This is a genomic window from Streptococcus sp. 2018110 (assembly GCF_019754115.1).
GTDB classification, from domain to species: Bacteria; Bacillota; Bacilli; order Lactobacillales; family Streptococcaceae; genus Streptococcus; species Streptococcus hashimotonensis.
Map to the genome: position 1 here is coordinate 57,672 of NZ_JAIJZO010000001.1, position 57,671 is coordinate 115,342.

Below are 57,671 nucleotides of genomic sequence, written 5' to 3' on the forward strand. Positions count from 1 at the left end.
CTAAGAATTTCGTATCAATCGTCAAACACCATGGTGCCTTGTTGGCGAAAGGACGAGTGACGGGTGTCCAGTTTGATTGCTTATTTACTGATGACTTGTATCTTGAATTGGGGTGTCATGCTATCGCAATGGCAGAGCAACTGATCCAGATTTTGGAAGAGAAAGGCTTTCAATTCTATCTCAAATCCCCGACCAATCAGCAATTCGTTATTGTTAAGAATGAAGAATTGACTAGATTGACAGAAGCTGGAATTGCCTATGGCTTCTGGGAAAAATACGACGATAGCCACAGTATCATCCGCTTTGCGACCAGCTGGTCAACTAGTCAAGCAGATATTGATGAGATAAGAAATAGATTATAGCAAGCAAAAAAGAAAGGGTTAGCCTTTCTTTTTAGTCTGTAAATAATGATAGCGATAAACTGCATAACGTTCAATAAGGCGGTAGCCTATTCCTCCTGCGATTGCATGTACAATTAGGGCAATGTGCAATTCTAGTGGTGCTTTTATAGTGATACCAAATAGAATACCGATTACAGTCCATCCTAGAATGACCCACCATAAGTACTTAAATGGAGCATACTGGCCATCCTGGTCCTTAACTTCACTGGAAACCCTGATTGAACAGCCGATTAATATTCCCATGGGGAGCAATGAACGAGTATCAAATGGTTCTGGTAAAAATGACGATAAGGCGAAGATTTGTATAAGCGCAAAAATCAGTAGCCAAACGAAAATCGGCGTTTTTAGAATGACGTATTTCATATTGTACCCTCCTGAAATTAGTATATCAAATCCAAGAAAGTGAAACAATTATTTTTGTGCTATTGATTAGAAGTCGTTTCGGATGCCCCACTAGTTACCTCTGTATTAGTGCTGGTTTCTGTCGTTGTCTCCGAAGCTTGGGTAGTAGACGTTTCTGTAGACGAGGAAGATGCAGTAGACTCTACTGAAGAGCTTGTCTCGGTTTGGGTTGAGGATGTTGTTTCGGAGCTTGAACTTGTTGAATCTTGTACTTCTGTTAATGGATTGTCGCTTGATGATTGGCTGGGGCCAGTGACGCTGGATGATGAAATGGTAGTACTTGGAGATGTTGAGGATGTTGCAGGTTTTGCTGTAAAGCTGTAGATAGTGATGCAGGCAGTGATAATCCCTAAAATAGATCCGATAAAGGTTAAATATTTTTGAAAATTAGTTAAACCAGCCGGTTTTTTATTTGTATTCTTACGTGTATTCATGATGTACCTCCACCTTTAGTTTAAGATAGGAAGTTTAAAACTATCTTAAAGATTGCCGAAAGGCATGAAAACATGATAAAATAGGACTATTGCAATAAAAGGAATATAAAAAATGATCTATTTTGATAATGCAGCAACGACACAGGTCTATCCAGAAGTTCTCAAGACCTATACGGAAGTGGCGACAAAAATCTGGGGAAATCCCTCTAGCCTCCATAGTCTAGGCAGTCAGGCAACCCGTATTTTAGAAGCATCCCGTAAGCAAATCGCAGAATTGCTAGGCAAGGATAGCAAAGAAATCTTTTTCACCTCAGGTGGTACGGAAGGTGACAACTGGGTCATCAAGGGAGTGGCATTTGAAAAGGCACATCTGGGCAAGCACATCATCGTGTCAGCAATTGAACATCCAGCGGTAAAAGAATCAGCACTTTGGCTCAAAATGCAAGGTTTTGAGGTGGATTTGGCTCCGGTCAATGCCCAAGGTTTTGTGGATGTTTCAGCCTTAGAAAGCTTGATTCGTCCAGATACCACACTGGTTTCTATCATGGCCGTCAACAATGAAATTGGTGCCATTCAGCCCATTCAGGAAATATCTCAACTGTTAGCTGATAAGCCTACCATTTCTTTCCATGTGGATGCTGTGCAGGCTATCGGCAAGGTGCCAACGGAAGGGTATTTGACAGACCGAGTTGATTTCGCCAGTTTTTCAGGTCACAAATTCCACTCTGTCAGAGGAGTAGGTTTCGTCTATGTCAAAGCTGGCAAGAAAATCGCTCCGCTATTGACAGGAGGAGGACAGGAAAGCGACAAACGCTCAACAACGGAAAATGTGGCTGGTATTGCTGCGACGGCTAAAGCACTCCGCTTGACTTTGGATAAGGCAGCAGATAGCCAGAAGCGACTGGCAGCCATGAAGCAGATCCTTGTGGATGAATTGGGCAAATATGCCGATGTGACAGTCTTTTCTGGGCTAGAGGACTTTGTGCCAAGCATTGTGACATTTGGGATTAAGAATATTCGAGGCGAAGTCATTGTCCACGCCTTTGAAGATCACCAGATTTACATTTCGACCACCTCAGCCTGCTCATCCAAGGCTGGAAAACCAGCTGGAACACTGATTGCTATGGGTGTTCCGCAGAAGTTGGCTCAAACTGCCGTCCGTATCAGCTTGGATGATGACAACGATATGGGGCAAATTGAACAATTCCTCACGATTTTCAAACAAATTTATCAAAATACACAGAAAGTAAGGTAGAATGAACTATTCAGAAATTATGATTCGCTATGGCGAATTGTCAACTAAAGGGAAAAACAAGATGCGGTTTGTTAACAAACTCCGCAATAATATCAAGTATGTCCTTTCTGTTTACCCAGAAGTGACGGTTTATTTTGACCGTGACCGTGGTCATGTCTATTTGAACGGGGCAGATTATCAGGAAGTCTCAGCTTCTTTGAAGAAGATTTTTGGTATCCAAAATTTTGCACCGTCTTATAAGATTGAAAAGTCTGTTCCAGCCTTGAAAGAGGCGGTTGTGGAGATTATGCAGTCTATTTACAAAGAAGGGATGAGTTTCAAGATTGCGGCACGTCGTAGCGACCACAGTTTTGAATTGGATAGTCGTGACCTCAACCAAGTCCTTGGAGATGCGGTTTTCACAGCCATTCCAAATGTGCAAGTGCAAATGAAGTCACCAGATATTACCTTGCGAGTGGAGATTCGTCCTGACGCTGCTTATATTTCCCATGAAGAAATCAAGGGGGCAGGCGGTCTTCCAGTTGGTACATCTGGCAAGGGTACGCTCATGCTATCAGGTGGTATTGATTCGCCTGTTGCGGGCTATTTAGCACTTAAACGTGGGGTTGAAATCGAAGCTCTGCACTTTGCAAGTCCGCCTTATACTAGCCCAGGTGCACTTAAAAAGGCCCATGATTTGACTCGTAAATTGACTGCCTTTTGTGGTAATATCACCTTTATCGAAGTGCCGTTTACAGAAATTCAGGAAGAAATCAAGGAAAAGGCACCTGAAGCTTATTTGATGACCTTGACACGTCGCTTCATGATGCGGATTACAGACCGAGTACGGGAAGAGCGTGGTGCCATGGTTATTATTAATGGTGAAAGTCTAGGACAAGTGGCCAGTCAGACCTTGGAATCCATGCAGGCTATCAATGCGGTGACAAATACACCTGTTATCCGTCCAGTCGTTACCATGGACAAGTTGGAAATCATTGATATTGCTCAAGAAATTGATACATTTGACATTTCCATCCAGCCATTTGAGGATTGCTGTACCATCTTTGCCCCTGACCGTCCAAAAACCAACCCTAAAATTAAAAATGTCGAGCAGTACGAAGCCCGTATGGATGTAGAAGGCTTGGTAGAACGTGCTGTGGCTGGGATTATCGTAACTGAAATCACACCGAAAGAGGAAGTGAAAGACGAAGTGGATAGTTTGATTGAGGACTTACTGTAGCCTACAATTATTTCGACATACATGTAAATCCAGTTATTGCTGGGTTTTTTAATACGAATCGTTCGGAAAAATCGGATTTGTATGATATAATAAGACTTCAGAAAAAATACAAAGGAGTTATTATGAAAAAAGGTGCGCTAACAGGTTTACTCCTGTTTGGTATGTTTTTTGGTGCAGGAAACTTGATTTTCCCACCTGCACTTGGTGTCTTATCTGGTGAGAATTTCTGGCCAGCTATTTTAGGATTTGTCGTATCGGGTGTCGGTATTGCTGTCGTTGCCTTGATCGTCGGTACCTTAAACCCAAAAGGTTATGTACATGAGATTTCTCGTAAGATTTCGCCTGCATTTGCGACTGTTTATCTTGTTGCCTTGTATTTGGCAATCGGTCCTTTCTTTGCCATTCCGCGTACAGCAACAACGTCCTTTGAAATTGGTATTGCACCCTTGTTGGGCGATGCGAATCTGGGTATCTGGTTGTTTGGCTTTACAGCTCTTTACTTTGTGGCAGCTTATTTGATTGCCCTCAATCCATCTCAAATCTTAAACAGTATCGGACGTATTTTAACCCCTGTTTTTGCCATTTTGATTGTGATTTTAGTGGTGCTAGCTATTGTTAAATATGGTTCTACAAATCCACTTCCTGCAGCCGATGCTTACTCAGCAGGACAGGCATTTGGTACAGGATTTATTGAAGGATACAACACCCTTGATGCCCTTGCCTCAATTGCCTTTAGTGTTGTAGCAGTGAATACCTTAAAACAACTTGGTTTCTCCAGCAAGAAGGAATATGTTTCAACCATCTGGTCTGTTGGTTTTGTTGTAGCCTTAGCTTTCTCAGCACTATATGTCGGTTTGGCTTTCCTAGGTAATCATTTCCCAGTTCCTGCTGATGTTTTGGCTTCCGATACCAACAAGGGTGTTTACATTCTTTCGCAAGCAACACAGGCTATTTTTGGGCCAGGTGCACAAATTTTCTTAGCTGCCATGGTTATCGTTACTTGCTTTACGACAACGGCTGGCTTGATTGTTTCTTCAGGTGAATTTTTCGCTGAGCGTTTCCCACGTTTTAGCTACAAAGTGTATGCGACAATCTTTACTTTGATTGGTTTTGGTATTGCTAACCTCGGTTTGAACAATATCATCACTTTCTCAGTTCCAGTTCTTTTGGTTCTCTATCCAATTACTATCTGTATTGTCTTGATTACCATTGTTAACAAATTTGTACCGCTTTCCACTTATGGTATGCAATTAACTGTGGGAGTAGTGACAGCTTTGTCATTGGTAGAAGTGTTAGCAGGACAATTCAACTGGACTGCTGTTTTAAAAATCATCTCAGCTCTGCCATTGGCTGGACAATCATTAGCATGGTTATTACCAGCTCTTGTCGGAATCGTCCTCTCACTGTTCTTGCCAAACAAGCAGGAGAGCGAAGTTTTCGAAATGTAAGAAAAGCGATACAAAACACTTGCATTTGCAGGTGTTTTTGTTATAATAGGACTGTTGACTATGCACACATCCTGTGCAACCGCACGAATGCCGTTGCTCTGCAAAAATTAAGCTCAAACGTCGTTGACTTAACTTGGTGAACCTAAGTTCTACCTGCGTCCGCGTCGCCTAGTCTGAACTTAATTTTTATTGAGCAATATAAAGTGGTTCGTCCCACGGTACTAGGCGAGTCTTCACATTAAATTCGGGCAAGGCCCAAAAATCATAGGAGGTGCATAATGAGCACATATGCAATCATTAAAACTGGCGGCAAACAAGTTAAAGTTGAAGTCGGTCAAGCTATCTACGTTGAAAAATTGAACGTTGAAGCAGGTCAAGAAGTTACTTTCGAAGAAGTAGTTCTTGTTGGTGGTGAGAAAACTGTTGTGGGTACTCCACTTGTAGCAGGCGCTACTGTTGTTGGTACTGTTGAAAAACAAGGTAAACAGAAAAAAGTTGTTACCTTCAAGTACAAACCTAAAAAAGGTAGCCACCGCAAACAAGGTCACCGTCAACCTTACACAAAAGTTGTTATCAACGCTATCAACGCTTAATCGCGTAGCTTGAAGCAATCATTACAGAAATTCGGAGGAATAACATATGTTAAACTTGAATCTTGCTAACTTGCAATTTATGGCCCACAAAAAAGGTGGAGGTTCAACGTCAAACGGTCGTGACTCACAAGCAAAACGCCTTGGTGCGAAAGCTGCTGACGGCCAAACTGTATCAGGTGGTTCAATCCTTTACCGCCAACGTGGTACAAAAATCTACCCAGGAGCTAACGTAGGTCGTGGTGGAGATGACACTCTTTACGCTAAAGTAGAAGGCGTTGTACGCTTCGAACGTAAAGGTCGCGATAAGAAACAAGTATCTGTTTACCCAATCGCAAAATAAGTCTGAAAATGGCTTAACAATAGGCTTTCCGAGATTTCGGAAGGCCTGTTTTTTGTTTTAATCTCCATTTTTCATTTACCAAGGGTTTGATGTGAAATGATCAAGCACTGGTAGTTATATAAAAAGTTATTAGTTGAAAATGAACATGTGAATATAGGTTGACTGACACGAGTAATATATGGTAGTATTACCATACAATAGAATGAAGGGAGGCGATTCAAATGAAAGCAATAGTAAGATATGTCAAAAAACAAGGAATCAAGAGTAAGGAGGTTAAGGCAATTTAACCTCCGAAAGGAGAAAATAATGCAAATTGTAGCAATAAGAGATTCAGTTGAAAAAGCTGATATTATAAAAATGGTATTGGCAGATTTACCTGAGTGGTTTGGCTTACCTGAAAGCACTAAAGAATATATTCAAGATGGGAGTTTGCTGCCATTATGGGCGGCATTTGACGAAGATGAGCCAGTAGGATTCGTAACCTTAACGTGCACCTCTGACGATTGTGGGGAAGTTCACTGTATGGGTGTTAAAAAATCTCATCATCGAAAAGGACTGGGTCGAGCGTTGATGCAAGCATTGGAAGGAGAGGCGAGAAAATCATATGCCTATCTACAAGTAAAAACGGTTGACCAAGGGCACTATGAAACATACGACAAGACCATTGCTTTTTATCATTCTTGTGGTTTTGCTAAGTTAGAAGTTTTTCCAAACTTGTGGGACGAATGGAATCCCTGTCTTATCATGATTAAAAAGTTATAATCACTTACCACTAGCAATTTTGCTGGTGGTTTTATTATGTGGTATAATAGAAAGATAGGAAATTGGAATGAAGAAAGGACGAGTCGATGAATATTCAACAATTGCGCTATGTGGTGGCGATTGCCAATAGCGGGACTTTTCGTGAGGCAGCAGAGAAAATGTACGTTTCCCAGCCTAGTTTGTCTATTTCCATTCGTGATTTGGAAAAAGAGTTAGGTTTTCAAATTTTTAGCCGAACTAGTTCAGGAACTTTTTTGACACAAAAAGGGATGGAATTCTATGAGAAAGCTCAGGCTTTAGTTAAGGGATTTGATCAGTTTGAGCATCTCTATTTGCAACCTGAGGAAGGTGAGAAGACTTTTTCAATTTCAAGTCAGCATTATGATTTTCTTCCTCCATTGATTACGGAGTTCTCTCGTAGCCACCCGCAGTACCCTCATTTTCGCATTTTTGAATCGACTACAGTACAGATCTTAGATGAGGTTGCTCAAGGTTATAGCGAGCTTGGTATTATTTATTTGAACGAGAGAAATACAAAAGGAATCATGCAGAAATTGGATAAACTTCACTTGCAAGCTGTAGATTTGTCTGCATTTCAGACTCATATCTACCTTCGTGAAGATCATCCTTTGACAAAGAAAGCTGAGATTGAGCCAGCAGATTTGGTAGGTCTACCTACCGTACGGTTCACTCAAGAAAAAGAGGCTTATCTTTATTATTCCGAGAACTTGATTGATACGTCGGATTCCTCGGTTGTGTTTGATGTGACAGACCGTGCTACTTTGAATGGAATTTTGGAGCGTACGGATGCCTATGCAACTGGTTCGGGCTATCTTGATGATGAGAGTGTCAATGGCATTACAGTAATTCCTCTCAAAGGAAAGGTAGACAATCGCATGGTCTACGTTAAACGAGCCAATGATGAACTTAGTTCTTGTGCCAAAGACTTTATTGAAACCATGCAGGCATATTTTGATAAGAAGAAGGATGAAAATGCGTAAAATTGGATTTCCATTTTTGATGGTAGTATTAATTGGTCTGGACCAGCTTGTAAAAGCTTGGACAGTTGCTAATGTTGAATTAGATACGGTAACGGAATTTATACCAGGATTGATGAGCTTAGCTTATCTAAGAAATTATGGTGCGGCCTGGTCGATTTTACAAAATCAGCAGTGGTTTTTCACGATAATGACAATTGTTGCCGTGACAGGCCTAGTGTGGTACTATATCAAACAGATCAAGGGCAATATCTGGACTCTATTCAGTCTGTCTTTGATGATTGCCGGTGCTCTTGGGAATTTTATTGATCGTCTTAGATTGGGATATGTGGTGGACATGTTTCACTTGGATTTTATTAGTTTCCCTGTATTTAATGTAGCAGATATTTGTCTGACAGTTGGTGTAGGTATTTTATTTATTTGTATTATGAAAGAAGAGAGTAATGGAAGTAAGAGTTGAGGTTGGTGGCATTCGTTTGGATAAGGCATTGTCGGATTTGACGGATTTGTCTCGTTCGGTTGCAAATGAGCAGATTAAGGCTGGTCAGGTTTTGGTCAATGGACAGCCTAAAAAAGCTAAATATAGTGTACAGGTTGGGGATGTCCTAACCTATCAAATTCCAGAAGTAGAAGAAATCGACTATGTTGCTGAGGATATTCCTTTAGAGATTGTCTTTCAGGACGAGGATGTTGCTGTTGTAAATAAACCTCAAGGGATGGTCGTTCATCCGTCGGCTGGTCACACGTCTGGAACGCTAGTTAATGCTCTCCTTTATCACGTAAAAGATTTGTCAGGCATCAATGGTGTCTTGCGACCAGGAATTGTTCATCGGATTGATAAGGATACTTCTGGCCTGCTCATGGTTGCTAAAAACGATGAAGCACATACAAAGCTTGCTGCTGAATTGAAAGATAAGAAATCCCTTCGTAAGTATTGGGCCATTGTACACGGCAATCTACCAAACGATCGCGGAGTAATTGAGGCACCGATTGGTCGTTCTGAAAAAGACCGTAAGAAACAAGCGGTGACTGCCAAAGGGAAAGAAGCTGTGACACGTTTTCAGGTTCTGGAGCGTTTTGGTGACTACACTTTGGTGGAATTGACCTTGGAAACAGGACGAACTCACCAAATTCGTGTCCACATGGCTTATATTGGCCATCCGGTTGCGGGGGATGAGGCTTACGGCCCAAGAAAAACACTAAAAGGGCATGGCCAATTTCTTCATGCCAGAACGCTTGGATTTACCCATCCGAGAACTGGCGAGGTTGTTGAATTTACGGCAGAAGCGCCAGCTATTTTTCAGGAGACACTTGAAAAACTGCGCAAGGCTGAATAATAGTATGAAAACCTTATCATCTTGCCCATTTTTTCAACAAATGCTATACTAGAACATGAAAAATGTTAAGGAGAGTAAGAATGGAAACTTTACCAAATTGTCCAAAATGTAATTCTGAATATGTCTATGAAGACGGTGCCCTCTTGGTTTGCCCTGAGTGTGCTTACGAGTGGAACCCAGCAGATGTAGCTGAGGAAGAAAGTGGACCTGTTGCAATTGATGCTAACGGTAATCGTTTGGCAGACGGCGATACTGTGACGCTTATTAAAGATTTGAAAGTGAAAGGTGCGCCTAAGGACCTTAAACAAGGTACACGTGTTAAAGGCATCCGTATCGTTGAAGGCGATCACAATATTGATTGTAAAATCGATGGTTTCGGTGCCATGAAGTTGAAGTCAGAATTCGTTAAGAAAATCTAATAAAAAGGACTGGTCAATCCAGTCTTTTGTCGTTTTTGAAAGGATATTATGAAACATCAAAGTATTTTGTTTTACAGTAGATGCCTGTTAGCCATTTTAGCCATCACAGGTACCGCCTTAGAAATCATTAAATATGGTATCGGGATGCTCATGTATTATACGGTGCAATCTAATTTATTAGTATCTCTGTTTGCTGTCTATATGGTCTATGCCATGAGTAAAAGTGTGGATTTACAGACGTCACGTTTTCTTCGGATAAAGGCTGCTGTAACCATGTCTATCATGATTACTTGTGTAGTCTATCACTTTATGTTGGCCCCTTTGGCAGACGATTTCTGGCGACTTGAAAATCTACTCTGCCATTATATTGTTCCCCTATATTTTTTGTTAGATACCCTAATAGTAGATCGTCAGCAACAGTACAAGTGGTTTGACCCGATTTGGTGGACGCTTTTGCCTGTTCTCTACATGATTTTTGGTCTAGTGAATGGTCTTTTCATAAAAATTCCAATCCCAGATGCTAAGGACAGTCCTTTTGCTTATTTCTTTCTCAATGTCCCTAAGTATGGTTGGACTTATGTTTTGACTTATGCTGGAGTCATCTTTGTCGCCTATCTAGTCTGTGGTTTTCTGTTGGCGGGACTTAAATCCATAAAACTTAAGACTTCATTGTCTTTTGGAAAAAATTCTCAGTAAAATCCGATAATTTCTATATTTTTTCAGAAAAAAATTGTCAAGGCTGAGATTTTATGCTATACTCTGCTTAATAAATCCTTTAAAACCTGTCCAGAGAGGCAGACAAGGAGTCGGATGTTAAGCAGGTTGGTTCTAACTAGCCTATATTTTCATAGTCTCCTTGTATAAGGAGACTTTTTCTATACTTTTGGAGGTCTTATGAAGACAAAAGAAATCGTTGACGATATGACTATGAAACGGGCGATCACCCGCATCACTTATGAAATTATCGAACGGAATAAGAATTTGGATAATATTGTCCTTGCAGGGATTAAAACACGGGGTGTTTTCATTGCAAAGAGGATTCAGGAGAGGCTTAAGCAATTAGAGGGTATCGACGTTCCGTTGGGAGAGTTGGATACCAAGCCGTTTCGAGATGACATGAAGGTAGAAGATGATACGACAAATATGACTGCCAATGTCAACGATCGTGATGTTATATTAGTAGATGATGTGCTTTATACAGGACGAACTATTCGTGCTGCTATTGACAACATAGTGTCCTTGGGCCGTCCAGCTCGTGTTAGTTTAGCGGTACTTGTGGATCGTGGACACAGGGAGTTGCCTATTCGAGCAGATTATGTTGGGAAGAATATTCCAACTAGTCGTTCTGAAGAAATCATTGTGCACATGGCTGAAATCGATGGTCAAGACGCTGTCCTTCTGGTTGAAGGTGCATAGTCGCTTCGTTTACAAATTATCATTCTACATCTAGATCATAAAGGTAGGTATCATCATGACAATTACAAATGGTAAAGTTTCACTCAAACACTTGGTTACAATGGAGACCCTCTCAAATGAAGAAGTATTAGGACTCATTCAACGTGGTATTGCTTTTAAACGCGGTGAAAAGGTAGAGTTGGATCGGAAGTACTATGCTTCTAACCTTTTCTTTGAGGATTCAACTCGGACGCATAAGTCTTTTGAAATGGCAGAGCTTCGTTTGGATATGGGAATGATTGACTTTGATGCTCGTACCAGCTCAGTCAATAAGGGTGAAACCTTGTATGATACCATTTTGACCATGTCGGCACTTGGGGTAGACATTTGCGTGATTCGTCACTCGGAAGTGGATTATTACAAGCAATTGATTGATAGTCCTACCATCCAGACTTCAATTGTCAATGGTGGTGATGGTTCAGGGCAGCACCCAAGCCAATCCCTACTTGATTTGATGACTATTTATGAAGAATTTGGAACTTTTGAAGGCTTGAAGATTGCCATTGCAGGTGATATCACACACTCACGGGTTGCTAAGTCCAATATGCAAATTTTGAAACGTCTGGGAGCTGAGATTTTCTTTGCTGGACCGGAGGAATGGTACGCAGAGGAATTTGATGTCTATGGTCAGCATTTGAATATTGATGATATTGTGGAAACGGTAGATGTACTGATGTTGCTCCGTGTGCAACACGAACGACATGATGGTGATGGTGGATTCTCTAAAGAAACTTATAACCGTTTGCATGGTTTAACAGAGGAGCGCTACAAACGCTTGAAAGATACTGCAATTGTTATGCATCCAGCTCCTGTAAACCGTGATGTAGAAATTGATGACCAATTGGTAGAGGCGCCAAAATCACGTATTGTCCGTCAAATGCAAAATGGTGTCTTTGTTCGGATGGCGATTTTGGAAGCAATTGTCAATGGCAAGGCTTAAACTTATCTTATTCAATGTCGCTCAGAGAGGCGACGAATAGAAAGGCAAGGGACAGGTCAGTGGTTGCAAGCAACTCATTTCCCTACGCCTGGGAGTGGGAAAGAACTCGAAAAGTAAAAAAGAGTTCGTCTTCCCACCCCCGCACAGTTGATTAGGTTAAATTTGGAGTATAGAATACGAACAAATTTACCAATCAACCACTGCGCTGAGATGTTGACACCTGCTCTTAGAAATGGTGATATACTTTAAGGCTATCCCTTGCACTAGTTTGTACAGTCAATTATTATCGAATTGACTGTACAAACGTTGGACTATTATTTAATTCTATCCGGAGAGATAGAAAATAGAAAGGAGAGTGGGTGCTCTGTTGCTCGGATTTGTAACTGAATTCGGGCTACGGACTGGGTCAAAAAGATAGTTTTTCCTCGAACGCAAGCGTTCTTGGTCAAACTCCTATTTTGACTATGTCCGCTTAACGCCCTTAATATCTTATTATTATGTCAAAAAGACGTTTGATTTTAGAGGATGGCACTATTTTTGAAGGGGAGGCCTTCGGTGCTGATATTGATGTGACTGGTGAGTTGGTTTTCTCAACTGGGATGACAGGTTATCAGGAATCTATCACGGACCAGTCTTATAATGGTCAGATTTTAACCTTTACCTATCCCTTGGTAGGAAATTACGGGATTAACCGTGATGATTACGAGTCAATCAAGCCGACTTGTAAGGGAGTGGTTGTCAGTGAGTGGGCTCGTCGGGCAAGTAACTGGCGTAACCAGATGACTTTGGATGAATTTTTAAAGGCTAAGAAAATTCCAGCAATTTCTGGAATTGACACACGCGCCCTAACTAAAATTATTCGTCAGCACGGTGCCATGAAGGCGACTCTTGCAAATGTCGGTGATTCTGTTGAGCATTTGACAGACCAGTTGAGAGCGACTGTTTTGCCAACCAACAACATCCAGCAAGTATCGACTAAAACAGCCTATCCTGCACCTGGAGTTGGACGCAGTGTCGTTCTGGTTGATTTTGGATTGAAACATTCTATTCTTAGAGAGTTAGCCAAGCGTGATTGCAATGTGACAGTTGTCCCTTATGATACGACTGCTGAAGAAATTCTTGCCCTCTATCCTGATGGTGTCATGCTATCAAACGGCCCAGGAAATCCAGATGATGTCCCAGAAGCGCTAGAAATGATTCGTGGGATTCTTGGGAAAATTCCAATTTTTGGTATCTGTATGGGGCACCAACTCTTTGCTAAAGCAAATGGGGCAACGACTTATAAAATGAAGTTTGGTCATCGTGGTTTCAACCATGCTGTTCGTGAAATTGCGACAGGTCGAGTGGACTTTACCAGTCAGAACCATGGTTATGCAGTGGCTCGTGAAGATTTACCTGAATGTTTAATGATTACCCACGAGGAAATCAATGACAAATCGGTAGAAGGGGTACGCCACAAGTACCATCCAGGTTTCTCTGTTCAATTCCACCCAGATGCTGCACCTGGTCCACATGATGCCAGCTATTTGTTTGATGAATTTATGGAATTGATGGATTCGTTTAAAAAAGGGCAGTAAGGTCTAACTACTATCGAACTAAACCTTACTGCGTCGGTCTATTATTTAATTCTATCCGGAGAGATAGAAAATAGAAAGGCAAGGGACAGGTCAATGGTTGCAAGCAACTCATTTCCCTACGCCTGCCTCTATAGAGGTCAGGCTATCCCTTGCACTAGCTCGAAAATGGATTAATGTCGAATCCATTTTCTCACGTCGGAGAATTATTTAATTCTATCCGGAGAGATAGAAAATAGAAAGGAGTAGGGTGTTCTGTTGCTCGGATTTTGTAATTGAATTCGGGCTACGGACTGTGTCCGCTTAACGCCCTTAATATCTTAAAATTATGCCAAAACGTACGGATATTAAGAAAATTATGGTGATTGGGTCTGGTCCGATTATTATCGGTCAGGCTGCGGAGTTTGATTATGCTGGGACTCAGGCTTGTTTGGCTTTGAAGGAAGAAGGCTATAGTGTTGTCTTGGTCAATTCAAACCCTGCAACCATCATGACAGACAAGGAAATTGCGGACAAGGTCTATATTGAACCGATTACACTTGAATTTGTCACACGGATTTTACGGAAGGAGCGTCCAGATGCTCTCTTGCCAACTCTTGGTGGTCAGACTGGTCTCAACATGGCCATGGAATTGTCTAAGGCTGGTATTTTAGATGAGCTTGGAGTTGAGCTGTTGGGAACCAAACTGTCTGCAATTGATCAGGCAGAGGACCGCGACCTCTTCAAACAACTCATGGAAGACCTCAATCAGCCTATTCCTGAGTCAACGATTGTGACAACAGTTGAAGAGGCTTTGGAATTTGCTACTGAAATTGGCTATCCTGTCATTGTTCGACCAGCCTTCACGCTAGGTGGTACTGGCGGTGGTATGTGTGCCAATGAAGAAGAACTGCGTGAAATAGCGGAAAATGGTCTGAAACTATCACCGGTGACCCAGTGTTTGATCGAACGTTCCATTGCTGGTTTCAAAGAAATTGAATACGAAGTGATGCGGGATGCGGCTGACAATGCCTTGGTCGTATGTAACATGGAAAACTTTGACCCTGTGGGAATTCATACAGGAGATTCTATCGTATTTGCCCCAACGCAGACGCTCTCTGATATTGAAAACCAGATGCTGCGTGATGCCAGTCTCAGCATCATCCGTGCCTTGAAAATCGAAGGCGGTTGTAATGTGCAGTTGGCACTGGACCCACATAGTTTCAAATATTATGTCATTGAAGTAAACCCACGTGTATCCCGTTCCTCTGCCTTGGCATCCAAAGCGACAGGTTATCCGATTGCCAAATTGGCAGCAAAAATTGCGGTTGGCTTGACCTTGGATGAAATGGTGAACCCTGTTACAGGAACAACCTACGCCATGTTTGAGCCTGCTCTTGACTACGTTGTGGCAAAAATTCCACGTTTCCCATTTGATAAGTTTGAAAAAGGGGAACGCCGCCTTGGAACGCAGATGAAGGCAACTGGTGAGGTCATGGCCATTGGTCGCAATATCGAAGAAAGTCTGCTCAAGGCCTGCCGTTCTTTGGAAATCGGAGTCTATCACAATGAAATGCCCGAACTCAGCCAAGTGACAGATGATCAATTGGTTGAAAAGATTGTCAAGGCACAGGATGATCGTCTATTCTATCTTTCGGAAGCCCTTCGACGTGGCTATACAGTAGAAGAACTGGCTCAGTTGACGAAGATTGATCTTTTCTTCCTTGATAAACTGCTTCATATCTTAGAAATCGAGCAGGAATTGGCAACGAATTTTGATAATATTGATTTATTGAAAAAAGCTAAGAAATACGGTTTTGCAGACCGCAAGATTGCGGAACTCTGGGGACGGACAGAATCCTACATTCGTCAACTGCGGACAGAGCACAAGATTGTCCCTGTTTATAAGATGGTAGATACTTGTGCGGCCGAGTTCGAAAGTTCAACGCCATATTTCTACTCAACTTATGAGTGGGAAAATGAGTCCATCCGTTCGGAAAAAGAATCTGTTTTGGTGTTGGGTTCTGGACCAATTCGTATCGGACAGGGTGTGGAGTTTGACTATGCGACGGTGCATTCGGTTAAGGCCATTCAGGCGGCTGGCTACGAAGCTATCATTATGAACTCGAACCCGGAAACAGTGTCAACTGACTTTTCAGTTTCGGACAAGCTTTACTTCGAGCCGTTGACCTTGGAAGATGTCTTGAATGTGATTGACCTTGAGAAACCCAAAGGGGTTATCGTTCAGTTCGGTGGTCAGACAGCTATCAACTTGGCAGAGCCATTGGCAAAAGCAGGTATTCCAATCTTGGGTACGCAAGTAGCGGATTTGGATAGAGCTGAAGACAGGGATGTATTTGAAAAAGCCCTGAAAGACCTTGGAATTCCACAGCCACCAGGCCAAACCGCAACCAACGAAGAGGAAGCTCTAGAGGCGGCCCGCAAGATTGGTTTCCCAGTACTTGTTCGTCCCTCATATGTCTTGGGCGGTCGTGCTATGGAGATTGTCGAAAATGAAGAGGACTTACGTTCTTATATGAGAACGGCGGTCAAGGCTTCACCAGAGCACCCAGTTTTGGTGGATTCGTATATCGTCGGTCGTGAGTGTGAAGTGGATGCCATTTCAGACGGTAAGGATGTCTTGATTCCAGGTATTATGGAACATATCGAACGCGCAGGGGTTCACTCAGGTGACTCGATGGCTGTTTATCCGCCACAAACCCTGTCTAAAGAGGTACAGGCGACCATTGCAGACTACACCAAACGCTTGGCAATCGGTCTCAACTGTATCGGTATGATGAATATCCAGTTTGTTATCAAGGATGAAACGGTATATGTGATTGAGGTCAATCCTCGTGCTAGTCGTACGGTTCCATTCTTGTCCAAAGTCACAGACATTCCAATGGCCCAGGTTGCAACCAAATTGATTTTGGGACAAAGCCTTGCGGAACTGGGTTACCAAGATGGTCTTTATCCTGAGAGCAATCAGGTGCACGTTAAAGCACCAGTATTCTCATTTACAAAATTGGCTAAAGTTGACAGTTTGTTAGGACCAGAGATGAAGTCTACAGGTGAGATTATGGGGTCTGATACAACTCTCGAAAAAGCACTTTATAAGGCTTTTGAAGCAAGTTATCAGCATTTGGAAGATTTTGGCACTATCGTCTTTACAGTTGCGGATGAGGACAAGGAGGAGGCCTTCCGTCTAGCGGAAAGATACCGTGAAATTGGTTTTATTATTGCGGCTACAAGCGGTACGGCAACTGCCTTTCAAGCTAAGGGCTTAGACTGTCTGCCTGTTGGGAAAATCAGTGGAGACCAAAGAGAGTCGATTCCTCAGCTGGTCCGTAAAGGAAAAGTGCAAGCCATTGTCAATACAGTAGGCAAAAAGCGTGTGGCAGACGAGGATGGAGAGGTTATTCGTGCATCTGCTATCGAAGCAGGGATTCCGCTTTTTACAGCCTTAGATACTGCTGCGGCTATGTTGGCTGTACTAGAAAGTCGTAGTTTTTCGACGCGAGCAATTTAGGAGATAAAAAATGAAGGTTCATTTAGTGGATGAGTTTGGGAATGTAAAGGAAGTGAAGGCTGGTTTTTCATGGACAACCTTTTTCTTCAAGTTTTTTGTACCGCTGATTCGAGGTGATTTAAAATGGTTTGCGATTATTTTGGTAGCATTCTTATTTGCCTTGTTAATTGAGCGTCGCTTCGATATTCCTTTTATTAATACTGGCTTTGGGATTTTGTGGGGCTATCTCTACAATCGAATCTATATCAAGGAAGCCTTGGCAAAAGGATGGCGTCCGGTTAGTGAAGCTGATCAGGAAGCCATTCGCCAATTTCTACAATCCTAAGTCTTGATTCACAAAGAGATTTAAGTGTGACTTCGTAAGAAGTCACGCTTTTTCTGTTATAATATTTAATATGAAAGTAATCGTAACAACAAGTTTGGGAATGGATGGGCACTTGGTTCAGAAGGCCAAACGGCTAGCTGAAGATTTAGGGATTGTTTACTGTGAGCGGCGGAAGCAAGCCGTGAAGGTCTTACTCAAGCAGGCTGATGCGGTTTTGGTGGTTTATAAGGATCGATTGGTTTTTGAGCAAAAAGAAGGAAGAAAACTCTTTTTCCACCCAGATACTGCCATGTTGCGGATTAAGTCTGGAAGAGATCCGCTTTTAGGATTGCTTGGAAAAGAAAAACAATCAATAATAGACTGTACTATGGGCTTGGGATCTGATAGCATAGTGTTAGCGAGTGCTGGTCATCGGGTGACAGCCTTGGAAAGTTCTAAGCTAGTGCACTTTATTGTGAGTCGGGGTTTACAGGATTTTGATAGTGGGCTGCAAGAGGTCAATCGAGCCATGAAATCTATCCAGACAATTTGGACAGATAGTTTGACTTATTTGAAAGAGCAAATAGATAAGTCTGTTGATGTCATTTACTTTGATCCCATGTTTTCAGAAGAAATCAAGGAATCACAAAATCTTTCTGGCTTGTCTGGTTTGGCTGACAGAAGCCGTTTAACGGAGGAAATTGTATCTGAGGCTAAACGAGTAGCTAGGAAGAAATTGATTATAAAGGCTCATTTTCGAGATCAGGTCTTTGAAGAATTTGGCTTTAAACGTCATGTCAGACCTAATCAAAAATTTCACTACGGAGAAATTATTTTGGAGGAGGAAGTATGAAAATCATCGTAACAGGCTTTGATCCCTTTGGTGGCGAGCCTATTAACCCAGCCTTGGAAACAATCAAATCTCTACCTAAGACCATTGCTGGTGCAGAGATTATTCTTGTAGAGATTCCGACTGTTTTTGACAAGGCTGCGGATGTTTTAGAGGAGAAAATGGCAGAACATTTACCTGATGCGGTACTATGTATTGGTCAGGCTGGTGGGCGAGTTGATTTAACTCCTGAGCGTATAGCCATTAACCAAGATGATGCACGCATTCCAGACAATGAAGGGCAACAGCCGATTGATAGAACGATTCGAGAAGATGGTCAGCCTGCTTATTTCTCCACCTTACCCATCAAAGCAATGGTTGAAGCTATTCATAAGATTGGGCTTCCAGCTTCTGTTTCTAATACTGCTGGGACCTTTGTCTGCAACCATCTCATGTATCAAGCTCTTTACTTGGCGGAGAAACAATTTCCAAAGACTAAGGCCGGTTTTCTCCATATTCCCTTCTTGCCAGAGCAGGTTGTCGACAAGCCAGGACTGGCTTCCATGTCTTTGAACGATATTGTAAGAGGAGTTGAAGTAGCCATAGGAGCAATCGTTGAATATAGGGATAAAGCGGATATAAAAAAGGGTGGTGGTAGTACACACTAATGAAAAATATTATGGAAGCAAGAAAACGTGTAGAGGAAATGGAAAAAATATTTAACAGGCATCTAGAGCTGAACAAGTCCCTTTCCGATAGTGTGACTCAACTCAATCAGGAACAATCGACTTATTTACAGTTATTAGATTATTACCAGAGCCAGATCTATATGGAAGATCTTGATTTATCTAATAAGGGGGATTTCAATGGTATTCCTTGCGGAGTATTGAGTGAAGATGGAGTCTATAATTTACTGTTTGACCGTATAAATCTAGCAAGTCAACTGAGAGAACTAGCAGATATGCTCGAGCAATAAATTTTTTTAAAACCTGTCAAGTTTTTTTCTTGACACCCTGTTAAAGTGTGGTATAATAGAACATGTGCTAAATAGCTCTGCTATTTCACCGAATAAAAATACAAAGAAAAGAGAACATTTAAAAATGGCAGTAAAAATCCGTTTGACTCGTATGGGTTCTAAAAAGAAACCTTTCTACCGTATCAACGTTGCAGACTCACGTGCACCACGTGATGGTCGTTTCATCGAAACTGTTGGTACTTACAACCCACTTTTGGCTGAAAACTCAGTAACTCTTAAAGAAGAGCGTGTACTTGAGTGGTTGGCAAAAGGTGCTCAACCATCTGATACAGTTCGTAGCCTTCTTTCAAACGCTGGCGTATTGAAGAAATTCCACGAACAAAAATTCTCTAAGTAAGAACAGTAAGCGAGAACACTTATGGACATGATTGAAAATCTCATTATTGCGATTGTGAAACCTTTGATTTCACAGCCTGATAGCTTGACAATAAAAATTGTTGATACACCTGAATTCTTGGAATATCATTTGGATTTGGATCAATCTGATATTGGACGTATCATTGGTAGAAAAGGACGCACAATTTCTGCAATCAGAACGATTGTCTATTCTGTTCCAACAAGTGATAAAAAAGTTCGTTTAGTGATCGACGAGAAAGAATAGAAAGTCACCGTTTGGTGGCTTTTAACTTTACAGAAGGGGTTATACCCCTTTTTAACATATAGAAAGGGAGATAAGATGAATCTGATTTGGACCTACTTAAAAAAATATCCTAAGTGGATTGCCTTAGACTTGTTGGGGGCCTTCTTATTTGTAGTGGTAAACTTGGGCTTGCCGACTTTTTTGGCTAGGATGATTGACCAAGGAATTACAAAGAACGATGTTAGTCAGCTCTATTTCTGGGCGGGAATGATGGGCTTGATCGTCTTGCTTGGAATTGTTGGACGAATAACGCTTGCCTATGCGGCTGGACAGTTGACGACCAATATCGTAAAAGATATTCGAAATGATTTGTACGAGAAAATTCAGGACTATTCTCATCACGAGTATGAGCAGATTGGTGTTTCTTCTCTGGTTGCTCGTATGACCAATGATGCTTTTGTCTTGATGCAGTTTGCGGAGATGGTATTGAAGCTGGGAATTATCACTCCCTTGATGATGATTGCTTCTGTTATCATGACCTTGGTAACCAGTCCAAGTCTGGCTTGGACAGTCGCAGTAGCCATGCCGTTTCTTGTTATCGTTATTTTCTATGTAGCAACCAAAACCCGCCCTCTATCAGAAACACAGCAAAAACGCTTGGATACCATCAACCAGTATGTTCGTGAAAATCTCATGGGCTTACGTGTCATTCGTGCCTTTACTCGTGAGGAGTTTCAAGAGGAGCGCTTTGAGTCGGTCAATGAGGAATATACCGATATTTCCAAAAAACTCTTTAATCTGACTGGTCTGACAGAACCTCTCTTTGTCCAGATTATCATTGCTATGATTGTGGCCATTGTCTGGTTCGCTTTGGAGCCCTTGAAAACAGCTAGTCTGCAAATCGGTGATTTGGTAGCCTTTATCGAATATAGTTTCCACGCGCTTTTCTCATTCTTGCTCTTTGCTAACTTGTTTAACATGTATCCACGTATGTCCGTATCGAGCCAACGGATTCAGGAAGTCTTGGACATGCCCATTTCCATTTCTAAGAATGAAGAAGGTATTACTGAAACAGACACTCGTGGTTATTTGGAATTTGAAAATGTAACTTTTGCCTATCCTGGTGAAACGGAATCGCCTGTTCTCCACAATATTTCATTTAAGGCTAAGCCTGGGGAAACCATTGCCTTTATTGGTTCAACAGGTTCTGGTAAGTCTTCCTTGGTCAACTTGATTCCACGTTTCTATGATGTGACACTTGGTCGTATCTTGGTGGACGGTGTGGATGTCAGACGCTACAATCTAAAGGCACTCCGCAGCAAGATTGGTTTTATTCCGCAGAAAGCTCTGCTATTTACCGGAACTATCGCGGAAAACTTAAAGTACGGTAAGATGGATGCTAGTCTTGCTGAACTTCATGATGCGACGGATGTGGCTCAGGCTAAGGAGTTTATCGAGAGTAAGGAAGAGAAGTTTGACACCCATCTAGCAGAAGGCGGAAGCAACCTGTCAGGCGGGCAAAAGCAACGTTTGTCCATTGCGCGTGCCATTGTCAAACAGCCTGATATTTATATCTTTGATGATTCTTTCTCAGCCTTGGATTATAAGACGGATGCGATTTTGAGGAGTCGTCTGAAGGAAGTGACGGAAAATGCGACGGTGCTGATTGTTGCTCAACGTGTCGGAACCATTATGGATGCTGACCAGATTATCGTGCTGAACGAAGGTGAAATCGTTGGTCGTGGCACCCACAATGAATTGATGGAAAGCAATGAGATTTACCGAGAAATTGCCAACTCTCAACTTAACCGTCAATCGTTAACAGAAGAATAGGAGGAATTATGAAGAATAGATCAGTATTTACCCGTGTTTGGGACTATTTGCGTCGTTACAAATCTTCTGTATTTTTAGCTGTTTTTCTAAAGACCATCAGTGCAGTTATGAATGCCTTGGAGCCCTTTGTACTGGGGCTTATCATTACAGAATTGACCAAGAATCTGTTAGACATGGCAAATGGAGTAGAAGGAGCGCAGATTAACTATTCCTACATTGCCATCATGCTTGCGCTCTATGCACTTCGTGCCCTTATGTATGAAATCGGCGCCTATGGTTCTACCTATTTCATGACTAAGGCGGTACAGGGAGCAACCAAGGAACTGCGGCAGGATTTGAGTCACAAGATTAACAAAATTCCTGTTTCTTATTTTGACAAGCACCAGTATGGTGATTTGCTAGGTCGTTTTACAAGCGATGTGGAGACTGTGTCGAATGCTCTGCAACAAAGTTTTCTCCAGCTAGTCAATGCCGTTCTGACTCTCTCTCTAGCCATTTTCATGTGTTTCTGGTTGGATGTATCCCTAGCACTTGTAGTCGTAACCTTGGTTCCAGTGACTTATTTTGGTTCCAAGTTTGTCATGGGAAAATCCCAGCCTTATTTCAAGCAACAGGCTGATGCCCTAGGTCGATTGAACGGTTTTGTCCAAGAAAATCTGACAGGTTTTAACGTTCTCAAACTCTACGGCCGTGAAGAAATTTCTACAGAAGAATTTCGCCAGATTACCGCAGATTTGCAGGAAGTTGGTTTCAAGGCTAGTTTTATGTCTGGTTTGCTCATGCCCCTGGTACACGGCTTATCGAACATTGCCTATGTAGTCGTGGCCTTACTTGCTGGTCTGAAAGTTCTTACAGGTACATTGACAGTTGGTAATATGCAGGCCTTCGTCCAATACGTCTGGCAGATTTCTCAGCCAGTACAAACCTTGACCCAGTTGGCACCCCAGTTGCAGTCTGCTAAATCTTCCCTTGAACGCATCTTTTCAGTCTTAGATGAGCTTGACGAAGAAGACGCCAATGCGCTAGAGTTGACAGCTAGTCTGACCGGACAAGTTAGCTTTGAACAGGTTGAATTCGGCTATTCAGAAGACAAGCCGCTTATCCGTAATTTTAATCTTGATGTTAAGCCAGGTGAAATGGTGGCTATCGTTGGACCAACAGGGGCTGGTAAGACAACCCTCATCAACCTTCTCATGCGTTTCTATGATGTCACATCCGGTGCTATCAAGGTGGATGGTCAGGATATTAGAAAGATTTCTCGTCAATCCTACCGTAGTCAATTTGGTATGGTCTTGCAAGATGCTTGGCTCTATGAAGGGACCATCAAGGAAAACCTGCGTTTTGGACGTCTGGATGCGACGGATGAGGAAATTGTGGAGGCTGCCAAAGCAGCTAACGTTGACCACTTTATCCGTACCCTGCCTGGCGGTTATAATATGGAAATGAACCAGGAATCCAGCAATATTTCCCAAGGTCAGAAACAGCTTTTGACCATTGCACGTGCCTTGTTGGCGGATCCTGCCATTCTGATTCTTGACGAAGCGACTTCTTCAGTTGATACCCGTTTGGAACTCTTGATTCAAAAGGCCATGAAACGGTTGATGAAAGGGCGGACAAGTTTCGTCATCGCCCACCGTTTATCTACCATTCAGGAAGCTGATAAGATTTTGGTCTTGAAAGATGGACAGATTATCGAACAAGGTAACCATGAAAGTCTTTTGGCAGATAAAGGTTTCTATTATAATCTTTATCAAAGTCAGTTTAGTGAATCCAAATAAAAAACGAACTCCCTTGTGACAGGGAGTTTTTTTCATATATATATTTGCAAAAATTAATAGGAAATTTCGGATAATAGCCCCTCAGCGGTAGTGGTTGGGAGGATGCGAACACGATTGAGAGTCAGTAATCCGTCACTAGCAGAAGCCAAGCCGTTGTTAGTAGTCACACCAAGTTTGTAGCCAGCTTGTTCTGTCAATGCCACGGTATCTGCTGAGTATCGTCCACCAGGGTAGGCGATAGCGATGGTTTCCTGATTTAATTGGCTGTCAAGATAGGCTTTAGAGGAAGTAAGTTCATTTGTTTGATCCTCGATAGAACTATACTCTAAATCAGGATGGTTGACGGTATGCCCTTGGAAGGAGAGCCCTGCGGTCTGCATTTCCTTGATTTGATCAAGAGTAAGGTGCCCTGCTTGTCCATATTCAGTAAACCCTGTAATGACATTGTTGGTCGCCTTCATTTGATATTGCTTAAGCAATGGGTAGGCATAACTATAAAAATCCCAGAGGCTATCGTCAAAGGTTAGCCAGACAACCTTTTTGCCAGCAGGAAGGACATTTTCTGTCAATACCTTATAAGCCTCTTCAGGTGATAAAGTATAGTAACCTGCATCTTGCAATGCTTTTAGATGACTTTCGAAAGTCGTTGGATCTACGATAAGATTCGCATTAGCTTCTTCCTCGGGAGCCATTACGTGAATGGCATGATACATGAGGATTGGAAGTTTGATAGGTTCAGTTTGCTGTTCCCAAATGATTTCTGTTTTTACTTCACTACTTTCTGAAGTCATAACACTCGAACTGGCTGTTGTCTCTACCGTTGAAGCTTTGGAATCACTTTGCTGCTTAGATGGCTGTTTTAGAAAGATTAGAAAAATAGATAGTAGAGTCACTACTAACAATGCGATAACAAGTAGCATTGGCACAAGTTGTTTCTTTTGTGTGCGGCTTCGACGGGCTCTTCTTGAATGTTTCATTATCTTATCTCCATAATCATATATTAAAATTAAAACAATTATATCAAATTTTTTGCCAAATAGTCAGAATATTTGTTATAATGGGAGAAATACATTTTAAAGGAGAGCACATGGTAGTTAAGATAGGATTATTAGGATTTGGAACCGTTGCGAGTGGTGTGCCATTTTTATTAGAAGAAAACCAGGAAAAAATAGAGAAAGCCGCGCATGATAGTATTGAAGTTGCGAAGGTTTTGGTCAAGGATGAAGCAGAAAAAGACCGTCTCTTGGCTGCAGGTCATGACTATCATTTTGTAACAAATATTGATGACATTTTGGCTGACGAAGACATCGCCATTGTAGTTGAGCTAATGGGACGTATTGAGCCAGCAAAAACATTTATTACACGTGCCTTGGAAGCAGGCAAGCATATTGTAACAGCCAATAAGGATTTACTTGCTGTTCATGGTAGCGAATTGCGTGCCTTGGCTGAAGAGAAAGGTCTTGCGCTTTATTATGAAGCTGCAGTTGCAGGTGGTATTCCAATCTTGCGTACCTTGGTCAACTCTTTGGCTGCTGATAAGGTGACTCGTATCCTCGGTGTATTGAATGGTACTTCAAACTTCATGTTGACTAAGATGGTTGATGAAGGCTGGACTTACGAAAAAGCTCTTCAAACAGCCCAGGAACTTGGCTATGCAGAATCTGACCCAACAAATGACGTTGAGGGGATTGATGCGGCTTACAAGGCTGTTATCCTCAGTCAATTTGCTTTCGGGATGACAGTTGATTTTGAACACGTAGCACACAAGGGTATTTCAAATATCACGCCAGAAGATGTAGCAGTGGCACAAGAATTGGGCTATGTCATCAAACTTGTAGGTGATATTCAAGAAACTACCTCTGGTATTGCTGCCGAAGTATCTCCAACCTTCCTACCGAAAAATCATCCACTTGCAAGCGTGAATGGTGTGATGAATGCTGTATTTGTCGAATCTATCGGCATCGGCCAGTCTATGTACTATGGACCAGGCGCTGGGCAAAAACCGACTGCAACAAGTGTTATGGCTGACATTATTCGTATCGTTCGTCGCTTGAAAGACAATACTATCGGCAAAGCTTTTAACGAATATAGCCGCCCACTTCAATTGGCAGCCCCAAGCGATGTGAAGAGCGAATATTATTTCTCAATTGATGCGCCTGATAAAAATGGAAAAATGCTTCGTTTAGCAGAAATCTTCAATTCTGAAGAAATTTCCTTCAAGCAAATTCTGCAACAAGCTGCAGATGGAGAAACAGCCCGCCTAGTGATTGTGACCCATGAAATGAGTAAGACTCAGTTGGAAAATGTAACAGACAAATTGAGCAAAGAAACAGACTTTACTGTCTTAAATACCTTTAAAGTACTGGGAGAATAAGCAATGAAAATTATTATTCCAGCAACTTCAGCTAATATCGGTCCAGGATTTGATTCAGTAGGTGTTGCCCTTTCGAAATATCTAACGATTGAAGTGTTTGAAGAGACTGATGAATGGGTGATTGAGCACAATCTTGAACATGTTCCATCAGACAAGAACAATCTTTTGATCAAGACAGCTTTAAAGATTGAAAAAGGATTGCAGCCGCATCGTATCAGAATGATTAGCGATATTCCCTTGGCACGTGGTTTGGGTTCATCCAGTTCCGTTATCGTAGCTGGTATCGAATTGGCTAATCAATTAGCAGGTTTGAATATGACAGCGGATGAAAAATTGCTCAAAGCTACAGAAATTGAAGGACATCCTGATAATGTAGCACCAGCAATTTTCGGTAATTTAGTCATCTCTAGCTATGTTAATAAGAAAGTACAGGCAGTTGTAACAGAATTCCCAGAAGCAAGTTTTGTTGCCTTTATTCCAAACTACCCACTGCGTACGGTTGAAAGCCGAGGTGTACTACCTTCTCAGATGGGGTACAAGAAAGCAGTGGCTGCTAGTGCCATTGCAAACGTTGCTGTTGCCAGTTTGATGGCAGGTGATCTGGAAAAAGCTGGTAAAGCAATTCAGTCAGACATGTTCCATGAACCGTTCCGTCAGCTACTTGTTAAGGAGTTTTGTCCAATCAAGCAAACTGCACAGGAGTTGGGAGCCTATGCAACCTACTTATCAGGTGCCGGTCCAACAGTGATGGTATTAGCGCCCAAAGATAGGGAGGACGCTATTGTTCTTGCATTAGAGGAACTAAATCTAGACGGCACTGTCCACCGCCTTCAAGTTGATACCAAAGGGATTGCTATTGTATAGATAGTGAGAAGCTATCATTTGCAAAACTAAAAATGTTTATTTTATTGGAGTTCACCATCGCAACTATATGCGGTAGGAAGGGAACTCCTTTTTTTGTGCATTCCATTCTCCATTTCAAAATATTGGTGCAAATTAATTTGGCTTGTGAAAGTATTTTTGTTGAATTTTATTCGTTTTCTCCTGTAATTTTTGGTATAATAAATCCTGTATATCTTAAATTGAAATGAGAAGGTTATGAAAGATAAAATTAGGCTTGAATTAGAAGGCATCGATATTCGATTCGATGAGCCTTTAAAAGAATATACCTATACAAAAGTAGGAGGAGCTGTTGATTATCTAGCTTTTCCGCGGAATCGTTACGAGATTGTTCGTATAGTAGAATTTGCTAAACGCGAAGGTATTCCATGGCAAGTGTTAGGAAATTCAAGTAATATCATTGTCCGAGATGGCGGTATTCGTGGTTTTGTTATCCGTATGGATAAACTTAACTCCGTTACTGTATCAGGATACACCATTGAAGCAGAAGCAGGTGCCAATCTGATTGAAACGACAAAAGTCGCACTTTTCCATTCTTTATCAGGATTTGAATTTGCTTGTGGTATTCCGGGAAGCGTTGGTGGTGCTGTCTATATGAATGCAGGTGCTTATGGAGGTGAAGTAGCACACATTCTAGTTTCAGCGCAGATTTTGACTCCAGCAGGTTATGTCGAAACATTGGACAATCGTGAGTTACGATTTGGCTACCGTTCTTCTATCTTGCAGGAAAACGGTGCGATTGTTTTGTCTGCAAAATTTGCCCTCAAGCCAGGAAATCATACGGTTATTCAACAAGAAATGGCTCGTTTGACACATTTACGCGAGCTCAAGCAACCTTTGGAATATCCATCTTGTGGTTCAGTCTTTAAACGTCCACTTGGTCACTTCGCAGGACAGTTGATTATGGATGCAGGTTTAAAAGGTTATCGAATCGGTGGAGTCGAAGTTTCTGAAAAACACGCTGGCTTTATGGTCAATGTTGCTGATGGAACGGCATTGGACTATGAACATTTGATTGCCCATGTGATTGAAGTCGTTGAAAAATCTTCAGGAATTACTCTGGAGAGAGAGGTGCGTATTATCGGCGATCCTGCTGATACACTCTAGCCATCAGGCTCTTACAAAAAGAAGGAATTTATGAGAATTGAAAAAGCCAATTATTGAATTTAAGAACGTTTCAAAAGTATTTGAAGACAGTGGAACAACTGTATTAAAGGATATTAGTTTTGAATTGGAAGAGGGGAAATTTTATACCCTTTTAGGAGCTTCTGGTTCAGGTAAATCAACGATTTTGAACATTATTGCTGGTTTATTGGATGCGAGTTCAGGTGATATTTATCTGGACGGTCAACGGATTAATGATGTTCCGACTAATAAACGGGATGTCCATACGGTTTTCCAGTCCTATGCCCTTTTCCCACATATGACTGTCTTTGAAAATGTGGCTTTTCCTCTTAAATTACGAAAGGTTGACAAGGCTGAAATCGAACGCCGTGTGACAGAAGCCTTACAAATGGTCCGACTTTCTGGTTATGAAAATCGTTCCATTCAGAAATTGTCTGGTGGTCAACGCCAGCGGGTTGCTATTGCACGTGCGATTATCAACCAGCCTCGCGTCGTCTTGCTAGATGAACCACTTTCTGCCCTGGACTTGAAACTAAGAACAGAAATGCAGTATGAACTGCGTGAATTACAACAACGTCTAGGAATTACCTTCGTCTTCGTTACCCATGACCAAGAAGAAGCTCTGGCCATGAGTGACTGGATTTTTGTCATGAATGAAGGTGAGATTGTCCAGTCTGGGACGCCAGTGGACATTTACGACGAGCCAATCAACCATTTTGTTGCTACCTTCATCGGTGAATCCAATATCCTTCCAGGCCGCATGATAGAAGACTACTTGGTTGAGTTTAACGGCAAACGCTTTGAAGCTGTCGATGGCGGTATGCGACCAAACGAAGAAGTTGAAGTTGTTATCCGTCCAGAAGATTTGCAGATTACCTTACCTGAAGAAGGCAAATTGCAGGTAAAAGTGGATACTCAGCTCTTCCGTGGTGTTCACTATGAAATCATCGCCTATGACGACCTTGGTAATGAGTGGATGATTCACTCAACTCGTAAGGCCATTGTCGGAGAAGTGATTGGTCTAGATTTTGAGCCAGAAGATATTCATATCATGCGTCTCAATGAAACAGAGGAAGAATTCGATGCTCGTATCGAAGAATATGTGGAAGTGGAAGAAGTAGAAGATGGCTTGATTAACGCCATTGAGGAGGAACGCAATGAAGAAAACCTCTAGGCTTTTTGCAATTCCCTATGCCCTATGGGTCTTTCTCTTTGTACTCGCTCCAGTTGCCTTGATTATCTTCAAATCTTTCTTTGATATTCATGGCAATTTCACTTTGGCCAACTACCAGACCTATTTTAACTCGCCAAATATGACCTATCTGCGAATGAGTTTCAACTCTATTTTTTACGCAGGTATTATTACTCTGGTCACACTTTTGGTTTCCTACCCAACAGCCTATTTCTTGACCAAACTCAAGCATAGACAGCTCTGGCTCATGTTGATTATCTTGCCAACCTGGGTCAATCTTTTGCTGAAAGCCTATGCCTTTATCGGTATTTTTGGACAACACGGCTCTATCAACCAGTTCCTAGAATTTATTGGTCTAGGAGCTCAGCAAATTCTTTTCACGGATTTCTCCTTTATTGCTGTTGCAGCCTATATCGAGATTCCGTTTATGATTTTGCCGATCTTTAACGCCTTGGATGATTTGGATAAAAACCTAATCAATGCCAGTCGTGATTTGGGAGCAACTCCTTGGCAGACCTTCACAAAAGTTATTTTTCCTCTTTCCATGAACGGCGTTCGTTCAGGTGTTCAAGCGGTTTTTATTCCGAGTTTGAGCCTCTTCATGTTGACCCGTTTGATTGGCGGTAACCGAGTCATTACACTGGGAACAGCCATCGAACAACATTTCCTCACAACACAAAACTGGGGAATGGGTTCAACCATTGGTGTGGTCTTGATTTTGGCCATGCTCTTGATTATGTGGATGACGAAAGAGAGGAAGAAATAATGAAGAAATTTGCAAATATTTACTTAACAGTTGCCTTTCTCCTTCTCTACTTGCCCATTTTCTATCTCATTTTTTATGCCTTTAATGAAGGCGGGGATATGAATGGCTTTACAGGCTTTACCTTGGAGCATTTTTCTTCCATGCTCAGTGATAGCCGTCTCATGCTCATCTTAGCTCAAACCTTCCTATTAGCTTTTTTGAGTTCTTTGATTGCGACACTTATCGGAACTTTCGGCGCCATCTATATCTATCAGGCAAAACCTCGTTTTCAAAATGCCTTGCTGTCTGTCAATAATATCTTGATGGTAGCACCGGACGTCATGATTGGGGCGAGTTTCTTAATTCTCTTTACCATGATTGGTTTCCAGCTTGGCTTTGTCTCAGTATTGCTCAGTCATATTGCCTTTTCTATTCCAATCGTAGTATTGATGGTCTTGCCACGGCTGAAAGAGATGAACGCGGATATGATTTCAGCAGCTTATGATTTGGGGGCAACTCAACCACAAATGCTGAAAGAAATCATGTTGCCATACCTAACACCAGCCATCATTGCAGGCTACTTCATGGCCTTTACCTATTCCTTGGATGACTTTGCCGTGACCTTCTTTGTAACAGGGAATGGCTACTCAAACCTTTCGGTTGAAATCTACTCGCGGGCTCGTCAAGGGATTTCTCTAGAAATCAATGCCTTGTCAACCCTAGTTTTCCTTTTCTCTATCTTATTGGTAGTGGGTTATTATTTCATCTCGCGTGAAAAGGAGGCCAACTAATGAAACGATTGTATTCATTTTTTGTAGGAATTATAGCTATTGTCCTAGTTTTATGGGGAATTAGTTATAAGTTAGAAGCTGATTCAACCCAGGGGACAACTGATAAACTTGTCATCTATAACTGGGGCGATTATATTGACCCAGAATTACTCGCAGAATTCACTGCTGAAACAGGTATTCAGGTAGATTATCAGACCTTTGACTCCAACGAATCCATGTACACAAAGATTAAGCAGGGTGGAACAACCTACGATTTGACAATCCCATCTGAGTACATGATTTCTAAGATGACAGAAGAAAATATGTTAATCAAGCTAGATAAATCTAAGATTGAAGGGATAGAAAATATCGATCCACGATTTATGGGACTTAGCTTTGACAAGAATAATGATTATTCTATTCCATATTTCTGGGGAACCTTAGGTATTGTTTACAATGAAACCATGGTAGAAAATCCTCCTCAGGAATGGGAAGACTTGTGGTCAGAGGAGTACCGTGACAATATCATGTTAATTGATGGTGTGCGTGAAGTCATGGGCTTTGGTCTACAATCACTGGGCTATAGTCTCAATTCCAACAATCCTACCGAGATTGAAAAGGCAGCCGAACATCTTTATAATTTAACTCCAAATGTCAAAGCAATTGTTGCTGATGAGATAAAAGGTTATATGATACAAGATGCGGCAGCAATTGCTGTTTCGTTCTCAGGTGAGGCGAGTGAAATGTTAGATGGAAATGAAAATCTGCGCTATGTTGTACCATCAAAAGGTTCTAACCTTTGGTTCGATAACATGGTCATTCCAAAAACAGCAAAAAATATTGATGGAGCTTACGCCTTCATGAGTTTTATGCTTCGTCCTGAAAATGCGCTTCGCAATGCAGAATATGTTGGCTATTCAACACCAATTCCTGCAGCCAAGGCTATGCTGGATGAGGAGACTCAGAACGACGAATCCTTCTATCCTTCAGAAGAAACGATGAAGAAGATGGAAGTTTATGATAATCTTGGACCAGAGATGCTTGGAATGTATAATGACCTCTATCTCCAATTCAAGATGTATCGGAAATAGTCTGAATATCCATATCTAGTTTTCAAGTCAGAATAGTACGAGCAACCGCAAATAGTGGTTGCTTTTTACTGTTCATTTAATACATTCAGTATCACAGATTCCAGTTATAAATATTAACTATACCTAGTTATAGTTTGAAGAAATAACTGAATTTTCAGAATATACTTGCAATACCGATAATTTTATGTTTTAATATATTTATTGGTTTTGCCAATAATGAAGGAGAAAAACTAGGAGGAAAAGTTATGAAAAAGAAAGAAACATTCTCACTTCGGAAGTATAAAATTGGAACTGTGTCTGTTCTTTTGAGTGCAGTTTTTTTGTTTGCAGGTGCACCATCGGTAGCTGCAGATGAATTGACAAGCCTTGTAGAGACTAAGGTGGAAGCAACTGTTCCTGACGCAATCGTCAGCGAATCAGCCTCAGAAAGTCCCGTAGTCGAGGAGTTGGTTGACACTTCTGTGGAGGCTACCCCAACTGATGTAACCACTACAGATAATGAAGAGGAAACATCTGGCTCAGAAGCTCTTGAAAATATCGCAAATACAGAAGTAGAAACAACTCAACCAGCTGTAGAAACTCCAGCTATTTCAGAGAAAAAAGTAGAAGAAGAGGAGAAGCTTTCCGTAGCAGATGAGACTACTGCTATTACGAATCAGGAAGAAGCGAAACCACAAAACATTGACAGTAATACAATCATTACAGTACCTAAAGTTTGGGATAGTGGTTACAAGGGCGAAGGAACAGTAGTTGCAATCATAGATTCCGGTCTTGACGTTGACCACGATGTATTGCGTATTTCAGACCTCTCAACTGCAAAATATAAATCAGAAAAAGAGATAGAAGCAGCTAAAGAAGCTGCAGGAATTACCTACGGTGAATGGTTTAACGATAAGGTTGTATTTGGTTATAACTATGTTGATGTGAATACTGTCTTGAAAGAAGAAGACAAACGTTCACACGGTATGCACGTAACAAGTATTGCCACAGGAAATCCGACACAACCAGTCGCTGGACAATTAATGTATGGTGTAGCTCCTGAAGCGCAAGTCATGTTTATGCGTGTATTCTCAGACCTCAAAGCTACAACAGGCGCAGCATTGTACGTAAAGGCGATTGAAGATGCTGTAAAATTGGGTGCAGATAGCATCAACCTCAGTCTGGGAGGAGCTAACGGCTCTGTTGTTAACATGAATGAAAATGTGACTGCAGCAATCGAGGCTGCTCGTCGTGCAGGGGTTTCTGTTGTTATTGCAGCTGGTAATGATGGAACATTTGGTTCAGGTCATTCTAATCCGTCAGCCGATTATCCAGATTATGGCTTGGTCGGTGCTCCTTCAACAGCTCGCGATGCAATTTCTGTCGCTTCTTACAATAACACAACGGTTGGTAGTAAAGTAATTAATATCATTGGTTTAGAAAACAATGCTGATTTGAATTACGGTAAGAGTTCGTTTGATAATCCAGAGAAAAGTCCCGTACCATTTGAAATCGGGAAAGAATATGAATATGTCTATGCGGGAATCGGTCAAGCTTCGGATTTTGATGGTCTAGATTTGACTGGAAAACTTGCACTCATCAAACGTGGAACGATTACCTTCTCAGAAAAAATAGCCAATGCAACAGCTGCAGGCGCAGTAGGCGTGGTCATTTTCAATAGTCGTCCAGGCGAAGCCAATGTAAGCATGCAACTTGATGATACAGCTATTGCAATTCCATCTGTCTTCATTCCATTGGAATTTGGTGAAGCTTTGGCAGCTAACTCATATAAGATTGCGTTCAATAACGAAACGGATATTCGCCCTAACCCAGAAGCAGGTCTTCTTTCAGATTTTTCAAGTTGGGGTCTATCAGCGGATGGCGAGCTAAAACCAGACTTAGCTGCTCCAGGTGGTGCTATTTATGCAGCCATCAATGATAATGACTATGCCAACATGCAGGGAACAAGTATGGCTTCACCACACGTGGCAGGAGCAGCCGTACTAGTAAAACAGTATTTACAGGCAACTTACCCTACTAAGTCCCCTCAAGAAATCGAAGCCTTAGTAAAACACTTGCTTATGTCTACTGCTAAAGCACATGTGAACAAAGAAACAACAGCCTACACTTCCCCACGCCAACAAGGTGCAGGTATCATCGATACTGCAGCAGCTATTTCTACAGGTTTATATTTGACTGGCGAAGATGGGTATGGCAGCATTACCTTGGGAAATGTTGAGGATACATTCAGCTTTACGGTCACACTTCATAACATTACAAACGAAGATAAGACTTTAAACTACTCAACACAATTAACAACGGATACTGTTCAAAACGGATTGATCACCTTGGCTCCACGTCTATTAGCAGAGATTCCTGGCGGTAAGGTGACTGTGAAAGCCAATTCAAGTACAACTGTTACAATTAATGTCGATGGATCAAGCTTTGCAGAAGAATTGACAGGATTGATGAAAAATGGTTACTATCTTGAAGGTTTTGTTCGATTTACAGATGTAGCCGACGGCGGTGATATTGTCAGCATTCCATACGTTGGTTTCCGTGGGGAATTCCAAAATCTAGCCGTTCTAGAAGAGCCGATTTACAATCTTATTGCCGATGGTAAGGGGGGCTTCTACTTTGAACCTGTTACAGCACAGCCAAATACTGTTGACATCAGCCATCACTACACAGGTCTTGTTACAGGAAGTACAGAGTTAATCTATTCTACAGACAAACGATCTGACCTTGCGATCAAGACTCTTGGTACATTTAAAAATGAAGCAGGATACTTTGTTTTAGAGCTTGATGAGTCTGGTAAACCTCATTTAGCTATCTCGCCAAATGGGGATAACAACCAAGATTCGCTTGCTTTCAAAGGTGTCTTCTTGAGAAATTATACTGATTTAGTCGCAAGCGTCTATGCTGCAGATGATACTGAGCGAACAAATCCACTTTGGGAAAGTCAACCACAGTCAGGCAATAAAAACTTCTATAGTGGTGATCCTAAAAATCCAAAATCAAGCATTATTTATCCTACTGAATGGAATGGAACAGATAGTGACGGAAATGCTTTAGCAGATGGTAAGTATCAATACGTTTTGACCTACTCATCTGAAGTTCCAGGTGCAGCAGTACAAACTATGATTTTCGACGTTATCATCGATAGAGAATCACCAGTTATCACCACAGCTACCTATGATGAAACAAACTTTACATTTAACCCTCGTCCAGCCATTGAAAAAGGAGAATCAGGTCTATATCGTGAGCAAGTATTCTATCTTGTAGCAGATGCAAGCGGTGTGACAACTATTCCTTCCTTATTAGAAAATGGTGATGTAACCGTTTCTGATAATAAGGTATTTGTGGCACAAAACGATGATGGCTCCTTCACATTGCCTCTTGATCTTGCAGATATTTCAAAATTCTACTACACAGTGGAGGATTATGCTGGTAATATCAGCTATGAAAAAGTAGAGAATCTGATTAGTATTGGCAATGAAAAAGGGTTGGTAACTGTCAATATTCTTGATAAAGATACAAATAGTCCTGTACCAATACTTTTCTCTTACTCAGTCACCGATGAAACAGGCAAGATTGTTGCAGAATTACCACGATATGCCGGCGATACTAGCGTTCTTAAGCTACCATTTGGTACTTACATCTTTGATTTATTCTTATATGATACAGAGTGGTCAAGCCTAGCAGGTGAAACAAAAGCAGTCGTGACGATTTCGGAAGAAAATAGCACTGCCGAGGTGAATTTCTATGTGACTTTGAAAGATAAGGCTAACTTGCTGGTAGATATTGATGCATTACTACCCTCTGGTTCAACCATCCAACTGGTAACTGCTGATGGTCAGACTATTCAGCTACCAAATGCTAAATATTCTAAGACTGATTATGGTAAATTTGTACCAGTTGGTACCTACACTATCCTTCCAACCCTCCCAGAAGGCTATGAATTTTTGGAAGAATTAGACGTAGCAGTACTTGCAAACCAGTCAAATGTTAAGAAATTAACCTTGATTAATAAAGTTGCTTTGAAAGAACTGATTGCTGAACTTGCAGGACTTGAAGAAACAGCGCGTTATTACAATGCTAGTCCAGAACTTCAAACTGCCTATGCTAAAGCATTAGAAGATGCCAATGCAGTATATGCCAACAAACACAATCAGGCACAAGTAGATTCAGCAGTTGCCAGTCTTGTGGCGGCGAGAGAACAGCTAAACGGTCAGGCTACCGATAAGGAAAAACTAATTGCTGAAGTATCAAACTACACACCGACTCAGGCAAACTTTATTTATTACAATGCTGAAAATACCAAACAAATCGCCTATGATACAGCTGTTCGTTCAGCACAACTTGTATTGAACCAAGAGAATGTAACACAGGCAGTTGTCAACCAAGCGTTGGCTGACTTGTTAGCAGCGAAAGCCAACTTAGATGGTCAAAAGACTGATATTTCAGCCCTTCGTAGCGCAGTATCCGTTTCTTCCGTATTAAAAGCGACAGATGCTAAGTATCTCAATGCATCTGAGAACGTGAAACAAGCTTATGACCAGACAGTTGAAGCAGCGAAAGCGATTCTAGCTGATGAATCTGCAAGTCAAGCAAGTGTCGATCAAGCTCTAGCCGTTCTGACAAGCGCTCAGGCAGAACTGGATGGTGTTGCTACTTCAACAAATGATGCCAAAGAGCCAGCAAATACTGCCACTGACAAAAAAGATGAAGGCACTGTAACGCCTCCACCTATAGACTCAGAAAAAGTTGATGTACAGGCACCTCCTGTAGAAGATACTGGGAATTCAGGGCATGTACCGATAGGTCAGAAGCCAAACCCTCAACCAACTTTACCTCGTCCAGTCACTTTGCAAGCTAGTCTATCTAGTCCTAATCAAGAAAAACAGGTGACTCAACTACCAAATACTGGAGAAAATGATACGAAATACTATCTTGTTCTTGGTGTCATTATTGGGCTAGGGACTCTGTTAGTAAGCAAACGACGTCATAAGGAAGGAGTATAACCAACACTAGCTTTATCACAAGTTCGCTAAATAATAAAACCGCTTAATCATTGATTAGGCGGTTTTTTGTGTTTGAAATTGAAGCATTATCTTTTGGATGTTTCTTGAGACATCAGTTGGCTTTACAAGATAATAATCTTGAGCCAGTTGGTCGGCAATATAGGAGTGGAGGTAGGTTGCTACAAGGATTCTTTCATATAGTTGAACATGGAGAAATTGTACAGCAAATCCTGCAATCATACCTGCAAGAGTATCTCCCATACCTCCTGTTGCTTGGTAGGGACCACCAGCTCCTATTGGAGTGACTTGGTTTGGCTGGGTTTTTAGGATTTGTGTAGCAGAACTTTTAGCTACAAGGATTGTATTTTCTTGAAAAGATTGCAAGGCTTCAAGATTTCTTTGGCTTGTTTGGTCAGCAACCGGAATGGCTGATAACCGTTCCCATTCTTTCTGGTGGGGTGTCAGGATGACTTGTTTACACGGGAAGTTCTTTCTGTTTTGTTTTGCGACTAAGGTAAGGGCTGAGCCGTCAAGAACTAAAATCTGCTGGTCAGATAAATGTCCAAAAACAAAGTCCAATAACTGTTCAGCTCTGCTATTTTCCCCAAAACCTGGACCAATCAGTATCAAGTCAGCATTTTCTAAGCTACTTATCAGCAAGGCTTGATCGTCAAATGAAAATGCCATGGCTTCAGGCAGATGACTATGTAAGGCTGGTATGTTGTCTTTTTCAGTAGCAACAGTTACCAAGCCTGCTCCACTGTTGACGGTTGCTAGTGCGGCCATGATAATCGCTCCACCATAAGGATACAGTCCACCAATCAGCAAGGCTCGACCATAGCTTCCCTTATGGCTATTGCGTGGTCTTGCTTGAATAACCTTTCTACAGAGTTCTTGTAAGTCCATACTTATTCCCCCTTTTCTTCTTATTATATCACGAGGAATGAGGTTTATGACAATCCAGATTTTAGATAAATCCAAGTTTTCATGCTATAATGAATTCATGGTATTATCAAAAAAACGTGCAAGAAAAGTTATTGAAGAAATCATCGCTCTATATCCTGATGCTAAGCCAAGTTTGGATTTTCGAAATCACTTTGAGTTGGTATGTGCAGTGCTCTTATCTGCTCAAACTACAGACGCTGCGGTGAATAAGGCAACACCTGGTTTGTTCGCTGCTTTCCCAACGCCACAAGCCATGGCAGCAGCAGAAGTAAAGGATATTGAGCCTTATATTTCTCGTTTGGGTTTGTATCGTAATAAAGCCAAATTTTTGAAAGAATGCGCCCAGCAGTTGATGGAACGGCATAATGGCATTGTTCCGCAGACTCGTGAGGAATTAGAAGCTCTGGCAGGAGTGGGAAGAAAAACGGCTAATGTAGTGTTGAGTGTTGGATTTGGCATTCCTGCCTTCGCAGTTGATACCCACGTGGGACGGATTTGTAAACATCACGATATTGTCAAAAAATCGGCTACACCCCTGGAAACAGAGAAACGAGTCATGGAAGTCTTACCTCCTGAACTCTGGCTCCCTGCTCATCAAGCTATGATTTATTTTGGTCGTGAGGTTTGCCATCCTAAGAACCCTGAATGCGAAAAATTCCCACAATTATATGAATTTGACTAAAAAATCTTCTGTTTTTGAAGATTTTTTTAGTTTTTATGTGAAATTGTTTGAGTAAATTCTGAACATTTTTTTAAATTTTATAAGAATAGTAACTCAGAAAAGAATTATACGAATGTTATGTTTTATAAACGAGTCTAAAAAGTGATATATCCGAATATTGTCTAGATAGGTTTCTTTTTTATTGACAAAACACAAACAATAAGCTATACTATATCTTGTAATAAGGAAAAAATACGAAAAACAAACTGTTTTTCTGTTCCAATGTTAAGAAAAAGAGGTAGAAGCATGTTCAACGAAACTCCAGTTTTTGACTACGAAGATATTCAGCTCATTCCAAATAAATGTATCATCAATAGCCGTTCCGAGGCAGATACAACAGTGACTCTTGGGAAATATAGCTTTAAATTACCAGTTGTTCCAGCTAATATGCAGACTATTATTGATGAAGATGTAGCAGAAATGCTTGCCAAAGAAGGGTATTTCTACATCATGCATCGTTTCGATGAAGCTGGTCGTATTCCATTTATCAAACGCATGCACGAGCAAGGTTTGATTGCTTCCATCTCTGTTGGCGTAAAAGAATATGAATATGAGTTTGTGACTAGCTTGAAAGCTGATGCTCCTGAGTTTATCACCATTGATATTGCTCATGGTCATGCAGAAAGTGTTATCAAGATGATCCAACATATCAAGAAAGAATTACCTGAGACTTTTGTCATTGCAGGTAATGTCGGTACTCCAGAAGCAGTTCGTGAACTAGAAAATGCTGGTGCGGATGCGACAAAAGTTGGTATTGGTCCAGGTAAAGTATGTATTACAAAGGTTAAGACTGGTTTTGGTACAGGTGGTTGGCAGTTGGCTGCCCTTCGTTGGTGCGCAAAAGCTGCCCGTAAACCAATTATTGCGGACGGAGGTATCCGTACCCACGGAGATATTGCCAAATCTATCCGCTTCGGCGCAAGCATGGTCATGATTGGTTCGCTCTTTGCTGGGCACATTGAAAGCCCAGGTAAAACAATTGAAGTTGATGGCGAGAAATTCAAAGAGTACTATGGTTCTGCATCTGAATACCAAAAAGGTGCATACAAAAACGTTGAAGGAAAGAAAATTCTCTTGCCAGCCAAGGGACATTTGAAAGATACTCTGGTTGAAATGGAGCAAGATTTGCAGTCATCTATTTCTTATGCAGGAGGACGTGACATTACCAGCTTGAAGCATGTGGACTATGTTATCGTGAAAAACTCTATCTGGAATGGTGACTCTATCTAGTCAAAGAGGACTTGCAATGCAGGTCCTTTTCTTGTTACAATATTTATATAAAATTGAAAGAGAATAAGCATGTACCAAACAAGAAATAACAAAGAGAAGCTCTGGCTCTTTATCAAAATATTTTTGCCCATTTTAATTTATCAATTTGCTAATTACTCCGCATCCTTTATCGATACCATGATGACAGGCCAGTACAGCACTATGGATTTGGCTGGTGTTTCCATGGCAACCAGTCTTTGGAATCCGCTTTTTTCATTTCTAACAGGGATTGTATCTGCACTGGTCCCAATCATCGCTCAACATTTAGGAAAAGGTGAAAGAGATAAGATTCGTGAGGAGTTTCATCAGTTTGTCTATCTAGCCGTCGGATTAACCATTTTACTTTTGTGCTCGGTCCTATTTATCGCTGTTCCCACCTTGGCTCAGTTTGGACTTGATGAATCTATTTTTCAAGTTGGCAAGCAGTACCTCTATTTTATTTCCATTGGCATCCTGCCTCTCTTGCTCTTTAGTGTCTGTCGCTCTTTTTTCGACGCCTTGGGCTTGACCCGCCTCTCCATGTACCTCATGCTGCTCCTGGTTCCCTTTAACAGCCTCTTTAACTATCTCTTGATTTATGGGAAAATGGGCCTACCGGCCCTGGGCGGAGCAGGAGCTGGATTGGGAACAGCCTTGGCTTACTGGGCGGTGTTACTGGTGATTATCGCTGTTATGTACAAAAATAAGACCATTGCATCTTATCAGCTTTGGCGGTGGAGTTCGATTGATGGGTCTTTACTGAAAGAAGGATTGAAAATCGGACTTCCCATCGGTTTACAAGTCTTTGCAGAAGTAGCAATTTTTGCAGTAGTAGGGCTCTACATGGCAAAATTTTCAGCCCAGATTATAGCAGCCCACCAGTCGGCTATGAACTTTGCGACATTATTATATGCCTTTCCTGCCTCAGTTTCTTCAGCCCTAGCTATTGTCATTGCTTATGAAGTAGGGGCCAAACGACCACAAGATGTGAAAGCCTACAGCCGTTTAGGACGCCTGGTGGCACTTGGTTTTGCAGGCTTAACACTCACTTTCCTATATTTTTTCCGCTCTAAAGTTGCCTACCTTTATGGTAATGATGCAGAATTTATCCGTCTGACCTCGCATTTTCTTAGCTTTGCCCTCATGTTCCAATTAGCAGATGCCTTTACCGCACCTATTCAGGGGATATTACGTGGTTACAAGGATACGACTGTCCCCTTTATACTTGGTTTGGTTGCCTATTGGTCCATGACCTTCCCAGTCGCATTCTTGCTTGAAAGATTTTTCCAAATGGGACCAGAAGCCTATTGGATTGGTCTGATTTCAGGGATTTTTGTCTGCGGAATATCTCTTAATTTGCGCTTGATTAAAATAGCTCATTCTCATTTGTCCGTGAAATAAATTAACTATGAAAGTCGGAGGCATCCGGCTTTTTCTCTCTTGTGAAAATATCTTGCTCATGTTAAAATAAAAGGATAGAAAATCAAATGGAGAAATTATGAATTATTTTAACGTAGGAAAGATTGTTAACACGCAAGGCCTACAAGGGGAAATGCGTGTTTTGTCTGTGACCGATTTTGCTGAAGAACGTTTTAAAAAAGGGGCAAAGCTTGCACTTTTTGATGACAAGGATCAGTTTGTCATGGAAGTGGAAATTGCTAGTCATCGTAAGGCTAAGAACTTTGATATTATCAAGTTTAAGGGCATGTACCATATCAACGATATTGAAAAGTACAAGGGCTTTAGCTTGAAAATTGCCGAGGAAAACTTGACCGACCTTGAAGATGGTGAATTTTATTACCACGAAATTATCGGCTTGGATGTCTATGAAAATGACCAGTTGATCGGACAGATCAAGGAAATCTTGCAACCAGGTGCCAATGATGTCTGGGTGGTGAAACGAAAAGGTAAGAAAGACTTGCTCTTGCCATATATTCCACCTGTTGTCTTGAACATTGATATTCCAAATAACCGTGTCGATGTGGAGTTGCTCGAGGGCTTAGACGATGAGAATTGATATTTTGACCCTCTTCCCTGAGATGTTTGCACCTCTAGAACACTCTATTGTGGGCAAGGCGCGTGACAAGGGCTTGTTGGAAATCAACTACCACAATTTCCGAGAGAAGGCTGAAAAGGCTCGCCATGTGGACGATGAACCCTATGGCGGAGGACAAGGCATGTTGCTTCGTGCCCAGCCGATTTTTGATACCATGGATAGCATTGAGCAAACCAAGCCACGTGTTATCTTGTTGGATCCTGCTGGGCGTACTTTCAATCAGGCCTATGCCGAAGAATTGGCACAGGAAGAGCAGTTGATTTTCATCTGTGGTCACTATGAAGGATATGATGAGCGGATTAAGACCTTGGTGACAGACGAAATTTCTCTCGGGGACTATGTTCTGACAGGTGGAGAGTTGGCAGCTATGACCATGATTGATGCTACCGTTCGCCTGATTCCAGAGGTTATTGGTAAGGAAGTCAGTCATACGGATGATAGTTTTTCATCAGGGCTATTGGAATATCCTCAATACACCCGACCATACGAGTATCGTGGAATGGTAGTTCCAGATGTTCTCATGAGCGGTCACCATGAAAATATTCGTAAATGGCGTTTGGAGGAAAGTCTACGCAAAACCTACCAACGTCGTCCAGACTTGTTAGAAAACTACAACTTTACAGCTGAAGAGTTAACTATTTTTGAAAAAATCAAAGCAGAAGACACAGTTGATTAGACTGTGTTTTTCTTGCTAGAAGGAGAAATGATGAAACGCAAGGTATTTGAACACTACCAACCTTATAAAATCAAACAAAAGGCAAGATTTGATTTAGGAAATAACGAAAATCGTATCATTGATTGGTCCTTTTTGGCACAAGAGACCTTGGAAAATTTGGATGTCAGTCAATTAAGTTTTTATGGTGATAACACTTACTCCGAACTGATTGAGAAATATGCGGCCTATCTTGGAGTGAATCCCAAACAAGTAACGGTAGGTGTAGGCTCTGATCACCTTATTCACATGATTGTTTCCACCTTTATGGAAAAGGATGATACTTTTTTGACTGTCAATCCAGACTTTTTCATGTACGAAACTTATAATCGCATGCATGGTAGCCAGTTTGAAGTCGTTGACCTGGTTGAAAAAGATGGAACCTTGGTTTTGCCTGTGGAGAGCCTGTTGGCGCGTGCAGAGGAGTTGAAGGCAAAGATAATCATGCTTTCCAACCCTAACAATCCTTCTTCAGTAGCTTATTCGTTAGAAGATTTGGAGAAATTAGCCGATTCTTTTAAAGGGCTACTCGTTGTAGATGAGGCTTATATTGAATTTGCACATGTCGAAAGCTTCATCAGTCGTCTACAACAATTTGACAATGTTTTAGTTTTACGGACTTTATCAAAGGCTTTTGGACTTGCAGGTTTACGAGTTGGCTTTGCGGTAGGAAGCGAAGAGTTAATTTATGAATTGGACAAGGTCATTCCCCCATTCAGCTTGTCAAACTTGACTGCAAAAATGGCAGCCCTTGCATTGAATTATACAGACAAAGTTTTAGAAACAGTGGGAGTAATTCAGAATTTGCGAGAAGAAATGATTTTATTCTTGCAAGGATTAGATAACTGTCAAGTTCTACCTAGTCAGGCTAGTTTTGTAACGTTTAAAGTACCGTGGGCAGAAGAACTTTATCAGCAAGCCTTGGCACAGGATTGGAATTTCAAATATTATCCAACAGGTAAATTAGAAGGGCATATTCGCCTATCTATTGGCCGTCCAGAAGAAATGGACATGATGAAAAAAATGATTGAGAAACTAGTGGAAGCGTAGATTCTGCTAGTTTTTTTGTTTTTTTGAAAGAAAATGATAGAAAATGATTGACAATGGCAGAAAATCGTGTATAATGATTTTTGTAAACGATTGCAGGAGGTGTTGAACATACTCAAATCAGAACGAAAACAGATTATATTGGAGCGAATACACTCTCAACAGTTTGTTCGGCTAGAGGAATTAATCGAAGTTCTTGATACATCTGAGTCTACTGTACGTAGGGATTTGGACGAGTTGGAAAACGAGGGTAAGCTTCGTCGTGTACACGGCGGTGCTGAAGCGCCAGGAAATTTGCAACTCGAAGAGTCTATTCTAGAAAAATCTGTCAAAAACGTTCAAGAAAAACGAGAGATTGCTGAACGAGCAGCTCGACAGATTGTTAACGGAGACGTAATTTTTTTAGATGCAGGTACAACAACCGGTGTACTGATTGATTATCTTCAGCAGGAAAATCTGACAGTCGTTACCAATTCTATTCACCACGCAGTGAGGCTGGTTGAACGCAAGATAAAAACAATCATTATAGGTGGTTTTGTTAAGCAATCAACAGATGCTTCCGTTGGAGCAGTAGCATTGGAACAAATTCGACAGCTCAATTTTGATAAGGCATTTCTGGGGATGAATGGTATTGATAAAAACTATTTTACAACGCCAGATATTGAAGAAGCGACCATCAAACGCACTATCATAGACAATGCCAAAGAAAGCTATGTTTTGGCAGATGCTTCTAAAATTGGTCAATTCTCCTTTGTTAAAGTTGCGGCAATCGAAAAATCCAACATTATCTGCCAATCTTCAGAAAGCAGTTTGTTGGACATCATAAAAGAGAAAACGAGGGTAATCGAGGTATGATTTATACAGTTACGCTCAATCCAGCGATTGACTATATCGTTCGTTTAGAACATGTCGAGACAGGCAGTGTCAATCGTATGGAGAGCGACGATAAGTATGCCGGCGGTAAGGGAATTAACGTTAGCCGTGTTTTGAAGCGCTTGGGCTATCCGAATACAGCAACGGGTTTCCTTGGGGGATTCACAGGTCAGTTCATCAAAGATGGATTGATTGCCGAAGGAATTGATACTGATTTTGTTCAGGTTGATCAAGATACACGTATTAACGTGAAAATCAAAGCTGACCAAGAAACAGAAATCAACGGTTTGGGTCCGATTGTGACAGATACACAGTTGGCCGAATTAGAAATGGTCTTAGCAGGATTGACCAAAGAAGACACCGTTGTCTTTGCCGGGTCTGCTCCAGCTAGTCTTGGAAACGAAGTCTACAATAGGCTGATTCCTGTGGCTAAAAAAGCAGGAGCACAAGTGGTCTGTGACTTTGAAGGTCAAACACTTCTAGACTCACTAGCACACCAGCCACTCTTGGTCAAGCCAAACAACCATGAACTTGAAGCAATCTTCAACGTCGAGTTGAATGGCATTGCAGACATCGAGATCTACGCTAAGAAAATCTTAGAAATGGGTGCTCAGAATGTTATCATTTCCATGGCAGGGGATGGGGCTTTGTTGGTCACTCCAGCAGCTACTTACTTTGCTAAACCAATCAAGGGTACAGTGAAAAACTCTGTCGGAGCTGGAGATTCCATGGTGGCAGGTTTTACAGGTGAATACGTTCGCTCACAAGACCCAATTGAAGCCCTCAAATGGGGAGTTGCTTGCGGTACGGCAACAGCCTTTTCAGATGATTTGGCAAGTATCGAATTTATTAAGGAAACTTATGAAAAAGTTGAGGTAGAAACACTATGAAAATTCAAGACGTTTTGAGAAAAGATGTCATGTTGCTTGATTTGCAAGCGACAAGCAAGGAAGCAGTTATCGATGAAATGATTGCTAGTTTGGTTGATAAAGGTTATGTAACGGATTTTGACGTATTCAAAACAGGTATCATGAACCGTGAAGCACAAACAACTACTGGTCTTGGTGACGGTATCGCAATGCCACACGCTAAGAATGCGGCTGTAAAAGAAGCGACTGTTCTCTTTGCAAAATCAAACAAGGGCGTTGACTACGCAAGTCTTGATGGTCAACCAACTGATTTGTTCTTCATGATTGCAGCCCCAGAAGGTGCAAACGATACACACTTGGCTGCCCTTGCTGAATTGTCTAAATACTTGATGAAAGCTGGTTTTGCTGATAGACTTCGTGCGGCAACAAATCCAGAAGAAGTGATTGCAGTATTCGATACAGCTGAAGCCGCTGACAAGGCTGCTGAGGAAGTAGTTGCAGCACCAAGTGGTGACCGTCCATTTATCGTTGCTGTTACAGCATGTACAACAGGTATTGCTCACACTTACATGGCAGAAGAAGCACTTAAGAAACAAGCTGCTGAGATGGGTGTTGACATCAAGGTTGAAACCAACGGTGCTTCAGGTGTTGGAAATAAACTAACCGCTGAAGACATCGAGAATGCAGCTGGTGTTATCATCGCAGCAGATAAGGCTGTCGATATGCCTCGTTTCAATGGCAAACCTTTGGTATCTCGTCCAGTTGCAGCTGGTATCAAACAAGCAGAAGAGTTGATTAACATCATCTTGGACGGAAAAGCATCTGCATATACAGCGACAGAAGGAGCAGCTACTGTGGAATCTTCAGAAAAACTCAGTCTTGGTAAAGCATTCTATAAACACTTGATGAGCGGTGTTTCTCAAATGTTGCCATTCGTTATCGGTGGCGGTATCTTGATTGCCCTTGCCTTCCTATTCGATGGAGCTCTAGGTGTGCCGCAAGACAGCCTTGGTAGTCTTGGTTCATACCATGAAATCGCAGCTATGTTCATGAAAATCGGTGGAGCAGCCTTTGGCTTCATGTTGCCACTTCTTGCAGGTTACATTGCTTACTCAATTGCTGAAAAACCAGGTTTGGTTGCAGGTTTCGTAGCTGGTGCAATCGCTAGTAGCGGTCTTGCGTTCGGTAAAATTCCTTACGCAGCTGGTGGTGAAGAAACCCTTGCCCTTGCTGGTGTATCATCTGGTTTCTTGGGTGCCCTTGTTGGTGGTTTCCTTGCTGGTGGTGTAGTGCTCGTTCTTCGCAACGCTTTGCGCAACCTTCCAAAATCACTCCAAGGTTTGAACGCTATCTTGCTCTTGCCACTTTTGGGCACAGCAATCACTGGTTTCTTGATGTTCTTCGTTAACATCCCAATGGCAGCTATTAACACAGGTATGAACAACTTCCTTGCAGGTCTTGAAGGTAGCTCTGCTATTCTCCTCGGCCTTGTCCTCGGTGGTATGATGGCAGTCGATATGGGTGGTCCAGTCAACAAGGCAGCTTATGTCTTCGGTACAGGTACACTTGCAGCAACTGTTGCAGATGGGGGTTCTGTTGCCATGGCAGCGGTAATGGCAGGTGGTATGGTTCCACCGTTGGCAGTATTCGTTGCAACCCTTCTTTTCAAAGACAAATTCACACAAGAAGAGCGTAACTCAGGTTTGACAAACATCGTTATGGGTCTTTCATTCATCACTGAAGGTGCGATTCCGTTTGGTGCTGCTGACCCAGCTCGTGCAATCCCAAGCTTTATCGCTGGTTCTGCCCTTGCAGGTGCCTTGGTTGGTTTGTCAGGCATCCAATTGATGGCTCCTCACGGTGGTATCTTCGTTATCGCTTTGACATCTAATCCATTGCTTTACATCGCCTATGTTTTGATCGGTGCGGTTGTATCAGGTGTCCTTTACGGAGCACTTCGTAAAGCTAAATAATTTTGATTGAAACCTTGCTTCTGGCAAGGTTTTTTAGCTATTTCACGAGGATTATGGTATAATGTGAGTATTATTGTTATTAGAGGAGTCTTGAAATGGAAATCATTCGCGATAAAGAATTTGTCAATCAGTATCATTTTGATGCCCGCAATCACGCGTGGGAAAAAGAGAACGGAATTCCGGAAACAAAATTGAAAGTTGACTTTCAATTGATTGAGCAAAATCGTGCGGAAAATCGAACATCTATGATTACCATTTTGCGCTTTATGATTGTACTAGATCATTTTGTAATTTCAGGTGCCATGAGTCAGGCCGTTCACTTACCAAATCGATTGGTAGAAGAGCCAACTGAATTTACTGATGAAGAAAAACGTGTTTTGGTAGAGCCTCTTTTGGACATTTTAAAACGAATGACTTATGAGGTTACTGAAATCGCCTTTGATGCACCAGGAGTGAATTTGGAGTTTTAATATGAAATTAGCAGTTATAACTGACTCATCGGCTGTTTTGAATGTTCAAAGTATTGAGCGGGATGACCTGTTTGTCCTAAGCATTCCAGTCAGCATCGATGGGGAAAATTATATCGAAGGGCAAAATTTGACGGTTGAAGAGTTTTATCAAAAAATGGCTTCATCGAAAGAATTACCTAAAACAAGTCAACCGAGTTTGATGGAACTAGAAGAAATTCTGGCTAAATTAACAGAGAAAGGTTATACACACGCACTTGGCTTATTCTTGTCATCAGGTATTTCAGGTTTTTATCAAAATATTCAATATTTGGCTGATGAATTTGAAGGATTAACCGTTGCCTTTCCAGATACCAAAATCACATCGGCTCCTTTAGGCATGATGGTGGAGAATATCCTTAAATGGGCTGATGCAGGACTTAGTTTTGAAGAGATTACTGGGAAATTGGACCAAGAAATTGTCAAAACAACTGCCTTTATCATGGTTGATGACCTCAATCACTTGGTAAAAGGTGGTCGCTTGTCTAATGGTGCGGCCTTGATTGGCAATCTTTTGAGCATCAAACCGATTCTGTATTTTACAGGTGAGGGTAAGATTGAAGTTTATGAAAAAGTTCGGACGGAGAAGAAAGCCATTAAGCGTTTAATCGAAATTCTCCAAGAACAAACCAATGAAGGACAATATCAGATTGCTATCATTCATGCCAACGCACCTGAAAAGGCTGAAAACTTTAAACAGCAGTTAGAAGAAGCAGGTGTCGGTAGCGATTTGCCAATCGTGTCATTTGGTTCAGTCATCGGTACACACTTGGGAGAAGGGGCTGTGGCCTTTGGTATTTCTCCCATTATTGAATAGGAGTTTGCATGACAATTAAGGTAATTATCGCAGGATTTAAAGGAAAAATGGGCTCAACGGCTGTTGAGATGGTCAAAGGTGACGCAGATCTTAGTCTGGCTGCCTTGGTGGATCCATTTGCGACAGAAACAGAAGTGGACGGAGTTCCTGTTTTCAAGACCAAAGAAGAAGTTGCCAGCCTAGAAGCTGATGTATGGGTGGATTTTACAACGCCAAAATTTGCCTATGAAAATACTCGCTTTGCCTTGGAAAATGGCTTCGCACCTGTGGTTGGAACGACAGGATTTACCCCTGAAGAAATTGAAGAATTAACCACCTTGTCTGCTGAGAAGGGTTTGGGTGGCTTGATTGCTCCTAACTTTGCCATTGGGGCTATCTTGCTCATGCAGTTCGCAGCACAGGCAGCCAAGTATTTCCCGAATCTTGAAATCATCGAACTACACCATGACAAGAAGAAGGATGCGCCGAGCGGAACAGCTGTCAAAACGGCAGAACTCATTTCCCAAGTCCGTCAGTCACAGACTCAAGGTGTAGCAGATGAAGAAGAACTGATTGCTGGTGCTCGCGGTGCAGAATTTGACGGCTTCCGTATCCATTCAGTACGCTTGCCAGGCCTTGTTGCCCATCAGGAAGTGATTTTTGGGGCACAGGGAGAAGGCTTGACCATCCGTCATGACTCTTACGATCGCATTTCCTTTATGGGCGGTGTCAACCTCGGCATTAAAGAGGTAGTCAAACGCTCACAACTCGTTTATGGTTTGGAACACTTATTATGAAATTAAACAATCTGCCTTCTGAGTTTCAGGAGGCTTTGCCGATTTTAGAGAAAATTAAAGCAGCTGGTTACGAGGCTTATTTCGTTGGCGGTTCCGTTCGTGATGCCATTCTCGGTAGGCCTATTCATGATGTCGATATTGCGACATCCAGCTACCCTCAGGAAACGAAACAAATCTTTTCACGGACTATTGATGTTGGAATTGAACACGGTACGGTGTTAGTATTAGAGGGGAAAAAGGAGTATGAAATCACGACCTTTCGGACAGAGGAGGAGTATGTCGACTTCCGCAGACCGAGCCAGGTTTCTTTTGTGCGTTCCTTAGAAGAGGATCTCAAACGCCGCGACTTCACGGTCAATGCCTTTGCCCTTGATGAAGAGGCTCAAATCGTTGACCTCTTTGATGGGATGACTGACTTAGAAAGCCGTACCCTACGGGCTGTAGGCATCCCGGCTGAGCGTTTCAACGAAGATGCCCTCCGTATCATGCGTGGATTTCGCTTTGCGGCGACCTTGGACTTTGAGATTGAGCCGACGACATTTACAGCTATGGTTGAAACCGCACCTCTCTTGGAAAAAATCTCTGTAGAACGCAGTTTTATCGAGTTTGATAAACTTTTGATGGCGGATTTTTGGCGAAAAGGCTTGCGCGCTATGATTGATTCCAAGGCTTATGATTTCTTGCCTGATTTAGCTGGAAAAAGTGATGAATTAGAGACCATGCTAACAGGTCTGACAGAGGAATTTCGCTTTTCGACTTCTGAACAAGCTTGGGCCATGCTCTTTGTCTGCCTAGGTATTGATAACATCAAATCCTTCCTGAAAAAATGGAAAACCAGCAATGATTTCCAACGAAGCGTAATCAAGTTGGTAGAGATTTATCAGCTTCGCCAAGCAGGACCTGTTACCAAGCAAATCTGTTTCAAGTATGGCAAAGAATTCTTGTACTTGGTAGAGGAACTCCGTCAGGCACAAGGTCTTGTTACAGATTTTGCAGCAATTGACAAGATTGACCAAGCCTTGACTATCCATGACAAGCATGAAATTGTTGTCAATGGTGGTCATCTGATGAAGGCATTTGACCTCAAACCAGGTCCAGTATTAGGAGAACTACTCAAAGAGGTGGAATTCCAGATTGTGGAAGGACAGCTGGAAAACGAAGAGCAAGCGATTATGACATTTGTGAAAGGAATCTTAGAGAATGAGTGATTTTATCGTTGAACACCTGACTAAATCTGTCGGAGATAAAACGGTCTTTGCAGATCTGTCTTTCATCATTCATCAGGGCGACCGAATCGGGATTATTGGGGTCAATGGTACTGGAAAGACGACTTTGTTGGATGTTCTGTCAGGTCGCATCGGTTTTGACGGAGACGTGTCGCCTTTTCGCACTAAAAATGCCTATAAAATTGCCTATCTGACCCAGGAACCTGATTTTGATGACAGTAAGACAGTTTTAGACACCGTTCTTTCATCTGACCTCCGTGAAACCCAGCTGATTCGCGAATACGAATTGCTCTTATCTCATTACGATGAAGCCAGTCAAGCAAGACTGGAGAAAGTCATGGCAGAGATGGATTCTCTCAATGCTTGGGAGATTGAAAGCCAGGTTAAAACAGTTCTTTCAAAACTAGGTCTAACAGACCTCAACAAAACTGTTGCTGAGTTATCAGGTGGTCTACGTAGAAGAGTGCAATTGGCCCAAGTCCTCCTTGGCAATGCTGACTTGCTCTTACTGGATGAACCGACCAACCACCTGGACATTGATACTATTGAGTGGTTGACGACTTTCTTGAAAAACACTAAAAAGTCTGTTCTCTTCATTACCCACGATCGCTATTTCTTGGACAATGTAGCGACACGGATTTTTGAATTGGACCGCGCCAGCTTAACCGAGTATCAGGGGAATTACCAGGACTATGTTCGCTTAAAGGCAGAGCAGGACGAGCGAGATGCCGCCCTTCGACATAAGAAAGAGCAACTTTACAAGCAGGAGTTGGCTTGGATACGCAGACAACCTCAAGCTCGTGCTACCAAGCAACAGGCTCGTATCAATCGTTTCCATGACCTCAAAGGCGATTTAGCCAACAAGATAGACGATAGCGAACTGGAAATCAATTTTGAAACCTCTCGTATCGGCAAAAAAGTTATCAACTTTGAAAATGTCAGCTTTTCCTATCCTGACAAGCCAATTTTAACGGACTTTAACCTGCTCATTCAAAACAAGGACCGCATCGGTATTGTTGGTGATAATGGTAAAGGAAAATCTACCTTACTCAATCTCATCGCAGGTGATTTGGAGGCAGACAGCGGTAAAGTAGATATTGGTGAAACCATCCGTATCGGTTATTTTTCTCAGACCATCAAGGGCTTGGATGAAAGCAAGCGGGTCATCAATTTCTTGCAGGAAGTGGCAGAAGAAGCTCAGACGACATCTGGTATGGTTTCTATCGCAGAACTCTTGGAACAATTCCTCTTCCCACGTAATACCCACGGTACCTTGATTGAAAAGCTATCAGGTGGGGAGAAGAAGCGGCTCTACCTGCTGAAAATTCTCTTGCAACGACCCAATGTTCTCTTACTAGATGAGCCGACCAACGACTTGGACATAGCGACTCTGACAGTCTTGGAACATTTCTTGCAGGGCTTTACTGGTCCAGTCATTACCGTTAGTCACGACCGTTATTTCCTAGACAAGGTAGCCAATAAAATCTTGGCATTCGAAGATAGCGGTATTGAGACCTTCTTTGGCAACTACACAGACTATCTGGATGAGAAGGCCTTTCTGGCTTCCAGCTCTGCCATTTCCTTGGAAAAAGCAAAGGAGAAAAGCGAGAAGGTCAAAGAGAACAAGAAGCGGATGTCCTATTTTGAGAAGCAGGAATGGGCAACCATCGAAGAGGATATTGCTGACTTGGAGGAGCGGATTGCGAAAATCGAGGCGGAAATGCTGACCTGTGGTAGTGATTTTACAAAATTGTCCGATTTGCAGAAGGAATTGGATGAGAAAAACGACCTGCTCTTGGAAAAATATGAGCGGTATGAGTATCTGAGCGAGTTGGAGGGCTAGATGAAAATTCTTGTCATGTCATATATGGTCGTCTATCTCTTGGTGACCTTGGGAGCGGCTCTGTTTAGCTATCTAAAGACAAAAAAAATGAATACATTGCGCTTGGTGTTAACGGTCTTATCCATGCTCTTGCTGGCTGTCACGCTTTATTTTTATAGTCAGTCTTATCATGATCTTCAGATGGTTGGATTTGCTCTAGGATTTACCTTTATTTCTACTCTTTTTCTCTATAATGGAACAAAAGAAGGTAGTAATTTTACGACAGTTATGCTCTTTTCCATTGGAAGGTTTATCTTGCATATTCAATTTTTAACTTTGCTCTATCTTTTCAGATAGGGTATTTTTTATCCGTACAAATTCATGCAAAGGCTTTACGCAAACCTTTGCATTGTGTTATAATAAAGAAAATACATTTGAGGTGATGATTATGTCTAAAAAAATTATCGGTATTGACTTGGGTGGTACATCTGTTAAATTGGCCATTTTGACTACTGAGGGAGAAATTCAAGAAAAATGGTCCATCAAGACAAATATTTTAGATGATGGAAGTCATATTGTTCCAGATATTATTGACAGTATCAAGCATCGATTTGAAACTCATGGTTTGACAAAGGATGATTTCTTGGGAGTTGGTATGGGTTCTCCAGGTGTCGTTGATAGCGAAGCCGGTACTGTTATCGGTGCCTATAACCTCAACTGGAAAACCTTGCAATTGGTTAAAGAGCAGTTTGAATCTGCCCTTGGTTTGCCATTCTTTATCGACAATGATGCAAACGTAGCGGCCCTTGGTGAGCAATGGGTTGGTGCTGGAAACAACAATCCAAACGTTGTCTTTATGACGCTTGGTACAGGTGTCGGCGGTGGTGTCATCGCTGCTGGAAACTTGATTCGTGGGGTCAAAGGTGCTGGTGGTGAATTGGGCCATATCACAGTTGACTTTGATGAGCCATTTGCATGTACTTGTGGTAAGAAAGGTTGTCTAGAAACAGTTGCTTCAGCAACAGGTATTGTCAATCTCAGCCGTCGCTATGCTGATCAATACGCTGGCGATGCAAAACTGAAACAAATGATTGACGATGGTCAAGATGTAACGGCTAAGGATGTCTTTGATTTGGCAAAAGAAGGCGATGATTTGGCTTTGATTGTCTACCGTCACTTCTCAGAATACCTAGGTGTTGCTTGTGCAAACATTGCTGCAGTCCTCAATCCTGCCTACATCGTTCTGGGTGGCGGTGTATCAGCTGCAGGAGAGTTTTTATTGGATGGTGTTCGCAAGGTCTTTGCTGAAAATAGCTTCCCACAAATCAAGGAAAGTACACAAATTGTCTTGGCAACACGTGGTAATGATGCAGGTGTATTGGGCGCAGCATCACTCGTCTTGAAATAATCGTTCAAAGCAGAGTTCCCTCTGCTTTTTTAAAATCCGCCGTCACAATTTCTTTATATACATATATTGAAAAATGTAGTATTTAAGCGTACAATGAAAGTGTAAAGAGAAAGGAGTGGCACCTTATGAAACAGGTAAACATGTCTAAAATAATCAACTATCTGACCATTCTTGGTTTATTGATTTTGTTATCTGCCTTTTTCCTTGATAACTGGATTCGTGACTGGTTTTTCCCGTCTAGCTGGGGAAACGTAGCAACCATGTTGATTCTCCCTCTACTGGGGACTCTAATTCTTATACTATCTATCTATTATAAAAAATTGTGGACTGGTTTGATTAGTATCTTCTTAATGATCTCATTTCCTCTGATATTCGGTATTGGCTACTTTATATTTGGTCCCTAGAAGGAGCAGTTATGAACCTGACTTTACTAAAAAGATTAAATCTAGTTTTGTATGGTATCGCAATTTTTCTCATCGTCATGCTATTTTTACCAATAGGCCAATGGTTTGATATTGTAAATGTGAATTTTAAACTAACATTTTTCATCATTCCCTTTTTCGGTCTCGCTAGTTTACCAACGGCTATTTACACTAAAAATGTTCGTCAGATATTGTTAAGTGTTCTCTTGGTTGCCTTGTATTTTATATTGTTCAGCCTAGTAACTGCCCTTTCTGGTCTGTTTCAGCTCAACCTCTACCCCTTGCTATATAAATGAGAACTCCAGTGCAAACTGGAGTTTTTTCTCAGAACATGCTATACTAAACTCATGACTAAAGCAGATATTATTTTTAAAGAAAACATTCGTAAGATTATGGAAGAGGGCGTTTTTTCAGAAAATGCTCGTCCACGTTACAAGGATGGAAATGTAGCTAATTCCAAGTACGTTACAGGCGCCTTTGCTGAATATGATTTGTCTAAGGGCGAGTTTCCTATTACAACACTTAGACCTATTCCAATTAAGTCGGCCATCAAGGAAATTCTCTGGATTTACCAAGACCAGACCAATGATTTGTCGGTTTTACAGGAAAAATACGGTGTCCAGTATTGGAATGATTGGGAAGTTGAGGGAACTGGCACAATCGGTGAACGTTACGGTGCTATTGTGAAAAAACATGACATCATTTCCAAGATTCTCAAACAATTGGAGGAAAATCCATGGAATCGCCGCAATGTGATTTCATTGTGGGATTATGAAGCGTTTGACCAATCTGCTGGTCTCTTGCCGTGTGCCTTTCAGACTATGTTTGACGTTCGACGAGTGGATGGGGAGATTTACCTGGATGCAACTCTAACTCAGCGGTCAAATGATATGCTAGTAGCCCATCATATCAACGCTATGCAGTATGTAGCCCTTCAGATGATGATTGCTAAACATTTTGGCTGGAAGGGTGGGAAGTTTTTCTATTTCATCAACAATCTTCACATCTATGACAATCAGTTTGAACAAGCTGAAGAATTGCTCCGCCGTACACCATCTGAAGTAGAGCCTCGTTTAGTGCTCAACGTCCCAGACGGAACAAACTTTTTTGATATTAAGGCAGAAGATTTTGAGTTGGTGGACTATGAGCCGGTTAAGCCGCAACTCAAATTTGACTTGGCGATTTAACTGGATTAGCAGTGAAGAACTTCGTTCTTTAACCTCATCTCTTTATTTTTAGGCTCGTGCTGAAACTGGCTCCGAATTCGTGTTTTGCCAAGCTCACACAATTTTGGAGCCAGTTTCAGCATTATAAAAATTTGCACTTGGCCTACTTGGTAAGTGCATTTTTTATGAATTTTTGATAGAATGATAGGACGGAAAGTGAGAGAAAATGACAAAGAAAATTGTTGCAATCTGGGCTCAAGATGAAAATGGATTGATTGGAAAGGGAGATAAACTACCTTGGTCTTTACCTGCAGACATGGCTCATTTTAAAGAAACGACAAGTGGTCATGCCATGGTGATGGGACGTATAACCTTTGATGGCATGGGAAAACGTGCACTTCCAAATCGACATACCTTAGTATTGACCACCGATAAAAGCTATCAAGTGGAGAGTGATCGGGTCACAGTCCTACATGGTGTTGAAGAAGTTCTGGACTGGTACCACCAACAAGAAGGAACCTTGTTTGTCCTTGGTGGTGGACAAATTTTTACTGCCTTCGCACCCTACATTGAAGAATTGATTGTGACAGATATTCAGGGGCATTTTGAAGGTGATAGTTTCTTCCCAGAAACTTTTCCAATGGAAGAATTCCAGCTACAAAGTGAACAGTTTCGTCCAAAAGATGAAGCCAACCCCGTTGATTTCATCATAAAAAACTATAAAAGAAGAGAGAAATAGGCATGGAGAGAAGTTTATTCGGTTTGTTTACAGCATTTCTATGTGGAATATGCGTTCTTTGTGCAATTCAAGCCTTTAAAAAGAAACGATTTGGTTTAGCGATATTATTTTTATTGAATGCTTTTACCAATTTAGTCAATAGTATCCATGCCATTTATGGATTTTTATTTAGATAAGAGATATGAAAGAGGAAACACATGGCTGTTAAGCATACACATGAGCTAATCTATTGCTCATTTTGCGGAAAAAATCAAGAAGAAGTTAAAAAAATTATCGCTGGGAACAATGTCTTCATTTGTAATGAATGCGTGGAACTAGCACAGGAAATCATTCGTGAGGAACTGGCAGAAGAAGTCTTGACAGACTTGGCCGATACGCCAAAGCCACAAGAATTACTCAATATCCTGAACAACTACGTCATCGGACAGGATCGTGCAAAACGTGCTTTAGCAGTAGCCGTTTACAACCACTACAAACGTATCAATTTCCAGGATAGCCGTGATGAGAACGATGTTGATTTGCAAAAATCTAACATCCTTATGATTGGCCCGACTGGTTCAGGAAAAACCTTCCTAGCTCAGACCTTGGCTAAAAGTTTGAATGTCCCGTTTGCTATTGCTGATGCGACCGCTCTTACTGAGGCGGGTTATGTTGGTGAAGACGTAGAAAATATCCTCCTCAAACTTTTGCAGGCTGCAGACTTTAACATCGACCGTGCAGAACGAGGAATTATCTATGTGGATGAAATTGATAAAATTGCCAAAAAAGGTGAAAATGTGTCCATTACCCGCGATGTATCTGGTGAAGGTGTCCAGCAAGCTCTCCTAAAAATTATCGAGGGAACTGTGGCAAGCGTACCACCACAAGGCGGACGCAAACATCCAAACCAAGAAATGATTCACGTGGACACCAAAAATATCCTGTTTATCGTTGGCGGTGCATTTGATGGTATCGAAGAAATCGTCAAACAGCGTCTCGGTGAAAAAATCATCGGTTTTGGTCATAATAATCGTGCTATTGATGAAAAAGAATCATACATGCAACATATCATTGCAGACGATATTCAAAAATTCGGTATCATTCCAGAGTTGATTGGTCGCTTGCCTGTATTTGCAGCCTTGGACCAATTGACAACAGAGGATTTGGTACGCATTTTGACGGAACCGAAGAATGCTCTTGTAAAACAATACCAGACACTCTTGTCTTATGATGACGTGGAGCTTGACTTTGATGAGGACGCCTTGTTAGCCATTGCAGAAAAAGCAATTGAACGTAAGACTGGTGCTCGTGGACTTCGTTCCATCATTGAAGAAACGATGTTGGATGTCATGTTTGAGGTGCCAGGCCAAGATAACGTTAAACGTGTTCGTGTAACAAAAGCAGCAGTAGACGGTAAGGAAAAGCCTTTACTGGAAACTGCTTAAAAATAAAGGGTAGAAACTGATTGATTTCTACCCTTATTTATGAAAGGTATAAAATGGAAATCAATACACATAATGCTGAGATTTTGCTCAGTGCTGTTTCAAAAGCCCAGTATCCTGGCGATGACATTCCAGAAATTGCCCTTGCCGGGCGATCTAACGTTGGAAAGTCCTCATTTATTAATACTCTTCTAGGAAGAAAAAATCTTGCACGTACGTCAGGAAAACCAGGAAAGACTCAACAACTCAATTTTTATAATATAGATGATAAAATTCGAT

General features: G+C 41.6%; 58 protein-coding genes and 1 other annotated feature (2 of these 59 cut by a window edge). Of the genes, 54 read left to right on the plus strand and 4 right to left on the minus strand.

Translation table 11 applies throughout. The annotated features are described in order from the left end of the window. A protein-coding gene (locus K5Q34_RS00290; RefSeq protein WP_221864328.1) for a low specificity L-threonine aldolase crosses the window boundary here: on the plus strand, positions 1-362 show its final stretch. Its footprint begins 667 nt before the window's first position; 362 of the gene's 1,029 nt are visible here — the last part of the coding sequence; its start codon lies beyond the left edge, outside the window; its stop codon occupies positions 360-362. 18 nt (positions 363-380) lie between these two features. Here the strand turns inward: K5Q34_RS00290 and K5Q34_RS00295 are convergent, their stop codons facing one another. Together K5Q34_RS00295 and K5Q34_RS00300 are read right to left on the minus strand one after the other, a co-directional pair. After that, positions 381-764, minus strand: coding sequence for a hypothetical protein (locus tag K5Q34_RS00295; RefSeq protein WP_024406291.1), 384 nt, complete (start codon positions 762-764; stop codon positions 381-383). A gap of 59 nt (positions 765-823) precedes the next feature. Then, a complete protein-coding gene (locus K5Q34_RS00300; RefSeq protein ID WP_221864329.1) occupies positions 824-1,237 on the minus strand; it encodes a DUF6556 family protein in 414 nt (137 codons plus the stop codon). Positions 1,238-1,349: 112 nt separating this feature from the next. Here K5Q34_RS00300 and K5Q34_RS00305 point away from each other — a divergent pair, with 112 nt between their 5' ends. The 23 genes from K5Q34_RS00305 to K5Q34_RS00415 all read left to right on the plus strand — a co-directional run bounded on the left by K5Q34_RS00305 (position 1,350) and on the right by K5Q34_RS00415 (position 23,445). Beyond that, complete coding sequence (locus K5Q34_RS00305) at positions 1,350-2,492, plus strand: cysteine desulfurase family protein (RefSeq protein ID WP_221864330.1); 1,143 nt, start codon at positions 1,350-1,352, stop codon at positions 2,490-2,492. Between the two features lies 1 nt (position 2,493). Further along, a complete protein-coding gene (gene thiI / locus K5Q34_RS00310; protein ID WP_172115720.1) occupies positions 2,494-3,711 on the plus strand; it encodes a tRNA uracil 4-sulfurtransferase ThiI in 1,218 nt (405 codons plus the stop codon). 119 nt (positions 3,712-3,830) lie between these two features. Further along, a complete protein-coding gene (gene brnQ / locus K5Q34_RS00315; protein ID WP_398578124.1) occupies positions 3,831-5,159 on the plus strand; it encodes a branched-chain amino acid transport system II carrier protein in 1,329 nt (442 codons plus the stop codon). Between the two features lie 67 nt (positions 5,160-5,226). Next, positions 5,227-5,402 (plus strand) — a sequence feature (ribosomal protein L21 leader region). 35 nt (positions 5,403-5,437) lie between these two features. Beyond that, positions 5,438-5,752 (plus strand): 50S ribosomal protein L21, encoded by a 315-nt coding sequence (gene rplU / locus K5Q34_RS00320; protein WP_002941330.1) that lies wholly within the window; start codon positions 5,438-5,440, stop codon positions 5,750-5,752. Between the two features lie 46 nt (positions 5,753-5,798). Continuing rightward, a complete protein-coding gene (gene rpmA, locus K5Q34_RS00325; RefSeq protein WP_009909754.1) occupies positions 5,799-6,092 on the plus strand; it encodes a 50S ribosomal protein L27 in 294 nt (97 codons plus the stop codon). A gap of 306 nt (positions 6,093-6,398) precedes the next feature. Next, positions 6,399-6,854 carry a GNAT family N-acetyltransferase gene (locus K5Q34_RS00330; protein WP_029171825.1) on the plus strand — a complete coding sequence of 152 codons (456 nt, stop codon included), beginning with the start codon at positions 6,399-6,401 and terminating at the stop codon, positions 6,852-6,854. A gap of 86 nt (positions 6,855-6,940) precedes the next feature. Further along, positions 6,941-7,855 carry a LysR family transcriptional regulator gene (locus K5Q34_RS00335; RefSeq protein ID WP_023370460.1) on the plus strand — a complete coding sequence of 305 codons (915 nt, stop codon included), beginning with the start codon at positions 6,941-6,943 and terminating at the stop codon, positions 7,853-7,855. Next, on the plus strand, positions 7,848-8,312 hold the full coding sequence (gene lspA, locus K5Q34_RS00340) for a signal peptidase II (RefSeq protein WP_105136126.1): 465 nt from the start codon (positions 7,848-7,850) through the stop codon (positions 8,310-8,312). Before K5Q34_RS00335 ends, lspA begins: the two co-directional genes overlap by 8 nt. Then, positions 8,296-9,189 carry an RluA family pseudouridine synthase gene (locus K5Q34_RS00345; RefSeq protein ID WP_024384445.1) on the plus strand — a complete coding sequence of 298 codons (894 nt, stop codon included), beginning with the start codon at positions 8,296-8,298 and terminating at the stop codon, positions 9,187-9,189. The genes lspA and K5Q34_RS00345 overlap by 17 nt, the downstream gene beginning before the upstream one ends. Positions 9,190-9,269: 80 nt before the next feature. Further along, positions 9,270-9,608 carry a zinc ribbon domain-containing protein YjdM gene (locus K5Q34_RS00350; protein WP_012775074.1) on the plus strand — a complete coding sequence of 113 codons (339 nt, stop codon included), beginning with the start codon at positions 9,270-9,272 and terminating at the stop codon, positions 9,606-9,608. Positions 9,609-9,656: 48 nt separating this feature from the next. Further along, complete coding sequence (locus K5Q34_RS00355) at positions 9,657-10,304, plus strand: Pr6Pr family membrane protein (RefSeq protein WP_205028056.1); 648 nt, start codon at positions 9,657-9,659, stop codon at positions 10,302-10,304. 198 nt (positions 10,305-10,502) lie between these two features. Beyond that, complete coding sequence (gene pyrR / locus K5Q34_RS00360) at positions 10,503-11,024, plus strand: bifunctional pyr operon transcriptional regulator/uracil phosphoribosyltransferase PyrR (protein ID WP_011922318.1); 522 nt, start codon at positions 10,503-10,505, stop codon at positions 11,022-11,024. Positions 11,025-11,079: 55 nt separating this feature from the next. Next, positions 11,080-12,003, plus strand: coding sequence for an aspartate carbamoyltransferase catalytic subunit (locus K5Q34_RS00365; protein WP_014637995.1), 924 nt, complete (start codon positions 11,080-11,082; stop codon positions 12,001-12,003). A 497-nt stretch (positions 12,004-12,500) separates the two neighbouring features. Continuing rightward, complete coding sequence (locus K5Q34_RS00370) at positions 12,501-13,580, plus strand: carbamoyl phosphate synthase small subunit (protein ID WP_172115717.1); 1,080 nt, start codon at positions 12,501-12,503, stop codon at positions 13,578-13,580. Positions 13,581-13,905: 325 nt separating this feature from the next. Continuing rightward, positions 13,906-17,085 (plus strand): carbamoyl-phosphate synthase large subunit, encoded by a 3,180-nt coding sequence (gene carB / locus K5Q34_RS00375; RefSeq protein WP_221864331.1) that lies wholly within the window; start codon positions 13,906-13,908, stop codon positions 17,083-17,085. 10 nt (positions 17,086-17,095) lie between these two features. After that, on the plus strand, positions 17,096-17,410 hold the full coding sequence (locus K5Q34_RS00380) for a hypothetical protein (protein WP_024384448.1): 315 nt from the start codon (positions 17,096-17,098) through the stop codon (positions 17,408-17,410). 70 nt (positions 17,411-17,480) lie between these two features. Next, the gene (locus tag K5Q34_RS00385) at positions 17,481-18,242 is read left to right on the plus strand and encodes a class I SAM-dependent methyltransferase (protein ID WP_024384449.1); all 762 of its coding nucleotides are present in this window, start codon (positions 17,481-17,483) and stop codon (positions 18,240-18,242) included. After that, a complete protein-coding gene (pcp, locus tag K5Q34_RS00390; protein ID WP_029171817.1) occupies positions 18,239-18,886 on the plus strand; it encodes a pyroglutamyl-peptidase I in 648 nt (215 codons plus the stop codon). Before K5Q34_RS00385 ends, pcp begins: the two co-directional genes overlap by 4 nt. Beyond that, positions 18,886-19,194, plus strand: coding sequence for a DUF4298 domain-containing protein (locus K5Q34_RS00395; RefSeq protein ID WP_029171816.1), 309 nt, complete (start codon positions 18,886-18,888; stop codon positions 19,192-19,194). Before pcp ends, K5Q34_RS00395 begins: the two co-directional genes overlap by 1 nt. A gap of 124 nt (positions 19,195-19,318) precedes the next feature. Further along, positions 19,319-19,591 (plus strand): 30S ribosomal protein S16, encoded by a 273-nt coding sequence (gene rpsP, locus K5Q34_RS00400; RefSeq protein WP_002940682.1) that lies wholly within the window; start codon positions 19,319-19,321, stop codon positions 19,589-19,591. 21 nt (positions 19,592-19,612) lie between these two features. After that, entirely contained in the window at positions 19,613-19,855 is a 243-nt protein-coding gene (locus tag K5Q34_RS00405; RefSeq protein ID WP_012028079.1) for a KH domain-containing protein, read from the plus strand. A gap of 75 nt (positions 19,856-19,930) precedes the next feature. Beyond that, the gene (locus K5Q34_RS00410; RefSeq protein WP_221864332.1) at positions 19,931-21,667 is read left to right on the plus strand and encodes an ABC transporter ATP-binding protein; all 1,737 of its coding nucleotides are present in this window, start codon (positions 19,931-19,933) and stop codon (positions 21,665-21,667) included. Positions 21,668-21,675: 8 nt separating this feature from the next. After that, on the plus strand, positions 21,676-23,445 hold the full coding sequence (locus tag K5Q34_RS00415) for an ABC transporter ATP-binding protein (protein ID WP_221864333.1): 1,770 nt from the start codon (positions 21,676-21,678) through the stop codon (positions 23,443-23,445). A gap of 53 nt (positions 23,446-23,498) precedes the next feature. Here the strand turns inward: K5Q34_RS00415 and K5Q34_RS00420 are convergent, their stop codons facing one another. Beyond that, on the minus strand, positions 23,499-24,422 hold the full coding sequence (locus K5Q34_RS00420) for a polysaccharide deacetylase family protein (RefSeq protein WP_221864334.1): 924 nt from the start codon (positions 24,420-24,422) through the stop codon (positions 23,499-23,501). A 110-nt stretch (positions 24,423-24,532) separates the two neighbouring features. Here K5Q34_RS00420 and K5Q34_RS00425 point away from each other — a divergent pair, with 110 nt between their 5' ends. The 8 genes from K5Q34_RS00425 (at position 24,533) to K5Q34_RS00460 (ending at position 36,645) form a co-directional block, all read left to right on the plus strand. Then, on the plus strand, positions 24,533-25,819 hold the full coding sequence (locus tag K5Q34_RS00425; RefSeq protein ID WP_002940676.1) for a homoserine dehydrogenase: 1,287 nt from the start codon (positions 24,533-24,535) through the stop codon (positions 25,817-25,819). Positions 25,820-25,822: 3 nt separating this feature from the next. Next, positions 25,823-26,683, plus strand: a complete 861-nt coding sequence (thrB, locus tag K5Q34_RS00430; protein ID WP_002938588.1) for a homoserine kinase — start codon at positions 25,823-25,825, stop codon at positions 26,681-26,683. A 234-nt stretch (positions 26,684-26,917) separates the two neighbouring features. Continuing rightward, complete coding sequence (gene murB, locus K5Q34_RS00435) at positions 26,918-27,826, plus strand: UDP-N-acetylmuramate dehydrogenase (protein ID WP_029171811.1); 909 nt, start codon at positions 26,918-26,920, stop codon at positions 27,824-27,826. A gap of 37 nt (positions 27,827-27,863) precedes the next feature. After that, on the plus strand, positions 27,864-29,018 hold the full coding sequence (locus K5Q34_RS00440) for an ABC transporter ATP-binding protein (RefSeq protein WP_024384228.1): 1,155 nt from the start codon (positions 27,864-27,866) through the stop codon (positions 29,016-29,018). Continuing rightward, complete coding sequence (locus K5Q34_RS00445; RefSeq protein ID WP_002938659.1) at positions 29,002-29,802, plus strand: ABC transporter permease; 801 nt, start codon at positions 29,002-29,004, stop codon at positions 29,800-29,802. Before K5Q34_RS00440 ends, K5Q34_RS00445 begins: the two co-directional genes overlap by 17 nt. Then, positions 29,802-30,572, plus strand: coding sequence for an ABC transporter permease (locus K5Q34_RS00450; protein ID WP_024384229.1), 771 nt, complete (start codon positions 29,802-29,804; stop codon positions 30,570-30,572). Before K5Q34_RS00445 ends, K5Q34_RS00450 begins: the two co-directional genes overlap by 1 nt. After that, complete coding sequence (locus K5Q34_RS00455) at positions 30,572-31,642, plus strand: ABC transporter substrate-binding protein (protein WP_011922335.1); 1,071 nt, start codon at positions 30,572-30,574, stop codon at positions 31,640-31,642. Before K5Q34_RS00450 ends, K5Q34_RS00455 begins: the two co-directional genes overlap by 1 nt. Positions 31,643-31,887: 245 nt before the next feature. Then, positions 31,888-36,645 carry a S8 family serine peptidase gene (locus tag K5Q34_RS00460; protein WP_221864335.1) on the plus strand — a complete coding sequence of 1,586 codons (4,758 nt, stop codon included), beginning with the start codon at positions 31,888-31,890 and terminating at the stop codon, positions 36,643-36,645. 54 nt (positions 36,646-36,699) lie between these two features. Here the strand turns inward: K5Q34_RS00460 and K5Q34_RS00465 are convergent, their stop codons facing one another. After that, positions 36,700-37,551, minus strand: a complete 852-nt coding sequence (locus K5Q34_RS00465; RefSeq protein WP_221864336.1) for an NAD(P)H-hydrate dehydratase — start codon at positions 37,549-37,551, stop codon at positions 36,700-36,702. A gap of 97 nt (positions 37,552-37,648) precedes the next feature. Here K5Q34_RS00465 and nth point away from each other — a divergent pair, with 97 nt between their 5' ends. The 22 genes from nth to yihA form a co-directional block, all read left to right on the plus strand. Beyond that, positions 37,649-38,272, plus strand: coding sequence for an endonuclease III (gene nth, locus K5Q34_RS00470; protein ID WP_024410090.1), 624 nt, complete (start codon positions 37,649-37,651; stop codon positions 38,270-38,272). A 285-nt stretch (positions 38,273-38,557) separates the two neighbouring features. Then, positions 38,558-39,541 (plus strand): GMP reductase, encoded by a 984-nt coding sequence (gene guaC, locus K5Q34_RS00475; RefSeq protein WP_014637970.1) that lies wholly within the window; start codon positions 38,558-38,560, stop codon positions 39,539-39,541. 69 nt (positions 39,542-39,610) lie between these two features. Further along, positions 39,611-40,960 (plus strand): MATE family efflux transporter, encoded by a 1,350-nt coding sequence (locus K5Q34_RS00480; protein WP_221864337.1) that lies wholly within the window; start codon positions 39,611-39,613, stop codon positions 40,958-40,960. 97 nt (positions 40,961-41,057) lie between these two features. Beyond that, on the plus strand, positions 41,058-41,576 hold the full coding sequence (rimM, locus tag K5Q34_RS00485; RefSeq protein ID WP_014637968.1) for a ribosome maturation factor RimM: 519 nt from the start codon (positions 41,058-41,060) through the stop codon (positions 41,574-41,576). Next, positions 41,566-42,291 (plus strand): tRNA (guanosine(37)-N1)-methyltransferase TrmD, encoded by a 726-nt coding sequence (gene trmD, locus K5Q34_RS00490; protein ID WP_024390342.1) that lies wholly within the window; start codon positions 41,566-41,568, stop codon positions 42,289-42,291. The genes rimM and trmD overlap by 11 nt, the downstream gene beginning before the upstream one ends. Positions 42,292-42,321: 30 nt before the next feature. Further along, a complete protein-coding gene (locus K5Q34_RS00495) occupies positions 42,322-43,377 on the plus strand; it encodes a histidinol-phosphate transaminase (RefSeq protein WP_221864338.1) in 1,056 nt (351 codons plus the stop codon). A gap of 102 nt (positions 43,378-43,479) precedes the next feature. Continuing rightward, complete coding sequence (locus tag K5Q34_RS00500) at positions 43,480-44,229, plus strand: DeoR/GlpR family DNA-binding transcription regulator (protein WP_014637965.1); 750 nt, start codon at positions 43,480-43,482, stop codon at positions 44,227-44,229. Continuing rightward, positions 44,226-45,137, plus strand: a complete 912-nt coding sequence (gene pfkB, locus K5Q34_RS00505) for a 1-phosphofructokinase (protein ID WP_105151295.1) — start codon at positions 44,226-44,228, stop codon at positions 45,135-45,137. The genes K5Q34_RS00500 and pfkB overlap by 4 nt, the downstream gene beginning before the upstream one ends. Then, positions 45,134-47,089, plus strand: a complete 1,956-nt coding sequence (locus tag K5Q34_RS00510; RefSeq protein WP_221864339.1) for a fructose-specific PTS transporter subunit EIIC — start codon at positions 45,134-45,136, stop codon at positions 47,087-47,089. Before pfkB ends, K5Q34_RS00510 begins: the two co-directional genes overlap by 4 nt. Positions 47,090-47,184: 95 nt before the next feature. Beyond that, on the plus strand, positions 47,185-47,559 hold the full coding sequence (locus K5Q34_RS00515) for a DUF1149 family protein (protein ID WP_002934959.1): 375 nt from the start codon (positions 47,185-47,187) through the stop codon (positions 47,557-47,559). A gap of 1 nt (position 47,560) precedes the next feature. After that, complete coding sequence (locus tag K5Q34_RS00520) at positions 47,561-48,412, plus strand: DegV family protein (protein ID WP_221864340.1); 852 nt, start codon at positions 47,561-47,563, stop codon at positions 48,410-48,412. An 8-nt stretch (positions 48,413-48,420) separates the two neighbouring features. After that, on the plus strand, positions 48,421-49,188 hold the full coding sequence (gene dapB, locus K5Q34_RS00525) for a 4-hydroxy-tetrahydrodipicolinate reductase (RefSeq protein ID WP_221864341.1): 768 nt from the start codon (positions 48,421-48,423) through the stop codon (positions 49,186-49,188). Continuing rightward, positions 49,185-50,396, plus strand: a complete 1,212-nt coding sequence (locus tag K5Q34_RS00530) for a CCA tRNA nucleotidyltransferase (RefSeq protein WP_208572673.1) — start codon at positions 49,185-49,187, stop codon at positions 50,394-50,396. The genes dapB and K5Q34_RS00530 overlap by 4 nt, the downstream gene beginning before the upstream one ends. Further along, positions 50,389-52,257, plus strand: a complete 1,869-nt coding sequence (locus tag K5Q34_RS00535) for an ABC-F family ATP-binding cassette domain-containing protein (RefSeq protein WP_205027444.1) — start codon at positions 50,389-50,391, stop codon at positions 52,255-52,257. The genes K5Q34_RS00530 and K5Q34_RS00535 overlap by 8 nt, the downstream gene beginning before the upstream one ends. Continuing rightward, positions 52,258-52,593: a hypothetical protein gene (locus tag K5Q34_RS00540; RefSeq protein ID WP_205027445.1), complete on the plus strand. Its 336-nt coding sequence runs from the start codon at positions 52,258-52,260 to the stop codon at positions 52,591-52,593. It begins immediately after the preceding gene. Between the two features lie 91 nt (positions 52,594-52,684). Continuing rightward, entirely contained in the window at positions 52,685-53,644 is a 960-nt protein-coding gene (locus K5Q34_RS00545; RefSeq protein ID WP_024390350.1) for an ROK family glucokinase, read from the plus strand. A 125-nt stretch (positions 53,645-53,769) separates the two neighbouring features. Beyond that, on the plus strand, positions 53,770-54,048 hold the full coding sequence (locus K5Q34_RS00550) for a hypothetical protein (protein WP_002934968.1): 279 nt from the start codon (positions 53,770-53,772) through the stop codon (positions 54,046-54,048). Between the two features lie 11 nt (positions 54,049-54,059). After that, positions 54,060-54,362 (plus strand): hypothetical protein, encoded by a 303-nt coding sequence (locus tag K5Q34_RS00555; protein ID WP_024417934.1) that lies wholly within the window; start codon positions 54,060-54,062, stop codon positions 54,360-54,362. 51 nt (positions 54,363-54,413) lie between these two features. Next, complete coding sequence (locus K5Q34_RS00560) at positions 54,414-55,253, plus strand: thymidylate synthase (protein WP_221864342.1); 840 nt, start codon at positions 54,414-54,416, stop codon at positions 55,251-55,253. A gap of 205 nt (positions 55,254-55,458) precedes the next feature. Continuing rightward, positions 55,459-55,971 (plus strand): dihydrofolate reductase, encoded by a 513-nt coding sequence (locus tag K5Q34_RS00565; RefSeq protein ID WP_221864343.1) that lies wholly within the window; start codon positions 55,459-55,461, stop codon positions 55,969-55,971. 197 nt (positions 55,972-56,168) lie between these two features. Further along, the gene (clpX, locus tag K5Q34_RS00570; protein ID WP_002934974.1) at positions 56,169-57,395 is read left to right on the plus strand and encodes an ATP-dependent Clp protease ATP-binding subunit ClpX; all 1,227 of its coding nucleotides are present in this window, start codon (positions 56,169-56,171) and stop codon (positions 57,393-57,395) included. Between the two features lie 53 nt (positions 57,396-57,448). After that, positions 57,449-57,671, plus strand: partial view of a ribosome biogenesis GTP-binding protein YihA/YsxC gene (yihA, locus tag K5Q34_RS00575; RefSeq protein WP_014638915.1) — the 5' end (the start) only. Its footprint extends 365 nt past the window's final position; 223 of the gene's 588 nt are visible here — the first part of the coding sequence; the start codon lies at positions 57,449-57,451; the stop codon falls past the right edge of the window.

Bases quoted from the DNA above. Each gene is read 5' to 3' on its own strand.
- K5Q34_RS00295 (WP_024406291.1), bottom strand. From the start codon at position 764: ATGAAATACGTCATTCTAAAAACGCCGATTTTCGTTTGGCTACTGATT.
- K5Q34_RS00300 (WP_221864329.1), bottom strand. From the start codon at position 1,237: ATGAATACACGTAAGAATACAAATAAAAAACCGGCTGGTTTAACTAAT.
- K5Q34_RS00305 (WP_221864330.1), top strand. From the start codon at position 1,350: ATGATCTATTTTGATAATGCAGCAACGACACAGGTCTATCCAGAAGTT.
- thiI (WP_172115720.1), top strand. From the start codon at position 2,494: ATGAACTATTCAGAAATTATGATTCGCTATGGCGAATTGTCAACTAAA.
- rplU (WP_002941330.1), top strand. From the start codon at position 5,438: ATGAGCACATATGCAATCATTAAAACTGGCGGCAAACAAGTTAAAGTT.
- rpmA (WP_009909754.1), top strand. From the start codon at position 5,799: ATGTTAAACTTGAATCTTGCTAACTTGCAATTTATGGCCCACAAAAAA.
- K5Q34_RS00330 (WP_029171825.1), top strand. From the start codon at position 6,399: ATGCAAATTGTAGCAATAAGAGATTCAGTTGAAAAAGCTGATATTATA.
- K5Q34_RS00335 (WP_023370460.1), top strand. From the start codon at position 6,941: ATGAATATTCAACAATTGCGCTATGTGGTGGCGATTGCCAATAGCGGG.
- lspA (WP_105136126.1), top strand. From the start codon at position 7,848: ATGCGTAAAATTGGATTTCCATTTTTGATGGTAGTATTAATTGGTCTG.
- K5Q34_RS00345 (WP_024384445.1), top strand. From the start codon at position 8,296: ATGGAAGTAAGAGTTGAGGTTGGTGGCATTCGTTTGGATAAGGCATTG.
- K5Q34_RS00350 (WP_012775074.1), top strand. From the start codon at position 9,270: ATGGAAACTTTACCAAATTGTCCAAAATGTAATTCTGAATATGTCTAT.
- K5Q34_RS00355 (WP_205028056.1), top strand. From the start codon at position 9,657: ATGAAACATCAAAGTATTTTGTTTTACAGTAGATGCCTGTTAGCCATT.
- pyrR (WP_011922318.1), top strand. From the start codon at position 10,503: ATGAAGACAAAAGAAATCGTTGACGATATGACTATGAAACGGGCGATC.
- K5Q34_RS00365 (WP_014637995.1), top strand. From the start codon at position 11,080: ATGACAATTACAAATGGTAAAGTTTCACTCAAACACTTGGTTACAATG.
- K5Q34_RS00370 (WP_172115717.1), top strand. From the start codon at position 12,501: ATGTCAAAAAGACGTTTGATTTTAGAGGATGGCACTATTTTTGAAGGG.
- carB (WP_221864331.1), top strand. From the start codon at position 13,906: ATGCCAAAACGTACGGATATTAAGAAAATTATGGTGATTGGGTCTGGT.
- K5Q34_RS00380 (WP_024384448.1), top strand. From the start codon at position 17,096: ATGAAGGTTCATTTAGTGGATGAGTTTGGGAATGTAAAGGAAGTGAAG.
- K5Q34_RS00385 (WP_024384449.1), top strand. From the start codon at position 17,481: ATGAAAGTAATCGTAACAACAAGTTTGGGAATGGATGGGCACTTGGTT.
- pcp (WP_029171817.1), top strand. From the start codon at position 18,239: ATGAAAATCATCGTAACAGGCTTTGATCCCTTTGGTGGCGAGCCTATT.
- K5Q34_RS00395 (WP_029171816.1), top strand. From the start codon at position 18,886: ATGAAAAATATTATGGAAGCAAGAAAACGTGTAGAGGAAATGGAAAAA.
- rpsP (WP_002940682.1), top strand. From the start codon at position 19,319: ATGGCAGTAAAAATCCGTTTGACTCGTATGGGTTCTAAAAAGAAACCT.
- K5Q34_RS00405 (WP_012028079.1), top strand. From the start codon at position 19,613: ATGGACATGATTGAAAATCTCATTATTGCGATTGTGAAACCTTTGATT.
- K5Q34_RS00410 (WP_221864332.1), top strand. From the start codon at position 19,931: ATGAATCTGATTTGGACCTACTTAAAAAAATATCCTAAGTGGATTGCC.
- K5Q34_RS00415 (WP_221864333.1), top strand. From the start codon at position 21,676: ATGAAGAATAGATCAGTATTTACCCGTGTTTGGGACTATTTGCGTCGT.
- K5Q34_RS00420 (WP_221864334.1), bottom strand. From the start codon at position 24,422: ATGAAACATTCAAGAAGAGCCCGTCGAAGCCGCACACAAAAGAAACAA.
- K5Q34_RS00425 (WP_002940676.1), top strand. From the start codon at position 24,533: ATGGTAGTTAAGATAGGATTATTAGGATTTGGAACCGTTGCGAGTGGT.
- thrB (WP_002938588.1), top strand. From the start codon at position 25,823: ATGAAAATTATTATTCCAGCAACTTCAGCTAATATCGGTCCAGGATTT.
- murB (WP_029171811.1), top strand. From the start codon at position 26,918: ATGAAAGATAAAATTAGGCTTGAATTAGAAGGCATCGATATTCGATTC.
- K5Q34_RS00445 (WP_002938659.1), top strand. From the start codon at position 29,002: ATGAAGAAAACCTCTAGGCTTTTTGCAATTCCCTATGCCCTATGGGTC.
- K5Q34_RS00450 (WP_024384229.1), top strand. From the start codon at position 29,802: ATGAAGAAATTTGCAAATATTTACTTAACAGTTGCCTTTCTCCTTCTC.
- K5Q34_RS00455 (WP_011922335.1), top strand. From the start codon at position 30,572: ATGAAACGATTGTATTCATTTTTTGTAGGAATTATAGCTATTGTCCTA.
- K5Q34_RS00460 (WP_221864335.1), top strand. From the start codon at position 31,888: ATGAAAAAGAAAGAAACATTCTCACTTCGGAAGTATAAAATTGGAACT.
- K5Q34_RS00465 (WP_221864336.1), bottom strand. From the start codon at position 37,551: ATGGACTTACAAGAACTCTGTAGAAAGGTTATTCAAGCAAGACCACGC.
- nth (WP_024410090.1), top strand. From the start codon at position 37,649: ATGGTATTATCAAAAAAACGTGCAAGAAAAGTTATTGAAGAAATCATC.
- guaC (WP_014637970.1), top strand. From the start codon at position 38,558: ATGTTCAACGAAACTCCAGTTTTTGACTACGAAGATATTCAGCTCATT.
- K5Q34_RS00480 (WP_221864337.1), top strand. From the start codon at position 39,611: ATGTACCAAACAAGAAATAACAAAGAGAAGCTCTGGCTCTTTATCAAA.
- rimM (WP_014637968.1), top strand. From the start codon at position 41,058: ATGAATTATTTTAACGTAGGAAAGATTGTTAACACGCAAGGCCTACAA.
- trmD (WP_024390342.1), top strand. From the start codon at position 41,566: ATGAGAATTGATATTTTGACCCTCTTCCCTGAGATGTTTGCACCTCTA.
- K5Q34_RS00495 (WP_221864338.1), top strand. From the start codon at position 42,322: ATGAAACGCAAGGTATTTGAACACTACCAACCTTATAAAATCAAACAA.
- pfkB (WP_105151295.1), top strand. From the start codon at position 44,226: ATGATTTATACAGTTACGCTCAATCCAGCGATTGACTATATCGTTCGT.
- K5Q34_RS00510 (WP_221864339.1), top strand. From the start codon at position 45,134: ATGAAAATTCAAGACGTTTTGAGAAAAGATGTCATGTTGCTTGATTTG.
- K5Q34_RS00515 (WP_002934959.1), top strand. From the start codon at position 47,185: ATGGAAATCATTCGCGATAAAGAATTTGTCAATCAGTATCATTTTGAT.
- K5Q34_RS00520 (WP_221864340.1), top strand. From the start codon at position 47,561: ATGAAATTAGCAGTTATAACTGACTCATCGGCTGTTTTGAATGTTCAA.
- dapB (WP_221864341.1), top strand. From the start codon at position 48,421: ATGACAATTAAGGTAATTATCGCAGGATTTAAAGGAAAAATGGGCTCA.
- K5Q34_RS00530 (WP_208572673.1), top strand. From the start codon at position 49,185: ATGAAATTAAACAATCTGCCTTCTGAGTTTCAGGAGGCTTTGCCGATT.
- K5Q34_RS00535 (WP_205027444.1), top strand. From the start codon at position 50,389: ATGAGTGATTTTATCGTTGAACACCTGACTAAATCTGTCGGAGATAAA.
- K5Q34_RS00540 (WP_205027445.1), top strand. From the start codon at position 52,258: ATGAAAATTCTTGTCATGTCATATATGGTCGTCTATCTCTTGGTGACC.
- K5Q34_RS00545 (WP_024390350.1), top strand. From the start codon at position 52,685: ATGTCTAAAAAAATTATCGGTATTGACTTGGGTGGTACATCTGTTAAA.
- K5Q34_RS00550 (WP_002934968.1), top strand. From the start codon at position 53,770: ATGAAACAGGTAAACATGTCTAAAATAATCAACTATCTGACCATTCTT.
- K5Q34_RS00555 (WP_024417934.1), top strand. From the start codon at position 54,060: ATGAACCTGACTTTACTAAAAAGATTAAATCTAGTTTTGTATGGTATC.
- K5Q34_RS00560 (WP_221864342.1), top strand. From the start codon at position 54,414: ATGACTAAAGCAGATATTATTTTTAAAGAAAACATTCGTAAGATTATG.
- K5Q34_RS00565 (WP_221864343.1), top strand. From the start codon at position 55,459: ATGACAAAGAAAATTGTTGCAATCTGGGCTCAAGATGAAAATGGATTG.
- clpX (WP_002934974.1), top strand. From the start codon at position 56,169: ATGGCTGTTAAGCATACACATGAGCTAATCTATTGCTCATTTTGCGGA.